The organism is Corynebacterium kozikiae (assembly GCF_024580965.1).
Taxonomy (GTDB): Bacteria; Actinomycetota; Actinomycetes; order Mycobacteriales; family Mycobacteriaceae; genus Corynebacterium; species Corynebacterium kozikiae.
In genome coordinates, this window is record NZ_JANIKJ010000017.1 from 1 (window position 1) to 40,592 (window position 40,592).

The following is a 40,592-nucleotide window of genomic DNA, read 5'->3' on the forward strand; positions in this document are numbered from 1 at the left end:
ATTGCGCAGGAAGCCCAATCGGCCCCTCAGCATGCCCGAAAACAACATCGCCGAAGTAAAACAGAAGCCCTTCACACCCCCAACAATCTCACCCACAGAGTTGACAACCTATATAGGAACACCCCCCTTCATGGAAACTCATCATGTGAGTTTTACTTACGGAAGATTCCACTCCACAGGAACCACTTCCAAGGTCTCATCCTCCTCAGCTTCAGCCTGGGCTTCCAACTCCGCCTGCCTCTTTTCCTCCGCCTCCCAAGCTGCCTGAACCTCTTCGCGACTACGGATCACATTCCCATCGAAATCAATGACCTCATAGTCCCCCTCTGCAATCCCAGGAAAGGAGCTACTTGCCATATTTTTCCCTGTTCGTTCATCAATGAGCACAACATGGACATCCCCGAGACCAGGCGTTTTCATCAGCGGCTTCTTTTCAAATTCATACATCCTGGCGTATCCCTCGGTCAGCGGGCCATACTTAATAAACCCTTCGAGCCTTTCGATACCACCAACGCATGCTACTGCAGCATCAATCGCCTGCTTTAATGTTATCGCCACTGTCCTAACTCACCTCCGATCACGTCTAACACGCCGCTCATAGGATCGCAATCGTCAATGCACACAGCAGTTAAGGAACCGGGCATAATTCCTCTCCTTTTCCTTGGCTTACCGTCTATCTCCTCAATATATCCATCCAGGTACTTAGAAGGAACTATGTTAATTTCACCATTTTGTGGATCGTGAAAACCTATTCGATTTCCCTTCTTTTCCCATACGAGTATGTGCCCACTGACACTGTCCCAACTGTTAGCAACAAAGCCTCGTGCGCGGTCAGGCATCGCCCTATTTTTGTACTTCACCAAGTCCCTATCAGACTTCTTTGATTTACCACGCACAGTCAAGAACTTTGGCGGATCCCCTGTCTCTCAATTTCGCCAACCAACATCCTGTGCTTCTTCAGGGCAGGTGTAGCCAACACCGCCAGGGAGTCTCGCAATAAGCGGAATCCTGCGGCCCGATCGATTCAAGAATTACCAACACCCTCATGGGGTTCCTTACTGCCGGGTTTCGGTGCATGCGAGCAGATCGTAGACTTACAAAATCCCGCCAGCACGCACTGGGCGCTTACAAAAGCTTGGTGCAGGCCTGCACCGAGCAATCCCTCTCCGAAAACAAGGCGCTCTGAATCCGTTCACACCAGAATCTTGGCGCCAACCTTCGTTCTGCCCACCCTTTTGCCCCAATCAAGCGCCTGCCCGCCGTCGATAAGTCAGACCAACAGTTTGCCTTCCCACTACCGCAGCGCAAAAGAAAAGCCGATGCAAACACGTGACAATACGCATTGCATCGGCGCAACTAAACGGGCTCTACCCCACCTTCACCTCGTGCTCATTGCGAGCGAGTTGGCGGTTATCGGCCGCACGGCACAGGGCTGCGAGCACCGCGCCGGAGAGGTTGTGCCACACGGAGAACACAGCACCCGGCAGCGCAGCCAAAGGATTCAGGTACGCAGTAGCAAGAGAGGTTGCCAAACCGGAGTTCTGCATGCCAACCTCAACGGCCAGGGTGCGGCGCACGGGCACTGTTTGGCCAGTAAGTTTGCCGGTCAGATAGCCGAGCGCGTAACCAATGCAGTTGTGGAGAATCACGGCACCCAGCACCAGCGCACCCGCTGCGGCGATGTTGTCGCGGCTGCCGCCGACGACGATCGCCACGATGGTGGAAATCGCAAGCACGGAAATCCACGGCAATACCGGCTGCACCGCCTGGACCAGCTTCGGCAACACCATGCCCACCAGCAGACCGGCAATCACGGGCACCAACACCACCTTCACAATGGAAAGCGCCATCGCGCTGGCAGAAACCTCCATGTACTGGCCAGCGAGCCACAGGGTGAGCAGCGGAGTCAGAATTGGCGCAAGGAGCGTGGAGATGGAGGTCATGGTCACGGAGAGTGCAACATCACCACGGCAGAGGTAGCTCACCACATTGGAGCTTGTACCACCTGGGGAGCAGCCCACGAGGATCACGCCGGCAGCGATCTCCGCAGGAAGGCGCATCAGCCACACCACCAGTACGGCGGTCAGCGGCATGATCACATATTGCGCCACCACGCCGATCAGCACTGGAAGCGGGCGCTTAGCCACGAGGGCAAAGTCGATTGGCTTCAGCGTGAGGCCCATGCCGAACATAATGACGCCGAGCAGCGGGGTCACCCAGCTACTGATGGAGGTCACTGCATCTGGTGCGGTGTATCCGATAATGCCGCCGATAATGACCAAGATGGGAAATCCCAGGGCAGCAATAAATGCCGCCCTATCCTGCTTGGCCTTCAATGCTGCGGTGGCTGCAGCTGCTTCTTGAGCATGTGGGTGTTCAGACATGGGGAAAAATTTACACCTTGGCCCACCGCAAAAGCATTTTCACCCGGCTCCGAAAAATGACAGTGAAAATGGTTTCACCCCGAGTTCTTCTCCAAACCCGGGGTGAAGAATCAAATGAATTGAATGTCAGTCCAATGCTTGGCACTACTTCTTGGCAGGCACAAAACCCCACACTGCAAGCAGCGCGCCAGCAACAATCAGGGCAATACCAGCCCACAGAGCAATGGTGCCAACGATGCCCCAACCGTAGGCATTGAGCAACATGCCTCGCAGCGTGCTGCCGTCAAGGAAGGTGTCATAGCGCAGGGACTTCAATTCAGCGGCTTTCTGAGCATTTGGGTATTCGGTGAGCGGGTTTGCAATTTCCGCATCGGCCATGTTTTCCAAGGTGGTGGCGTCGGCCTCGCTATTTCGGGCCTGAAGATCTTCCACGAGCGCGCTCCGCACTTTTTCAAACTCACTACCGACGGTGGCATAGGTCGCATCGGGGTAGCCTAGCTGTGCCGCGGTAGCTTTAATGTGGGCGGCGATGTAGTGGTCAGAAAATGCGTGCGCTTGCCAGCCGTTCGTCATCGTTTGGCCCTGATACGGCATAAGCGCGTCCACATCCTCTTGCGTGAGGCGGCCCTTTTCTAATTGAGCGGTGAGCGCTTCTTCGGTGGGCATGGTAATCCCTTGAGCGCTGAGCTGTTTTTCAATGAAGTTGCCTGCAAACAGACCCCCTGAAAGTGCCCCAATTCCCACCACGAGGCACAAAATCCCAAATATTTTCGCGAATGTTTTATACACCTTGGTGCATCGCATACCCTCCTTCTTCATCGCCAATTCCTTGTGGCGATGGCTCAACAGAAGGGCCCTTCCTACCAATTCCGCGTTCAGAAAAACCTGAAAACACACGGTGCAATGCGTGTGCGCATCAACGCAACAGTGCTCGGCATTCGCCATAAGCAAAGGCCAAAGAAATGCAGGGAGGGTGCCTTTTTCCTACCAACGATTATCTGCCTGTTGTTCCACCGCTGGAAGGCCAATGTGCTCTGAAATTCGGTCTCATTCATCACAGCGGTTTAGGGGCATCCCCCGCCCGCCAAAAGCTCAACACCACGCCCCGCCCCACCCAACCGAACCTAATTACCTATCAACCAACCAATTTTCCTAGCCTCACCTCCACATATGCCGAAACCCGTGCTCAGGGCGTATAATCCCAAAGGTTGATTCGAGCTGGCGTTGCTCCGGGTTGGAGAGTGCGGCCCGCTGTAAGAGAAAGGCGATCCCTGAGAGTATGGATACCAAGTACATTTTTGTCACCGGCGGCGTCCTTTCCGGAGTGGGCAAAGGGATCACGGCAGCAAGCATCGGCGCGGTGCTGCAGGCTCAGGGCTTGAGCGTTTCCATCCAGAAGTGCGACCCATACCTCAACGTGGACGCGGGCCTACTCAATCCCCGTGAGCACGGCGAGTGCTTTGTTACCAAAGATGGCGCCGAGACGGACCTGGACCTTGGCCACTACGAGCGCTTCTTGGACATCGAACTCACCCAGGCTAACGCCACCCTTTCCGGCCGGCTCATGCTAGAGCTATTGCAAAAGGAACGCGCAGGCGGCTTTGGCGGCAAGACGGTGCAGCTTGTCCCCCACCTCACCGGCGCCATTCAGGACGCCATCGTTGCGGCAGGTCAGGGAAATGACGTCCACATTGTGGAAATCGGCGGCACCGTGGGAGATTACGAAGGCCTGAGCTTCATCGAAGCCATCCGCGAGTTTTCCGGCAAGGTGGGCCGCAAGCACTGCATGTTTGTGCACGTGGTGTATGTGCCGTTCATCGAGACCAGCAAGGAATTTAAAACCAAGCCCGCGCAGAATGCGCTCAGTGACCTCCGCGGTTTTGGCATCGTGCCGGACGCGGTGATTGTGCGCAGTGAGAACCCAGCGCCGGAATCAGTAGCCAGCAAGATCGCCCTGTTCGGCGGTGTGGCGCCGGAAGCGGTGCTGCTCATGCCAAACGTGGACAGCGTGTTCCGCATCCCCACCCGCGTGGCCCAAAGCCCACTCAAGGGCCTCCTCGATGAGTTCACTGGCCACACCAATGCCCCCGCGATGGACAAGTGGGAGGACCTGGTGCAGCGCCAGCTTTCCACTCCAAGTACGGAAATCTCCATCGCCGTGGTGGCCAAGTATTTGGAAAATGAGGATGCCTACCTCTCTGTGGTGGAGGCCCTCAAGGCCGCGGCCTGGCAGGAAAATACCAAGCTCAACATCGAATGGCTGGACGCCGAGCACTTGGACACCAGCACAAAGAGTCCCCTGGCCAAGGCGGATGGCGTGCTCGTGCCCGGCGGTTTTGGCGCCCGCGGCGTAGAGGGCAAGATCGCTGCAGCCACCTTCGCGCTGGATCACCAGAAGCCTTATCTAGGCCTGTGCTTAGGCATGCAGGCCGCGGTGATTGCCGCTGCCCGGCGCGGCGGGTTGGAGCACGCGAATAGCTCCGAATTCACGCCTGACCAGGACCAAAACGTGATCTACCTGATGGAGGGACAGGATGGGCTGGAGTCTACCGGCGGCACCTTGCGTCTTGGCGACTTCCCCGCCGTTCTCACCCCAGGTTCCAAAACCGCGGAGGTTTACGGCAGCGAGCAGGTGGTGGAGCGCCACCGCCACCGCTACGAGGTAAACCAGGCTTTCACCGAGGCCATCCAGAACGGTGGTTTGATCATCAGCGGCACCAGTCCCGACGGCAGCCTGGTGGAGTTTGTGGAAGCCCCCGCCAGCCCATTCTTTGTGGCCACTCAGGCCCACCCCGAGTTCCGCTCCCGCCCATTCCGCGCCCACCCGCTGTTCGTTGGCTTGGTTCAGGCAGCCCTCGCGCAAAAGGCAGGCTAAGCAGCACTGTTTCACGCTTTCCGACGCGCCCAGGTCCCACCCCTGGGTGCGTTTTTCTTGCGCGCTGCAGGCGGCAGGTTTCGCTCGTGCACTTGCCTCCCACGCTGAGGGTGGGAATAATGTGACACAAGTTGTATCTGTTGCAGAAATATACTCCTGTGATTACCCCGATCTGCGGCGGAGTTTTTCCCTGCCGCCAATTCACAAGCTTTGAGGAGCATTCATGACCACTTTCACCCGCCGCCGTCTGTTGCAGGTTGGCGCTGCCTCCGTGGCGGCGTTGGCCGTCGGAAAGCCCCTGGCTGCGCATGCCCTCGGCCCAATTTTGGGCACCGTGGTGGACTATGCCGCGGGCGTGCCGAATGCGGGCGCGATTAAGGCTGCGGGCCACCTAGGTTCGGTACGCTACGTTTCTGAGCGGCGGCCGGGCGCGGAGTCTTGGATGCTCGGCAAGCCTGTGACCTTGGCGGAGACGCGCGCGCAGTCGGGTGCCGGTTTGAAGATTGCTTCCGTATATCAGTTTGGCCGCGCTGAGACCGCTGACTGGCTGCAAGGTGCGGCTGGTGCTGATCGCCACGCACCTGAGGCCATTCGCATCCACCGCGCTGCCGGCGGCCCAAACAACCGCCCGATTTATGTGGCGATTGACGACAACCCCACCTGGAACCAATACGCCAACCAGATCCGCCCCTACCTGCAGCGATTCAAGCAGCGCCTGGAGAGTGCCGGCCTGATTCTTGGTATTTACGGCAACTACAATGTGATCGACTGGGCCATCAAGGACGGCCTGGGCTCCTTCTTCTGGCAGCACGACTGGGGCTCCAACGGCAAGATCCACCCTCGCACCACCATCCACCAAAAGGCTGGCTACAAGGCCACCATCGCCGGCGTAGAAGTGGACGTCAACAACGTCTACGCGCAGGATTGGGGCCAGTGGACCCCTGGCCAGGTGGCCCCCTCCCCCGCGCCCGCTCCCGCGGCACCGGAAGCGGCAGCGCCAGCAGCACCAAGCATCCTGAACCTTCCTGGAATACCGGCGGGCTCCAGCCTTCCAAGCATCAGCGACCAGCAGATTCAGGCTGCGGTAAACCTGGCGAACCGCTTCCTATAGAAGCGCAACATCCGCAGGCGCACAGGCTTAGAGCTGCGCCTGCACAAACTCAGTAAGCTCCGCGGCGCTACCGCTTACTGCGGCGGCCACCACGAACCACTGGCCGTCCTGTTGCCCAAAGCTCACGGAAGAGTGCAGGGTTTTATCGTCCGACCAGCCCCACTTGGTACCCTGCACGCCCTCCATGACGGCAGTGCCAAAGTTCTGGCGCGTGCCGTCGGCGGCCTTCGGGTACGCCTGTGAAAGCGCCTCCAAAATGGGCGAGGACGGCTCCTTCTCAATAACGGTGGCCAGGTACTTCACCGCATCAAACGAGGAAGTGTAAGAGTAGCCCCAACGCCCTTCAGAGAACGTCGAGGCAAGCCCGTAGGTTTTGGCGGTTTCCGTAATCGAATTCGGGTAGGCGTTGAAGAGGGTTTCTGCAATGGCGTCATCGGAATTTTTGAGCATCACCAGCGCCTGCTCGCGCTGCGCCTTGGTGCCCTTTTTCAACACATAGTCCGCGATGTACAGCTTAGAGAGACTCAGCGCGGGGCGGGCGAAACGCTCGGAATAGGTGCCGCGGTGCTCCCCCGTTGCCAAGTTCAGGTAGGTGGCTTGTGCCGCCTCAGCGTCGATAGTGCGTTTCTTCAGCGCCGGCGCCTGCGCGAAGGGGGTGATGCTTGGAGACGTCGTCACCGCCGCAGCGGTTGCGGAAGGCAACTCTGTTGCGGGTTGCTGTTCGAGTTGTCCGGCGACGAACGGGATGGCGCCGATTGCACCCAGTGATACGAGTGAGGCAAGGATCGGCAGGTAACGCCACCTGAACTTGCTACCGCCTTGACGCTGATCTTCCCCGCGCGCAGGGCTTTTTATCATGGCTACTAATACTAGCGCCCGGTGCCAAATATTCAACGCTGAACATTTAACACCGGGCTCACCAGTTTCAGCTCGTTGCATTTCCTGCTGAGTGAGGGTCACTCACTGTACGGAAATGTCCGTGGCTGCGGTCATTATTTAGTTGACCGTCTGAAACGGTTCTGGAGTTGGATAAGACCCAAGAGGGCTTAGTGATCCACTGCGGCCTCTACACCCACACCCGTGAGGGAGCGAACTTCCATCTCTGCCTGCAGGTCATCGAGGTTGTCTGGCTTGCCAAGGAAGGTGAACACTGCACCTGCGAGGAACGCCAGCGGGATGGAGACAATGCCTGGGCTCTTCAGTGGGAAGAAGGCAAAGTCCACGTTCGGCAGCATGGAGGTAGGCGTGCCGGAAACTGCTGGGGAGAAAATGATCAGGATGAGCGCTGCACCCAGGCCTGCGTACATGGAGGCCACAGCGCCTGCAGTGTTGAAGCGCTTCCAGTAGAGGGAGTACAGGATGGTCGGCAGGTTTGCGGATGCTGCGATGGCGAATGCCAGGGAAACCAGGAAGGCAACGTTTTGCTCCATCGCGAGGATGCCCAGGATGATGGACAGCGCACCGATCACGATCACGGTGATACGGGAGACGCGAACCTGCTCTTCTTCGGATGCCTGGCCGTCGCGGATCACGGCATCGTAGATGTCGTGTGCCACGGAAGCGGAGGCGGTGATAGCAAGGCCAGCAACCACTGCAAGCACGGTTGCAAAGGCAACTGCGGAGATCGCGGCCATGAACACTGGGCCTGCCAGTGCCAGTGCGAGCAGCGGCGCCGCGGCGTTTGCAGTACCAGGCGCAGCCATGATTCGGTCCGGGCCTACCAGTGCGGCGGCACCGAAGCCAAGCACCAGGGTCATCAGGTAGAAGGCACCGATGAGCACGATTGCCCAGGTCACAGAACGACGAGCCTCAGTCGCGGTAGGAACGGTGTAGAAGCGCATGAGCACGTGTGGCAGACCAGCGGTACCCAGCACGAGGGAGATACCCAGGGAGATGAAGTCTAGCTTGGAGGTTGCGCTCGCGCCGTACTGCAGACCAGGCTCCAGAATCTGGGTGGCCTCGTAGCCCTTCTGTGCCAGGTACTCGGAGTTTGCGTGCATTTGCACTGCTTGATCAAAGAGGTCCGACAGGCCGCCGCGAACCATGACGAACACCAGCAGAGTCATGATGGTCACGCCACCCACCAGGAGCACAGCCTTGATCATCTGGACGTAGGTGGTGCCCTTCATGCCACCGATCAGCACGTAGAGAATCATGATGACGCCCACGATTGCCACCACGATGGACTGCGCGGTGCGATCATGCAGGTCAAGCAGTACGGACACAAGGGAGCCAGCGCCGGCCATTTGCGCGATCAGGTAGAACAGAGACACGAACAGGGTGCCGAAAGCCGCAGCAACGCGTACTGGCTTCTGCTTGAGGCGGAAGGAAAGCACGTCTGCCATGGTGAAGCGGCCGACGTTACGCAGCGGCTCTGCCACCAGCAGCAAGGCCACGAGCCATGCCACGAAGAAGCCGATGGAGTACAGGAAGCCGTCGTAACCATTGAGAGCAATGGCGCCCACAATACCGAGGAAGGATGCTGCGGAGAGGTAGTCACCCGCGATTGCCAAGCCGTTCTGACGGCCAGTGAAGGAAGCACCACCGGTGTAGAAGTCTGATGCTTCCTTGGTGGTCTTACCCGCGCGCAACACCACGGCCATGGTGGCCACGATGAACACGCCGAACACGATCATATTGAGTACCGGGTTACCGGCGCTGCTCTCTTGAGCAAGGATTACGTTTTGCATGTTCTCGCTCCTTAACCTTCCATTTGCTCACGGATCGCGGCCGCGCGCGGCTCAATGTTCTTGTTTGCGTACTTGATGTAAATCCAAGTGATCACGAAGGTGGTGATGAACTGAGCCAAACCGAAGACTACGCCCACGTTCACGGAGCCGAATACTGGCTGAGCCATGAAGTCTGGGGCGTAGGTAGCCGTAAACACGTAGACCAAGTACCACACAAAGAACGCGATACTCATTGGGAAGGTGAAGTTGCGGTAGGTCTTCTTCAGCTCTACGAACTGAGGAGAAGTTTGCATCTCGCGGAACTCTTGCGCCGTAGGTTGGCGGCGTTCGCGCGGAGTGGCTGGTGCATTCATATGAGTGCCCTCCTTGAAAAAGATGTTCGCCACGATGGAAAGGGATGAACGAAAACTGGTGAGTAATCTATGTGGCTCGTGCCCTCTCGCATTGAGGGGAGCTGGGTGTTCCTGTAAGGCACGTGCCGTAGTTACTGCCATGAGAAGTTACCCGCCTCACAAAATTGAAAAAAGTGAATTTCCCCCAAAACGAACACCAGGTGAACACAAATCACCCCCGTATAACGGTGAACTGGCCAAATAATCAATTATTTCCACCCCCAACGGAACCCAACTTCACCGACTTGCAAAGATTGCAAATGGTAGATCCACAACTTTTCAAGCCTTCACAAACCTTGCAATCTGCCCCCAGGAGGCGTAAAGAGCCAAAGTGGAATCATTCCTATATATAAGGATGTATAGGGAACGCTTGAATCACGTGCTCAAAAAAGGGCTTCGTTCCAACGCCCCACATAAAAGGAGCCTGACTCCGAACTACCTCCGGAATCAGGCCGTTGAGCTCACAGCGCCCAGGCCGCACGGCCTTGCCTATTTGCCCTGAAACACTGGCTGGCGTTTCTCTGCGCGGGCCTGGCGCGCTTCCTTGGCATCCTCACTGGCCCAGCATTGGGCGTAAAGTGCCTGGCCTTTCTCATCCAATTGGTAAGAGCCGTCATGAGCGTTGAGCACACTCTTGAGCTGCTTGAGGGCCAGCGGGGCTTGAGCTGCCACTTGCTGGGCGTATTCAAGTGCAGCGGCGTCATCACCTGCGGTAGCAGCAAAACCCAATGCAAGCGCCTGATCGGCAGAAACCCTTTGCATTCCAAGCAGAACATTGCGCGCTACTGCCCCACCGAGCAGGTCTTTGGAGCGATTGAGCGTCCACGCATCGAGTGCAAAGCCAAGCTGCGCAGCGGGTACGCCAAACCAGGCGCGCTCCCCCACCACGCGGAGATCGCAGGCCAAGGACAATTGCGTGCCGGCACCCACTGCGGGGCCTTGCACGCTGGCGATCACCGGCAAAGGCGAATCCAAGATAGCGTGGAGCATGGCGTGCAAAGAAGTGTGGAAATCATCCCCGTACACCCCACCACCGAGGTCCGCACCTGCGCAGAACGCCGGCCCTTCGGCCTTGATAAGTACGGCCCTGGCTGCGTCGGCACCGCTTGCTGCCTCCGTGATCACCCTGCCAATTTCCTGGCACATCGCCGCGGAGAGTGCGTTGCGCTTTTCTGGCTGCGCCAAGGTGAGCACCAGCACTGCACCATGTTGCTCTACGTTGATTGCTTGCTCGCTCATGTTAGGCCTCCAGTTCACCTGGGAATGTTGCTGGATCTGCATACATGCGCCCTGCACCCGGCGCGCTGTCCAGGGCGGTGATGGCTGTGATTTCCTCGGCGGTGAGCTCAAAGTCAAAGATGTTGAGGTTTTCAGCCTGGCGGGTTGGGTTCGCGCTCTTCGGCACCGTGGACATGCCCTGCTGCACCATCCATCGCAGCGCCACCTGGGCTGCGGTTTTTCCGTACTTTTGCGCCGGCGCCTGAAGCGCCTGATAGTTCAGGGCATCGCCGCGGCCCAGTGGGGACCACGCCTCGGTGACCACACCCGCCTGCTCGTGGAAGGCATGGAGCTCCTGCTGGGAGAAGCCCGGGTGCAGCTCCACCTGGTTGAGCACCGGGGTGATGCCGGTTTCCGCGATGATTTCCTTCAACTGCACCTCGTTGAAGTTGGCTACCGCGATGCTGCGCACCTGGCCAAAGCCCTGCACGTTGGCCAGGGCGGCATAGGACTCCCGGTACAGGCCCCGCTGCGGCCAAGGCCAGTGCACCATGTAGCAATCCAGAAACTCTTGGTCTAGCGCACGCAAAGAGTCCTGGAATGCCTTTTGCACCTGCTGTGCACCCTGCATGTCATTCCATACTTTAGAGTTCACAAAGAGTTCTTGGCGGGTGACGTCGCCTGCTGCGACGGCGTCGTTGATCGCCCGGCCCACCTCTACTTCATTGCCGTAAATCGCGGCGGTATCGATGTGGCGGTAGCCCACTTCAATGGCGCTTCGCACTGCGCGGTAGGCCTCATCTCCCTGGAGCTTCCAAGTGCCAAAGCCCAGGATGGGCATCGCTTGGCCGTCGTTCAATGTGATCGTTGGGGCTAGGTGGGTTGGTTGAGTCATACCCCCTATTGAACACCCCAATGGGGGAACGCGCACCAATTCCACCCCAAAAACTTGGGGTGGGTTCCAAATAGGTGAATTAAGGTTGCACACATGACCCAACAGAAGACTCACACCAGTGCCCACGAGCTCATTGAGAAAGTACTAGACCCCGGCACATTTGTGAGCTGGGACGAAGCCCCCGAATACGGCACCATCAGTGAGTCCTACCGCGCCTCCCTGGCCAAGGCGCGCGAAAAAACCGGTGTTGACGAGGCCGTTATCACCGGCGAAGGCACCGTCACCGGGCACCGCGTGGCCTTTGTGCTCAGCGAATTCGGATTCCTGGGCGGCTCCATTGGTGCCGCGACGGCAAGGCGCATCATCGCCGCGATCCACCGCGCCACCGCCGAACAACTCCCCCTGCTCATCTCCCCTTCCTCCGGCGGCACCAGAATGCAGGAAGGTACCCCCGCTTTTGCACTCATGGTGTCCATCACCACTGCCGTGTACCGCCATAAGGACGCCAACCTCCCGTTCCTGGTGTACCTGCGCAACCCCACCACCGGCGGCGTGATGGCTTCCTGGGGTTCCGCCGGCCACTTCACCTACGCCGAGCCCGGCGCGCTGCTGGGGTTCCTCGGTCCGCGCGTTGTGGAGCTCACCACGGGCACACCAATCCCCGAAGGCGTGCAATCCGGCGAACACCTCGCGGAATGTGGTGTCATCGACGGCGTCATTTCCCCCAAGCAGCTCCGCGCAGCCGTGACCAAGATCGTGGACGTGGTACTCAGCCCCAAAGAATTCATCGAGCCTGAGCTGCCGCAGATGAGCAACGCGGTGGAGCCAAGCTCCGCCTGGGAGGCAATCACGGAAACCCGCCGCGAAGACCGCCCCGGCACGCGCGATTTGGTGCAAAGGATCGAGCAGCAGCTCATCGCGTTAAGCGGCACTGGCGACGGGCGCACCTCCGCCGCGGTCACCGTAGCCATCGCCCGGATCGCGGGGCGGCCCGTGGTGCTCATCGCGCAGGATCGCCACCAGCAGCCCCCGCATGGGGAAAGCTTCCTCGGGCCAGAAGCGCTGCGTTTTGCACGCCGCGGAATCCAACTGGCACACGAGCTGAGCCTGCCACTGGTTTCCATCATCGATACCCCTGGGGCGGAGCTCTCCGCCCACGCGGAGCAACAAGGACTTGCCGGTTCGATCGCGCGCACCCTGCAGGAACTCGTGAGCGTGGATGTACCTACCGTATCCGTGCTCTTGGGTGAAGGCTGCGGCGGCGGCGCGCTGGCCATGTTGCCCGCGGACAAGGTACTGGCAACCAGCAACGCCTGGCTGAGCCCCCTGCCACCTGAAGGCGCCTCGGCCATCATGTTCCACGACACCTCTCACGCACCGGAAATGATGGAGGAACAAAAGGTATCTGCCAAGGCTTTGCAAGAAGCTGGGATCGTGGACGCGATTATCCCCGAGCCACCGCGTGATTGCGATGGCAGCGTCGCTGGTGTTGCCTACGAGCAACGCTTCGCGGATACCGTACTCGCACACATTGCCCACGCGCTTTGGGAACTGGAGAACGCCCCGTTGCGCGTTGGACGCGAGCAGCGGATGCGCCATTACGAGGATCTGGCCAGCGCCATCGAACGCTGAGGATAGTGGGGTTTCTGGGAGGTCGCTTAAGCTGGGTCTGAGGAGGCAGCGCCCCGAAAGGCAACGCTGCTCCCGAGCAATTCCGACGTCCCCGTCAGGCCTACCCCACGCATTTCCGGGGTGAAACCTGCACAAAGGCACTTTTGGCCTTCCGCTGCGAAAGCGTCACCCCAGGTCAGGGCGCAGCGGCCAACACTCCCACCTCTACTCCCCCCAAAGAGCAAAAACTGCTCCCCGCGAGCCAGGATCTGATTCATCAGTCCAACCTCGCGGGGAGCAGTAAGAGGTCACAGCACCTTAGGTGAAGGCGTTACTCCACACCCAGCAGGTCAATGACGAACACCAGGGTGCGGCCGGCGAGTGGGTGACCGCCGCCGGCTGGGCCGTAAGCGGCCTCTGGTGGGATGACAAGCTGGCGGCGGCCGCCAACCTTCATGCCTGGGATGCCTTCTTGCCAGCCAGCGATGAGGCCTGCCAGCGGGAACTGGATGCTCTGGCCGCGGTCCCAGGAAGAATCAAATTCCTGGCCAGTTTCAAAGTCAACACCTACGTAGTGAACCTCAACCTGTCCACCTGGCTGGGCCTCTGGGCCATCGCCAACCACGATGTCGTGGATGAGGATGTCTTCAGGTGCCGGGCCCTGTGGGATTTCAATTTGTGGTTTTTCCATGGGAGGTTTTGCTCCTTCTTCGTGGAAGTTCGGTCCGCTCACTGTGCAACAGGGTGTTGCGGGTGAGCGTGCGGTGGCCGGTGCGGCCGATTGCCGGTGAGCAATCCGCAGGCGCGGCCACGTGCTGCACCTACTTATTGTAAATACTGCGGGGCATGGCCCGAAATGAGGGGCGTTCATGCAAGAAGCCGAGTACGGTGTTCCATCTTAGTGCTCACACCTGTACTCGGCTGCATTGCTGGCTGTGTTAGCGCTCGCTACGTGGGGTTACCTTGCGCAAGGTCTCGCCGGTGTAAACCTGGCGTGGACGGTTGATCTTGGTGGTGGTGGCGAGCTGCTCACGGTACTGTGCGATCCAGCCTGGAAGGCGGCCGATGGCAAACAGCACGGTGAAGAAGTCGGTTGGGAAGCCCATCGCACGGTAGATCAGGCCGGTGTAGAAGTCCACGTTCGGGTAGAGCTTGCGCTGGACGAAGTAGTCGTCGTTCAGCGCGATCTCCTCGAGCTTCATGGCGAGGTCGAGCAGTGGGTCGCCGCCCAGGTGCTCCAGGATCTCGTGTGCGGTCTCCTTCACGATGGCCGCGCGTGGGTCGTAGTTCTTGTACACGCGGTGGCCGAAGCCCATGAGGCGAACGCCCTTTTCCTTGTTCTTCACGCGGTTCATGAAGTCGGTAGCGTCGCCGCCGTTGGCGTCGATCTCCTCAAGCATCTCAAGCACTGCCTGGTTTGCGCCGCCGTGCAGCGGACCGGAGAGTGCGTTGATGCCGCCGGCGATCGCAACGAACATGTTTGCCTGAGCGGAGCCGATCATGCGCACGGTAGAGGTGGAGCAGTTCTGCTCGTGGTCTGCGTGGAGGATGAGCAGCTTGTCCAGAGCCTTGGAGACCACAGGGTCCACCTGATATTCCTCGGTTGGGTAGCCGAACATCATGCGCAGGAAGTTCTCGCGTGCATTCAGGTTGTTATCCGGGTACATGTATGGCGCACCCTTGGAAGCGCGGTATGCGTATGCGGCAAGCATTGGCACCTTGGCCAGAAGGCGCACGGTGGCCTTGTCCAGTTGCTCCTCATCCAGAGGATCGAGCTGATCCTGGTAGTAGGTGGAGAGGATGTTCACGGAGGAGGCGAGCACGCTCATTGGGTGGGCATTGCGCGGGAAGATGCTGAACTGCGCCTTAAAGTCCTCGTCCAGGAGGGTGTGGTGGCGGATTTCGTCGTTAAACTTCTCCAGCTCTTCCTGGTTTGGCAACTTGCCCTTGATCAGCAGGTAGGAAACCTCGTTGAAAGTGGCATTTTCTGCCAGATCAGCGATGTCGTAACCACGGTGGCGCAAGATACCCTCGTCGCCGTCGATGTAGGTGATCTTGGATTCGGTGGAGCCGGTGCTCACGTAGCCGGGGTCAAAGGTAACCAAGCCAGTCTCAGAGAGCAGCTTGTCCAGCACGATGCCGTCATTACCTTCGGTGGCCTTGATGATGTCCATCTCATATTCACCACCGGAGTAGTGAAGAACGGCCTTGTCCTTGTTCTCTGAAGCCACAGCGTTACCTTTCAGTTCTTTTGTACGGTGCGCCCTATTGCGGCGTGAAGTTACCACCCGCAGAAAAGGAGCGCACCCAAGTATTTCGTACAAGATTTTAGGCCAACTGCTTCGCACAGGGCGGTCCCTTTTGGGGTGTACACCGCCCTCGCTCGGCCAGCGGGCGCCACCTACGCCGCCCGCCACAACCCCACCGCAATTCAAGTGCGGGGCGCTGTGCTGCCGTTTTCTTGACCTATTCGTGCCCACGCAGCGTGGGATGGTGCACAGTGTAGCAAAGTCTGTGACTCACATGACACTACAGAAATTACCCCCGATTATGCTTGGCGTTTTCCCCCGTTCCAGCACCGCAGGCACCCCCATTTGGGCGATCAGGCATGGCGCTGCGAAGTTTCGCTTGCCAAGTTCAGGCTTCCCGACGCCGCCAAGACTCCCCCAACTCCCGCCCCTTTGGCGCGCGTCGGCAAGCTCCCCATGCTCGCCTGGCGGGCCCTGTGACGCTAAGATTCCTTTTTGACCTTTTGGTTTCCCATCAGCAGCACAGAAAGTGTGTTTCATGAGCGATTTCCCTACGCTTCCTTCCAACCTCATCCCAGTTGATCCTCGGTTCGGCTGTGGCCCCTCCAAGGTCCGCCCTGAGCAGGCGCAAGCTGTTGCGGACGGCGCGCTGAACCTGCTGGGCACCTCCCACCGCCAGCCAGCCGTAAAGAATGTGGTTGGCTCAATCCGCGAAGGCCTCAGCGAACTGTTCAACCTGCCTGAAGGCTACGAGATTGTGCTTTCCCTCGGTGGCGCAACGGCGTTTTGGGATGCAGCAACCTTCGGGCTGATTGAGCAGCGCTCTGGGCACCTTTCCTTCGGCGAGTTTTCCTCTAAGTTTGCAAAGGCCTCCAAGCAGGCGCCGTGGCTGGATGAACCAGTGGTGATTGAGGCCGCTGCCGGTGACGCCCCGGAACCCACCGCGATCGACGACGTAGACGTGATCGCTTGGGCACACAACGAGACTTCTACCGGCGCGATGGTGCCAGTGGTTCGCCCTGCCGGTTCGGAAGGCTCGCTCGTGGTGATTGACGCCACCTCCGGCGCAGGCGGCCTGCCTGTGGAAATGGACCAGGCTGACGTCTACTACTTCTCCCCACAGAAGTGCTTTGCCTCCGACGGCGGCCTATGGCTCGCGGCCATGAGCCCCGCCGCGATCGAGCGTATTGAGAAGATTGCCGCGAGCGATCGCTTCATCCCAGCCTTCCTGGATCTCAAGACTGCCGTAGATAACTCCCGGAAGAACCAGACCTACAACACTCCTGCTGTGGGCACCCTGATCATGCTGGAAAACCAGGTGCAGTGGATGAACGCCAACGGCGGACTGAAGGGCATGGTGGAGCGCTCCACCGCCAACGCCGAGGTGCTCTACAACTGGGCAGAAGCTCGCGCAGAGGCAACGCCTTTCGTGGCTGACCCAGCAAAGCGCTCCCTGGTTGTGGGCACGATCGACTTCGAGGATTCCGTGGACGCAGCCGCGCTGGCCAAGGCCCTGCGAGCCAACGGCATCCTGGACGTGGAGCCATACCGCAAGCTGGGCCGCAACCAACTGCGCATCGGCATGTTCCCAGCCATCGATTCCACCGATGTTGCCACCCTCACCAAGGCAATTGATTACTTGCTCGACGGCGGCTACGTCACCAAGTAAGTCCTATCGGGCATACCAAACAGCACCCGCCCCCTGTATTGCACTTCGCACCCAGAGGCGGGTGTTTTGCATGCGGCCCAATAACTCCAACGCGAACCCCCACCCACTCCACCCGCTCCTCCACAGCCCCTTAAGCCACAGCAGAAACACAGGCCACAACTGGGCGGGGCGTGGCCCGGAAAACCTGGCAAAAGGCCACTTCTCCACAGCATTTGCTGCGTTGGCTGCGCTGTTTCACCACCAATATTCGCTACAGTGGGGGAAGTTCAAAATTTGTGAGGAACTCGTGTGCGCTTCGTAAGGAAACACCACGAAAACGCGGAGCACACCACAAAGCCCGCCATCGGTTCCCCACAACCTTGCCCCAACCCCTATCAAAGGAGTAGCCGCAGAATGCGTGAGTTGATGCTGATTCCAGAGGAGTCCAACCGGGCGTCGCTGGTGTTTCGCACGGTCACTTCCAATTCCGCCAGCGAAGCGAGAGCGGGGGCTGATGGGGCCAACGGAGCTCCCGAAGACGCTGCAGGCACTGCAGGCACTGAAGAGCAGTTCTTCCTCGCTGTAGATGACACGTTGCGCCACATCTTGCTCCACGGCGAGCAGCCCGAAGCTAAAGAGACAGAACAGGCAGGCAACAAGCCTTCCGACGCCACCACCACGGCCACGGATCCCGATAACGCCACTGAGCCACAGGGTGACGTCGTGAGCCTGAACAGCTCCCCTGCTGCGGAGACTTCCGCTGATCAGCCTCAGACCAAGCCACGCGCCGCCGAACCCACCCCAGCGAAGGAGATGGATCCGCGGTTGAGTGCGCCGCTGGCAATGCGCCCACGAGAGATTCAGGAGCGAATTCGCGGTGGTGCGTCGGTTGCGGAGCTCGCCGAGGAAAATGGGGTGACTGAGGCACGCATTGAGCCCTACGCCCACCCGGTGCTTTTGGAACGTTCGCGCTTGGCGGAGATGGCCAAGCAGGCAAAGCCGGTGCGTGAAGACGGCCCCGCCCCACTGACCCTCTGGGAGGTCCTGGCCACGGCTTTTGCCGCGCGCGGGATTGATTTGACCAGCACCGAGTGGGATGCCTACCGCGACCCTTCGGGCCAGTGGGTGGTGCGTGTTTCCTGGCGCGCAGGGCTCAGTGAGAACACCGCGGAGTGGTCCTATCACCGCAGCGGCGCGAACCAGGCAACGGCGGTGGCCCGCAACGGAATTGCCGCTGATCTGATTGACCCAGATTTCGCGCGCCCCGTCCGCAAGCTCGCGGTGCATCCACTCATTGACCCGCAGGGCGATGCCGGCACATTGGATTTCGGCACCGCGGAGTCAGACATGGAGCGCACCCGCGACGACCTCATGGTGATCTCCGATCAAAGCACCACCTCCCTGCCTACCTCAGCGAACGCCGAGCCCGCCGAGTCTGCTGGTCCTGCTGGGCCTGCCGGAAAAGCTGAGCCCGCTGGAACTGAAGCCAAGGGCGAAGCTCACGATTCGGACTCCCAAGAAATTGCGGGCGAGGACTTCTTGGTCCAGGAGGTTGCGCAGCCGCAATCTGAGCAGGAGCGGGGGGCGTCGAAACGACGTCGCCGCGCCGTCACCCCTCATTGGGAGGACGTGCTGCTGGGGGTCCGCGCCAACACGAAGCGCCCCAAGAACTAACTTCCTGCAAGAGCAAGGCATAGGAGGCATCGGTGGACAACGGCATCCCTTTGGACCCTTTCGCCGCACCGCGCCACGACGGCGTGGTGACCATCTGGTTTGTCACCACCGCCAATCCCGAAGCGGTGGTACGCACCCACCCCAAGGCGGACCGCGGGTTCGGGCGCAAGCTGTTGGCGCAAATGGATCCCCGCCTGCCCATCACACCGATTGGGCAGTTCGCCCTGAACCGCTCCGCGAAAGTGTCCGCCAAGGAGTTCTACATTTCCGGCATGCCCGGGCTGGTTGTTGTGCAGACTGCGCTGGAAGACATCACCACACCAAGCACCATCGACCCCAAGCTGCGCACCTTGGTACCAGCGGCAGACGTGTACGTGTTCACTGAAAACCGTGACGTTGGCCTGGGTGGTTTTGCCCACTTCAACGGCAACACCCTGCGCCGCTCGTTCAGCGCCAAGCGCGGCCGCGTGTACGAGGACAAGGGCTTGCCCGAGCCTTTCGAGGCACCGTACTGGAAAGGCGAGCGCGCCGAGCCCTCCGGGGGCATTGACCTGCCATTTTGGCCACTCGACCTCATGGTTGAGGCCCAGCGCGCCTGGCTGGGATTCGACCCGGAGACTACCGACGTACAGGTAGCCGCCTTTGCCACCGATGGCCGCCCTGAGCCCAAACTTGCCAAGCACCCCCAGGCCCGCCCGGATCAACCCTCCCGCCGCATCCAGGAAGCCAGCGCCGCCGCGAGCGCAAAATTGGGCTTCCGCGACTACGACGACTACGAACTCGCCGAAGTGGAAGTAGAGCCCCTGAGCGAAGAACTCAAGATCTACGCCGAACGCGCAGGCAGGGCGTTTCGACGCACAGCCAGCTCCGCGCGAGGCGGCGCTGCTTGGTGGGGCGCTGCGCTGCGTCGGAACGCGGGCAGGGCGGCACGAATCCTCGGAAAGTTCCGTAAGAAAGACTAGAGACTGCGGTTGCGCTCGTAGAAAGCGATCGCAGCGGCGGTAGCCAGGTTGAGGGAATCCGTGCCGGGCGCCATGGGAATCTGCGCGCGGATGTCCGTGGCCCGCATAGCATGCTCCGTCAGCCCCGGGCCCTCCGCGCCGATAAGCAGCGCAACCTTTTCATACGCTCGCCCCTCGGCGTCCACCAAAGCGTCTTTGAGCAGTGGCACTTCTGGGTTCGGGGTGAGGGAGACCAGGTGAAAACCCGCCTCCTGGAGCTGGGCGAGCTCGCGCTGCCAAGTGGTGCGCTTGCCACCAAAATGGGCAAAAGGCGTGCGCAACACATGCCCCATGGACACCCGCACCACTCGCCGATACAGCGGGTCTGCGCAGCCGTTGCCGAAGAGGATGGCGTCCACTCCCATGCCCGCGGCGTTGCGGAACATCGAGCCGATGTTTTCATGGTCCCCCACTCCTTCCAGAATGGCCACGGTGCGGGCGGACTCAATTGCCTGCGCCACACTCATTGGTTCCGGGCGGTTCGCGGAGGCCAGGAGGCCCCGGTGCATGTCGTAACCCGCTGCCTCCGCAAGAGTCGGGCGATCCACCGTGTGCACCGCAACGCCCTCCAACAGCTCGGGAACCCCAGGTTGCGCTAAGAAACTTTCCAGTTTCTGGGGGAAACCCACCACCGAGCGCACCTGGCACCGCGACTCCAGCAGGCGCCGCACCACCAGCGGGCCCTCCGCGATGATAAGGCCCTTGCCGCCCGGCAGGTCCGGGCGGGTGTCAGAGTGTTTGAGGTCACGGAAATCCGCAAGTTCTGGGGCGTCGGCCTGCTCGATGTGGGAGATCATGAGTGCATAGCCTAATCTGTATCTTCTGACCTTCACAGTTTATTGACGTATCTACAAGATAGCCGGCGCCTCAGTTTTCGGGGCGGTGAGTAGTTGGCACCAAAGCTGTGAAGAAGGTTTCCTTGAGAAAGTGAGATAGACCCCGCATGCATACCCCTGCGCAGGAATTTACGCGCGAGAGCAAGATCGTGCTCGTATTGCTTGTTTTGGCAGCAACAGTGATGCTGCTCAACGAGACGACGTTGAGTATCGCGCTGCCGTTCATCATGGATGACTTCAACGTCACCGCCGCCACCGCACAGTGGCTCACCACCGGATTCATTCTGGTGCTTGCGGTGGTGATCCCCACTACCGGCTACCTCATTGAGCGCTTCTCCACCCGCGCGATCTTCTTTGCGGCGTTTGCTCTCTTCATTGCAGGAACACTCGTTGCGGCTATCGCCCCGAGCTTCGCCGTGCTCCTGCTGGGCCGCGTGCTCCAGGCAGCGGGCACCGCGTTGGTGATGCCGCTGCTCATGACAACCGTGATGCTCGTAGTGCCACCGCAGAAACTGGGGTCAGTGATGGGCTTGATCCCGGTGGTGATTGCCCTAGCCCCAGCAATGGGCCCAACCATCAGCGGTGCAATCCTCAACGTGTCCACCTGGCACACCATCTTCTGGTCCATGCTGCCGATCAGCATCGTCATGGTATTGGTGGGCGCAAAGTACATGGTGAACGTGGGTCTGGGCAGCACCAAGCGCCTGGACATCCTCTCCATCCCCCTGGCTGCATTGGGTTTTGGTGGCGTGGTGTACGCACTGAGCTCCATCGACGCAATCGTGACCGGCCACGGCGGGCTGGCCCTCCTTGCCGGTGGCATTGGCGTAGTTGCCCTAGTGCTTTTCACTCTGCGTCAGCTCGCCCTGGTCAAGCACAACCAGGCGCTGCTCGACGTCCGCGTGTTTACCCAACCCAACTTTGCGTTGAGCGTTGCCGTGCTCATGCTGCTGTTCGGCGCGTTCCTGGGCATCGTCACGGTACTGCCCATCTACCTGCAGAACTCTCTTGGACTGAGCTCGCTGACCGCCGGCCTGGTTGCCATGCCGGCTGGCGTGGTCCAGGCAGTCTCCTCCCCATTTGTGGGCCGCTTGTTTGACCGCCACGGTGTGCGCCCACTGGCGCTGCCCGGTGGCGCGTTGGCCACCGCCGCCGCCGGGGGAATGGCCTGGGCATCCCACGCCGACCTCGCCCAACCAGCAGTGGTGTTCGGTGCACTGTTTGGTGTGCTCGCATTGGGTGCGGCGCTGGTGTTCACCCCCATGATGACCGGCGCGTTGTCCGTGCTCCCGCGGGAACTCTCCAGCCACGGCTCGGCAACCTTCAGCACCCTGCAGCAACTTGGCGGTGCGGCCGGCATCGCCGTGCTCGTGGCAGTGTTGCAGAACTTCCTGAGCAAAGCATCCGGCGCCAGCGAAGCACAGCTTGCCGTGGCCACCAGCGATGGTACGAGTGCCGCACTGTGGACCGCCACCGGCATTTGCGTTGCAGCCACCGTCCTTGTTGCGCTAGTCAAGCCGGTGAAGGCTGCCGGCGAGCACATCGAGCAGGGGGCTCAGCCACAAGCGCACTAGCTAAGAGATTTTCTGAGAGGGCGCGTTGTACGGAAGGGCTGCATTTGTTCACGCGCATCGCCCCCACCCCACCAACCGCACCCCATTAACCGCACCCCATTAACCGCACCCCACACCAGCAACAAAAACTGCTCCCCACGGTCTGGAACTGAGTAATCAGGTTCCAGACCGTGGGGAGCAGTTTTCGTAATTACCGCAAGTACACGCGCCCTGAAGAGCGCGAGCCAGTCACCTTAGCCAACAGCGTTCAGGATTGGCTCTGCAGCGAAGTACACCACGAACAGCGCGGATACCAGCCACATAATCCAGTGAATCTGCTTTGCCTTACCAGCGAACACCGCGAGCAGGGTGAAGGCGATGAAGCCCACGCCCACACCGTTGGCGATGGAGTAAGTAAACGGCATGATCACGATGGTCAGGAAAGCTGGGAGGGCGATTTCGAACTTGGAGAAGTCGATTTCCCGGATCTGCCCGATCATCAGGGCACCCACTACCACGAGGACAGGTGCTGCGGCCTCAATTGGCACCACGGAGTACAGCGGAGTGAGGAACATTGCGGCCAAGAACAGAACGCCAGTAACTACGTTGGCCAGGCCTGTGCGTGCGCCGTCGGCAATGCCTGCCGCGGAGTCAATGTAGACAGTGTTGGAGGAAGCCGAAGCGCCGCCGCCAACGATCGCACCGAAGCCTTCTACAACCAGTGCCTTCTTAAGGTCTGGCAGCACGCCTTGCTCGTCCACCAGCGCGGCCTGCTTACCCAGGGCGGTCATGGTGCCCATGGCGTCGAAGAAGTTAGCCAGGACCAGGGTGAACAGCAACAGGGTGGCCGCGAGCGCGCCTACGCGGGCGAAGGAGCCGAACAGGGAGATGTCGCCCACGATGGAGAGGTCTGGCATACCGCCGAAGCTCTCAGGAAGGGTGGGCACGGCAAGGCTCCAGCCGCCGGCGGGATTGTCTGCCGACGAGCCCGCACCGGTCAGTGCCTCCACAATCATGGCGATGACGGTGGTCAAGACAATGCCTAAGAACAGGCCACCGCGCACGTTGCGCACCACCATGAAGCCACAGATAAGCAGGCCGAGGACGAACACGAAGGTTGGCCAGGAGGAAATCGAGCCCCCGTTGCCCAATCCCACCGGGACCGTGGTCATCGCAGCGTCTGGGATACGGCGGACAAAGCCGGCGTCCACCAGGCCGATCAAGGCGATGAACATGCCGATGCCCACGCTCATCGCGGAAACCATTGCCGGCGGAATTGCGCGGAACACTAGGGTACGGAAGCCGGAGACGGCCAAAAGGACGATGATGATGCCGTCAAGGACCACAAGGCCCATGGCCTCTTCCCAGGTCAGACCCTCAGTGCTCACCATGGTCACCGCAACCAGGGTGTTGATGCCCAGACCGGTTGCAATGCCAAAGGGGTACTTGGCGATCACACCGAAGGCGATGGTCATCACGCCAGCGGCCAAGGCGGTTGCGGCCGCCACCTGTGGGATGCCTAGGGTTTTGCCGTTGATGTCTTCAACCGTGCCGATGATCAGCGGGTTCAAGATGATGATGTAGGCCATGGCGAAGAAGGTCACCACGCCGGCACGCATCTCCGTGCCCACAGTGGATCCTCGCTCAGAAATACGGAAATAACGGTCCAAGAAAGACTGCGAAGCAACCTTGGACTGTGTGTGAGCCTGTGAAGGCATGCGCGCTCCAAAAAGTGAAATAGGGACTTTCAGCCTGCACGGCGTGAGATACCGTGCACAGCGATAGATATTTCCACCTTTGGCGCGTAATCCTCAAACGCTACGGGCACCCATGCACAAAATCACATTGCGGCACCAAACGGGCGAATCCCACTGCCACACCACTGCCACACCACTGCAGCACCGTTCCAGCACCGCTACAGCACAAAATCTACTGGAGCTTCATCATCAAAGGGCTGCTGCTCAGGCGCTCCCAGTAGCTCAGCGGGCTTGGTTTGGGAGTGCGCGCCGCAGCCAAAATCTGCCGCAACCACCTGCGCATCGAAGGCATATTCATTGGTGCAGGCGCCGAAATCGTCCAAGGGCTTGGCCAGGGCTACGTAAAAAGCGCAGCTTGCGCAGGGCTGCTCCGCTGCTTGGGCGTATTCCGAATGCGGCCCCAAGTCCCCGCTACTCCAGCGCTGGGCGGCCTGCCTTGCGCCTTCTTCACTGAGGGTTTCGCCGTCCAGGCGGACGTCGTCAGAAGCGGGTGGCAGGTGGTCGCCGGGACCCAGGTCACCGGGACGAATGCGCTGGTAGTAAGGCACCCACTCAGGGGCCTGCAGCGCTTGGCCGCCAGGCATGAGCGCCACCTCGGACACGGTGATTTCCGTGGACCCCGGCGCGCAGGCCAGCACGGCGTGCCACTGCCAACCCACGTACCCATCCACGCTGGCTTCGAAGCAGTGCGTCACCGTGTTTTTGGCCATGTGTCCAAGGCCGATGTGCGCCCCGACCTCTCCCTCCCCCAAGGCTTCCAGTGCGGTGCGGGCTGTGTGAATTGCACGTTTTGAGGTGAGCAGGGATGCCGCCGGGTTAGGGCGCTGCTTGGCCGCTTCCCGACGCTTCCAGGCGCCGCGCTTCCTCCGGCGCGAGCGAGCCTTCGGGGGTGTTTCGGCGTCGCTCTTCGCGGGTGGATTGCTCGCGGGTGGATTATTAGGGCCTGAACTCACCCCAGATATTATGCCAGAATGCCAAGCATGAACGCGCTGCCAACTCCCCAACCAGCTACCCGTACCGCTTCCCTGCTGCTGACCTCCGCCCTCCTTGTATCTTGCTCCAGTCCCTCCCCCACCGTGGAGCCGGAGCCCGCGGCTGGCGCGCAGGGGGATGCTTCGCTGGCGGCGTCGGCACCTGCTGACATTGAGCGCCTGGGCGTGACCATCCATGAAACCTTGGACTTCGACCCCACTGCCTTCACTCAGGGTCTCGAGGTGGATGCACAGGGCGATGGGACGTCGCTGCTGGTGGGCACGGGTTGGGAGGGGGAATCGCGGATCTTCCGGCTGGATCCTGCAACGGGGCAGCAATCCGACGTTCACCCGTTGGAGCCCACTGCATTCGGTGAGGGCATTGCCCGCAGCGGCGACACCGTATGGCAACTCACCTGGCGCAACGGGGAGGCCATCAAGCGCGACGCCACTACGTTAGCCGAGGTGGGGCGCGTCCCTGTGCAAGGTGAAGGCTGGGGGCTGTGTGCCTTTGATGACGTGTTGCTTCGCTCGGACGGCACCTCTACCTTGACGCTGCACGACCCTGCAACCTTTGCGGCCGTGGGTACGATGCCGGTGACCTTGGCGGGTGCGCCAGCATCAAAGCTCAATGAGCTGGAGTGTGTGGACACGCCGCAAGGGCGGCAGGTGTATGCAAACGTGTTCCTGAGCACGGACATTCTGCGCATCGACGCCACATCGGGGCAGGTGAACGCCGTGATCGACGCCTCCACCGTGCCCAACAACGCCAACCCGGACTCCAATCATGTACTCAATGGCATCGCCGCGATCCCCGGCGAGGAGAACCGTTTTTATCTCACCGGCAAACGTTGGCCGGACCTGTATGTGGTGAGCTTTGAGTAGCGTGAGCGTGCAAGGGTAGGATGTGGCCTCATGGCGAGTCGTGCACAAAGGCGCAAGAACCTCATTCAGATCGTGGCCCTGGTCATCGCGGTGGTGGTGGTAATCACCGCAAGCGTGCTGTTCCAAAACTGGTGGAACAACCGTCCCGGTCCACAACCTGCCGAGGTTGCAATCAGCGTGTCCAACGGCTCCGAACAGGTAGAGGTGACTCCCTACTCCGTGTGCGAGCCCGGGGTGGAATGCGCGGAAAATGAAGTGCCGGTGGTCCCAGTGCCTGCCGACGGCACCATGACGCTCACACTGCCCAAGGAAATCTATGACCATGACTGGGCACTGCTGAAAATCTACGACGACCCCGCGGCAAACAGTGAGGCCTACTACACCAGCAACCAAGCAACCGAAGTCACCGTCCCCGCCTGGTGGTTGTAGAGGTAACCAGCGTGCAAATTGGCACCAATGAAGCCGGCGAGGAAACTCCCTACAGCGTGACCTGGTCAATCGCAGCGCAATAGCGCCGTATGGCTCCTATGTTGCAGTGTCGCCGAGTTGCGGTATTGCGGTATTGCGGCGAAGGCAACACGAAAGCCACAGCCTCGGATGAGGGCTGTGGCTTTTCTTGTACTTGCTGCTTGCGGCTTGCTGCTTTACTGCTAGACGTCCAGCTCGCGGGCTACCGCTCGAAGAATTTCTGCGACCTTCCGGCTTTCCTTGCGGTCCGGGTACCTGCCCTTAAGTAGTTGCGGTTGCACCTGCTGCTCGAGCACGGTGGCGAGGTCCGAAATCATCGAGTGGAGTTGCTCGGTGCTGAACTGGTGGCTGGGCTTGCGCCTCGGCTCATCCAGGACGGTCACCCGCAACGCCTGCGGGCCTTTGCGCCCGGCGGCGAAGTCAAAGTCAATCCGCTGACCAGGGGTGAGTTCCTCAACCCCTTGCGGCAGGACAGACTTGCCCACGAACACGTCTTCTTGGCCTGGATTGCTCACAAACCCGAATCCGCGCTCGGCGTCGTACCACTTCACTTTTCCAATTGGCACAGCTTCTTCCTTTCTTCCACTCGCACTCGCTGGTTTGGCCACCCACCCTCTGCGGCGCGCCCTCTCGGTTTGATCTGCGCTGTGTGAACGCTTTAGGGACGCCGTTTGGATGGTTCCAAGATTCTGATTCCTTATATAGTGCGGCATTGAATATGCCGCCAAGAATGCGACCAAGAATGTGACCAGGTGCCGTTTGATTATGGGCACCTTGGGCATCCGCTTCAGTCAGCACTTGACCTACTTATAAGGGAAACACTTTATATTAAGCGTTTCTCGTGTGTTTTCCATTCCCGCGCCGTGGGAGTGTCTGTGAAGTACCGCGATTCCCGGCCGTTTGCATGCGCTGAGCAGTCGAGTTGGAAACTTTTCGAAAATTTTTCTGCATCCAAAAGGCGTGGTCACAGGGCCGCAGTGATACCTGTGTGACATCTGATGTGTCCAAAACGAAGAAAAAACGTGACACATTCGTTATAAACCGCTACGGTTGTTTGCTGGGCAGCGTGCCTGCATAAGCTCGAGCCTTCGCCACACTCCTGTCTGGGCTCAAAGCTTCTGGCACATACATCTGCACAACTTGACCGTTTGAGTTTCTGGAACACCACGCCTTCGCGGCGCCGGAAACAACTACACAATTCAAGCAGACAGGGGCGTGAACCAACCACGGTTCGCAATTTTCGGCGGCAATGACGAGAGGATCTTTTTCCATGGGACGTCACTCACGTAAGACCACTTCCGGCTTTACCAAGTTCGCCGTATCCACCGTGGCTATCGGCACCGCCGCAACCATCATGGCCCCACAGGCCTCCGCAGCACCTGACTCCGATTGGGACCGCTTGGCTCAGTGCGAGGCCGGCGGCAACTGGGCAATCAACACCGGTAACGGTTACTACGGCGGCCTGCAGTTCTCCCCTTCCACTTGGAACGCATACGGTGGCCAGCAGTTCGCACCAACCGCAAACCTGGCAACCCGCGAGCAGCAGATCGCCATTGCAGAAAAGGTCCTGGCTGGCCAGGGCTGGGGCGCATGGCCTTCCTGCTCCGCACGTTTGGGCTTGAACTCCGCCCCTACCCCACGCAACGTGGCGGCAGCGCCAGCAGCAGCTCCCGCACCGGCACCTGCACCAGCAGCGGCTTACGCTGCACCAGTTGCACAGCCACAGCTTCCAATCGACGCCTTCTACAACTCCCTGAAGGAGCGCGCCGCAGCCCTGGGTATTGGCATCCCACCAGAGGTAGACGCCCTCTACCACTCGCTGCGCAACAACATCAACGCCTTCTTTGCCGCGAACCAGGGCTTCATCAACACCGTTTTCAGCAGCTAACAGCCCTTCAGCCGTTCAGGGCGAAGGAGCAATTAGTTGAGCCGCGGGGCTTTTGCCTCGCGGCTTTTTGCATGCTTGGGACGCGTTTGACGGGCTCTCAAGGGCCACGCCTCGAGCCCCAGAACCCATTCCTCCCCCAAAAAGGGGCACTGTGGATTCATGCCCGATCGGTACCACTCCACGCGATTGATCCTTTTCGCGGCTACCGCACCCCACCAACAGGCGCACCAAAAATTGCCCCAGAGCAGCAAAAACCTACCACACCTCCACACTGCCGCCGCTTGCACCCAATCCCACAAAACCCAATGTTTGCAGCTTTGCAAAGATCACTTTGCAAACTATTTTCCCCCTCCAAGCTGGATCCTTAGGTATTTTGCGCCAATCTAGTGTGTAATAACCCACATCACATTTTGAGTAGTGATCTTCATTGCACTGCGCATCCCCAAACGTTTCCCAAACGTCACAGGAAAAAAGACGCTATAAGGGACTTTCCCAAGGGCTGCCGGTTCAAGATTCCTAGAAAGGGCATTCATGTCTGAGCAACAAGTGGCCAAGCATGTGCCAACTCCTGATGAGTTCCTCGCGATGAGCGAGAGCCAGGAGTTCGGGCAACTGCGCAGCACGTTCCGTCGCTTTGCTTTCCCAGTCACCGTCGCCTTCTTGGCGTGGTACCTCTTCTACATCGTCGTCGCTACCTTTGCCACGGACTTTGTGGAGACCCGCGTGTACGGGGCTATCAATGTTGGCATGGTGCTGGGCCTGGCCCAGTTCGCCACCGCTGGTCTGATCACCTGGGCGTACGTCCACTTTGCAGACAACAAGATTGATCCGGCTACAGAAGCGATCCGCAACAAGATGGAGCACCCTGGCTCCCCAACCTCCCCATCCGCGGCTTAAGAAAGGGCAGCACTGATGAACTCTAATTTTTCTGTGCTCGCACAAGAGCAGGTGAATACGGGTAACCCGATCCTGAACATTGCAATCTTCCTGCTGTTCATCATCGGTACGCTCACCATCGTGGTGCGCGCAACCCGCCAGACCTCGCAGAAGGGCTCCGACTTCTACACCGGTGGCGCTTCCTTCAACGGTTGGCAAAACGGCCTCGCAATTGCGGGTGACTACCTCTCTGCTGCCGCGTTCCTCGGCGTGACCGGCGCGATTGCGCTCTACGGTTACGACGGCTTCCTGTACTCCGTGGGCTTCCTCATCGCCCTGCTGGTTGCACTCGTGCTGGTGGCTGAGCCACTGCGGAACACCGGCCGCTTCACCATGGCCGACGTACTTTCCTTCCGCCTCCAGCAGCGCCCAGTGCGCACCGCTGCCGCTATTTCCACGTTGACGATTTCCTTGTTCTACCTCATCGCCCAGATGGCTGGCGCTGGTGGCCTAGTGGCGCTGCTGCTCGGTATTCAGGGCAAGGCTGCACAGAACATCGTGGTTGCCGTGGTGGGCGTGCTGATGATCGTTTACGTGCTGCTCGGCGGCATGAAGGGCACCACCTACGTTCAGATGATTAAGGCAGTGCTGCTGGTCGGTGGCTCCCTGATCATCGCCCTGCTGACGTTCTGGGCTATCAAGGGTGGCTTCAACGCAACGCTGGAAGCTGCGGTGGCGAACCACCCATCGGGCGAGGAGATCCTCGGCCCAGGCATGCGCTACGGAGCCACGACGCTCACCAAGATCGACTTCGTTTCCCTGGGTATGGCCCTCGTGTTCGGTACCGCAGGTCTGCCACACGTTCTGATGCGCTTCTACACGGTGCCAACTGCACGCGAGGCACGTCGTTCCGTGACTTGGACCATCGCAATCGTTGCTCTCTTCTTCCTGCTCACCGTGGTGATGGGCTACGGCGCTGCTGCGCTCGTCGGACCTGACACCATCAAGGCAGCTCCGGGTGGCGTGAACTCCGCAGTGCTCCTGCTCTCCGCTGAAGTTGGCGGCCCGATCTTTATGGCTGTGATCTCCGCTATCGCCTTTGCAACCATCCTCGCTGTGGTGGCTGGCCTGGCTATCACCGCCTCCGCATCCGTGGCTCACGACATCTACAACTCCGTGATCCGCAACGGCGAAGCCACCGAAGAAGAGCAGGTCCGCGTTTCCCGCATCACCGTGGTGGTCATCGGTGTCCTGGCGATTGTTTTGGGCATCGGCGCGATGGGTCAGAACATTGCGTTCCTGGTGGCGCTCGCCTTCGGTATCGCAGGCGCGGCAAACCTGCCAACCATCATCTACTCCCTGAACTGGAAGCGCTTCAACACCACCGGCGCACTGTGCTCCATCTACGGCGGCCTCATCATCTCCCTGGTGCTGATCACGTTCTCCCCAGCCGTGTCTGGCGCTCCAACCGCAATGTTCCCGAACGCTGACTTCGCATGGTTCCCACTGACCAACCCAGCGATCGTGGCAATCCCAGCAGGCTTCCTGCTCGGCATCATCGGCACCCTCATTGGCAAGCCAGACAACCTGCCAAAGAAGGCCGCTGAGATGGAAGTTCGCTCCCTCACCGGCGTGGGCGTGGAGAAGGCAGTTTCCCACTAAACACAACGCACACCGCAAACCGAAAACCGACTTCACCTATAGGTGGGGTCGGTTTTTTCATGCCGGTCAACACACGCAGCAAAGCATTTCCAACGCCCACCGCTCACCACCCCACGCATCATCACCGCGGTGGGCAATTGCGGTCCTGAAACTGAGGGCTCTTTGACAGTGGGCTCGAGCGCGGGAGAACACGTTCATTTTGCTGTGGGCCGCACATCAATGACATACCAAAGCCCTCATGGGTAATTCCCATGAGGGCTCTGCACGAAGGCTGGCTATGCCACGCTTCTTTTATCGATGTGCCCGCCGGAGGATCAGCGTTGCACCAACAATGGTGAGTGCGCCGGCAACCAGTGCGAGCCACAGCAACTCAGGGCTCACGCCGGTGTTCGCCAAAACACGCTTTGCAGGTGATACCGGTGGCGTAGTGGTGTGCGCGCTGGCGGTGGAGCTCGGAGACGCTGGAACCGAGGATTGTCCAGAATCCGGTGCAGGACCTGGGATCGGGACTGGCACCGGAACCACCGGAACTCCCGGCACCACTGGCAGCGGCGGCACAGATGGCGTGCTGGTTACGCTCGTTGGCGGAGTTGGAGGAGTTGGCGGCACTGGCTCGCTGGTCTCGCTCGTGGTACTCGTTTGGCTTGGTTCAGTGGAACCGGTCGGCTCGGTGGGTTCGGTCGGCTCAGTCGGCGCAGTCGGTTCGGTGGGTTCGGTGGGTTCCGTGGGTTCCGTGGGTTCGATGGATTCGGTGGGTTCAGTGGAACCGGTCGGTTCCGTAGGTTCGGTTGGCTCCTCCGAAGTAGTGGTAGGCGGTGGGTCCAGCACCACACCGATGTCCAAATTGCGTTCGTCGGTAGCAGCACCCAGGCTCAGGGCAGCAATCTTTCCTGTCTGCTGCTCTGCGTCAGAGTCAATCGTGGTGTTTGTCCCTACGGTCTGCTCCGTGACTTTGTAGCCCCGTTGCTCGAGCCATCGGACGTCGAACTGCACCGTATATTCGCCCTGCGCACCAACGGTGCCGTCCACCAATTTCACGGGGTCCGAGCTGTGCAGGACATCAAACAGATAGACTCCAAAGTCCTTCGTTTTAGTACTTGCAACTTCGTTTTCCCCTTGGAACAGCTTGACTGGGACATCCTTGAGCAATTTCTCGCCCTCATCACGGGTGCCGTTCTTGTTGGTATCGATCCACGCCACGCCGCCAATCGAGCTGGCAACCACGGTTACATGGTCAGCTTCACGGGTGCCCAAGGAGGTCTCGGCAGGCATTGCATTAGCGACGCCAGTCTTAGGGTCGTACACGCGGGCAGAGGCATTGTTGTCAAAACGATTCCCGGCCTGGTGGTCACTAGCCTTAAACACCAGGTCCATCCAGCCATAACCTTGGGTACTCGATGGGATTGATGGGAGCGTCAGGCGGATTGCCGTTGGGTTGGTGGGCCACTTTGTGTTGTCCTGCAAATTTACTTCGGTCCAGTTCGTTCCCTCAGCAGGGGATTCACCAATCGTTTTTGGGTCAGCATTGGTAAGTTCCACCGTCACGCCTTCTGCTGTGGCAGAGCCACCCAGTTGAATCTTGGCAAGGGCCAGTACTCCATCGAAGTTGCTGTACCGATCATCGTTTGTCTGTCCATCACCGTTGTACGGGAACACGTCCACGAACTGTGCTTGGCCCAAGTTGTAGTTGTTGTAGTTCACCCACAGCACACGCCAGGACACAGGTTCATCACGGACCTCGATAACAGGCTCCGAGGTGAGGTATTTCCGGAAGAAGGAAGCCTCCGGTGTGCTCGCGGACAAGGAGGTACCGTCGGTAGCTTCTTTTGCAGTGTGATCTGCACTCAGCACCGCGCTGTCCTTCACCGTGGCAAAGTACGGGTCACCCTGCGGAGGCAGGACAATGCCCATCGTTGCCTTGTACTTAATCACTGGAAGCGGCGTTTCCGTAGTGATTTCCCCTGAAGGGGTGAACACCAACTGGATGCCGCGGACATCATCACTGGTGTATGCCAGGCCGTCTGGGCCGAGATCCGCTGGAAGGATTTCCACGTTCCAGAACGGGTCCAAGTCCGAAAGGTCTACGCCTAAAATGCCAGCATCCAAGGTGTCTACCAGCTTGAGGTTGGTCACCGGGTTGGGCAAGAAAGTGCCTGCAGCTTGGCTCACCTGTGGTGTCAACTGATAGTTGATGTCGCCCTCAGGCTCAACAGACGTTTGGTTTTTGGTCACAGCCTTATCCAAAAGCACCACATTTCCCACCACCGTCACGTTAGAGGCGCGATTGCGGTTCTTACCTTCCCATTCCTGTGCCATCCAGCGGCTTTGGGTAGTCAAAACCGTTCCTGGTTCAGCAACAGCCTTGAATGGCACTTGGCTAAACAGCAGGTCAGTCTTGGGGTAATCCCTGCCAAAGTTTCCGCCTGAATATGCGCCCTCACGCAAGAAGCGGATTCCACTAATCGCGTTCGGATCAAGGGAAGTACAGTCGGTCCAGGTCATGGACTCAGCGGTATCAATGTTGGTTCCATCGAACGCAGTGGTGCACAGCTTGGTGTAGCTATCCGCAGGCATAGCGCGAGAACGCAAAGCAGGTTCCGTTTCTGCGCGGGAAACACTTGGTGCCACCTCACCGAGTACTGCCCCGCTGAGGTTTGCAACATCCAGAACCTGCTTCTTCGGATCCCAGAACTGGTAGGCAGTGAGGTTGTTGAGAGTTGGTTCCTCAAAAATGTAGATCGCTTCACCAGTGAACTGAGCGCCTAGACCGATGTTGCCGTTGGTGACATTTGCCCAAGCATCAGCATTTTGACGGGCAACAATCGGCTCGTTGCTATTGCGGTTCGGGTATGCCTGCTCCAGGGTGGCATCTTGGGTTAGAGGCGCAAAGTTCCCCATTCCTTGCTGGTAGCCGTACACCGGCTTTTGGCGTTGCATATTCACGCTGGCCGTGTTGTTACTCAGATTGGTTTCTCCAAACGGCCGACCGTGTGCGTCCACCCAATCCCGCGGAGTCACGGTGGCGCTCAGGGTGTAGGTTTCACCCTCTGGAATTTGGTCCTGTGGCGTTGCACTGGTGATCACCATGGTGTTCGCCTGCCCCATGAGGTTACAGCCCGCATTTGCCTTCATGGTCACTGTGGTCTTCTGGGGCGTTGTGTTGGGGTTGCGCCGGTTGTTGTTGTACGCGCTTGGAGAAACAATGGACCAACAGCCCGAGGTTGCCCGCGGAGGGAACTCAAAAATGCTGTTCAGCGCCCCAGGGGAGCCGGAAAATTCAACATCGAACATGATGTCGCCGGCCGGATCCGCGTAGCCAACTTTGCTGAGTGCCTCCGGCTGCAGGCGCACAGTCCATTCCGTGACGTATGCGGGGTGCTTGCCATAACCCCAGAAATCGTACGCAGCTTCCAAAACAGGCAGCTTGCGTACGGAAATCGAAATATCCGAGCTGATGGTACTCTTCACAGTCACTGGGTCAAGGGTGTATTCCCGCACACCAGAGGCGTCCTGCACGGAAATCTTGGGAGTCCACGTAAACCCGTCAGGGCAGGATTGTGTTGCTTGTGCCCTGAACACCTGAGTGCGCACCACACCACTTGCCTTTTGCCCCCACTGCACAGACAGCGTGTTCGCATCAGGTTTGCTCAGCACACCGGTGCTGGTCCCGGAATCCAGGTTGAAGTTCAGGGAGGTGTCCACCGAGGCATCCCAGGTAAAGCACTCGGGCTTTTGCATCGTGATTACGGCATCGCTCACCGCGTCCGTGGTGGTGTTGGTTTCAATGCGGAAACCCACCAGGTCATTAACCGCCACGATATTGTTGTTCGCTTCTGCGTCCACTGGGTTGTTGTTGAGCTGGTATCCGTCCTGATCTTTGGTCAGAGATACCGCCGTGAACGTTCCCACTGGCTGTGCGTGCGCTAAGGGCACCACCGCCAACGGTAAGGCAACAAGCGCTGCTGCGATGGATCCCACCAGCGCCTTCGGAGAGAGTTTCAAGAGGGAATGTCCTTTCAAAGCACAAATTTCGGCTACGAATGCCGAAACGCCTTTTCAAGAATAACTTTTCCCCAGGAAAATTAAAAGATTATAAGGAATAATCACACTGTTCAAAGCCGTAATATATCCCCACCCACCCCTCTTATCAGGCCGCCCTCTCAGGATTCGCCTGAGCCTAAGAGTGTAAAAGCACACAGAATCACACCTATCAGCCTTATGGATTGATAGGTGTGATCCTGTGTGCTTGAAAAGCCCCGAGAACCGCAGACGGGAAACCCGAACTCTCACTCCAGATTACGGGACAACCCGTGCACCGCGGAGAACTCGGTGAAGCCTCTTACTTATTCACACGGGTGTATGGGTGTACGTAACCCAGTTCCTCAGCAGGCACTGGGAACTCGATGTCACCATAAGGGCTGTTCGCGCCAGCTACCTTGGAGATGAGTTCGGTAACCGCGTGGCCGTCGCCAGGAACATGCTTTGGCCAGCCTGGATCTACATAACCGTTCTTCTTGATGTTCGCCATGTGCTCCATTGTTTCAAATTTGGCGTACAAATAACACCCGAACAGCCACTAAACTTGCCTTCCATCATGACTTCCCCCAACACAACCGCAGAGTTTCGCCATTGGCTCAGTCACTTGAGCCAAGACCAACTCCGCACACTGCTTGAGCATAGAGTGGACACCACCCACCCCACTCCCCCGTCCCTAGGCTCTCTAGCTGCTCGTTTGTTGTTGCGTAATTCCCTGCAGCTCGCGCTCCAGCACCAAGACGCGTTGGGGTTGGCTGTACTGCAAGCCGCAGAAAGCCTGCGATCAAGCGGCAACATCGAACCTCTGGATGCCCCCAAAGTGGTGGAAGAACTGGCGCGGCGCACCGGAACCGGCTTCAACAACACCGAAGCCCACACCGAAGTCCACAAAAGAATCCAAACCCTTTTGGACTACGGTTTGTGCTTCGGCGAAGCCAACGCGTTCCACCCCGTCCCGGAGGCACTCCAGGCATTACCCTCAGGCCTAGATCTGCTGGAACCCGCGGACGCACTACCACCGGCGCTGGACACTCTGGATGCGGCGAGCAGGCGCATCTTGGATACGCTGCATCATTCGGGCGGGGTGGGCACAACTCGCGACGCAGCCGTCGACGCAGACCCCACAAGGCCTATCCCGCGCCTCATCGCGGCAGGGCTACTGAAAAGAGTGGATAGCAATACCGTTGTGCTGCCGCTGCGCGTACGCGCACTGCTTGCTGGGCGACGCATGCCACAGATTCCCCTACACCCACCGGCTACCAATCCTGATGCCGTAGTAGGAGTGGATACCGGCCAGAGCCTGGAGGTGTTACGCCAGCTCACAAGTGTGCTTGAAGCGCTTGGGGAACACCCAATCCCGCTGCTGAAAAGCGGGGACGTGGGCTTGCGTTCGGTCACTCAGCTCGCCAAGAAGATAGACGTTGAGGAACGCGATGTTGTCCGGCTGATTTCCATTGCTCGCGCGGCCTTTCTGCTGAGCCTTGGCATTCCCGAGCCGTATCCCAGCGAGGAAGATGGCGCCTCAGACAACAATTACCTGGCCCCCACCACCTTGGCTGGAGTGTTCCAGGATGCCGCGCTGCACGTGCAATGGGCCTGGGTGCTGCACTGTTGGTGGAACCGCGCAACGGTGCGCACATGGGCGGTCCGCACATCCGCGGCACCCAAAACAACCAACACAACCAACACAACCAACTCGGTTCGTCTGCTGAGCCCAGAGTCCATTTCCGAGCAACTGCCAGCGTTGCGCCGCACGATCATCGCTGGGGCACGGCAGGCGCCTGGCAGCGTCGGCACGCTCTTCCGCTTCCAGAACCCCCTGCTCAGCCTGCGCGTAGAAGAAGCACTGCTGGAAGGAGTGCTCGGGGAGGCGCGGTGGCTTGGGGTGCTCGGCGCGGCGGAGGAGCCCACGGATGTACTGGATGTGCTGCGCGCTGAGCCCATCGCCGCACTGCAGAAGGATTTGGAGGCGTTGCTACCCGCGGATTTGGTGGCGTTTACGCAGCGCCACACCCCAGGGATGGTGGAACACTTAGTGCCGCAGGGGGATATGACCGTGCTCGCCCCCGGTCCGCTGCCGGCGGCGCTCGCTCAGACCTTGGCGCTGATCGCCGAACGGGAATCGATGGGTATTGCCACGCTGTATCGCCTCAGCACAGCCTCGATTCGCCGCGGACTCGATGCCGGAATGAGCAGCCAGGAGATCCTCGGGGTGCTGGAGCAGCACACGCTCGGGGAGGTGCCGAGCTCAATGCGCTACCTCATCGACGCCGAAAGCAAGCAGCACGGCCAGGTCCGCGGCGGCGTTGCGCTTTCCTACATCACCTCCCAGGACCCCTCCACGATCACGGCACTGTGCAACTCGCCAGCCGCAGAAACCACCGGCTTGCAGCAGCTCGCGCCCACCGTCGCGGTAGCTCAGGTGCCGCTGCTGCAGGTGATTCGTGCGGCCGCGCGGACTGGCGTGCATGTGGTTGCGCAGGATTCGCACGGCGCATCCATCGCGATGCGCCCCACCCCGAGCGTGGTGCCCACTCCCCGCCCTTCATCGAGCTCGGATAAGCACGCGCGCGCCGAGCAATCCGTGGAGCGTGCGGTCCAGGCGCTGCTTACGGATCGTGAGCGTACCGACGCCACCGCGTCCGCCCGAAACCCTGCTCGCTCCCAAACCCCGTTGGAGGCTCTGCAGGAGGCGATCCGAACTCAACAGTCGGTGAAGCTGGGCTTTGTGGATCGTTCCGGAGCTGCGAGCTTTGCAAAGGTCACGCCCATCGCCTTGGCCTCCGGGCAGCTTTCCGCGCTCAACGAAGCCACAGGTGCAGTGGAGCATTTCCTGCTGCACCGGATTACCGAAGTGTCTTTTGCCTAGCACGGTAGAATTGTGGGGTTGAATACGCACCCCCTGAGCCTCCTGTGCTCCCGCCTGATGCTGGTGGTGTGACTTCCTATGGAAAGGCAATGTTGTGGCGTTTGGTGACGGCCCGCTTATTGTGCAGTCGGATAAAACTGTCCTGCTGGAAATTGACCATCCGCTTGCCCCGATCGCCCGAGCCGCGTTAGCCCCGTTTGCCGAGCTTGAGCGCGCCCCGGAACACGTGCACACCTACCGCATCACACCACTGGCGCTGTGGAACGCACGCGCCGCCGGGCATGACGCCGAACAAGTTGTGGACGTATTGGAGCGTTTCTCCCGGTTCCCGGTGCCGCAGGCTTTGCTGATTGACGTCGCAGAGACCATGGGCAGGTATGGCCGCGTGCGCCTGCACAAGCACCCCGCGTATGGGCTGATCCTGGAGTCCTCGGAACCTGCAATCCTTGCCGAGCTACAGCACCACAAGAAAATCGCCCCAATGTTTGGCGCGCAGGTTGATCCGGAAACAATTGTGGTCCATCCTTCCGAACGTGGCCGGCTCAAGCAGGAGCTCCTGAAAGTTGGCTGGCCCGCGGAGGACCTTGCCGGCTACGTGGACGGTGAGGCGCACCCAATCGCTCTGAGCACCGCCGAGGAACAGTGGGCTTTACGCGACTATCAAGAAATGGCCGCGGAGAGCTTCTGGGAAGGCGGCTCAGGAGTGGTGGTGCTGCCCTGTGGCGCGGGCAAGACCATGGTGGGCGCTGCCGCGATGGCGAAGGCGCAGTGCACCACGTTGATCCTGGTCACCAACACCGTTGCTGGGCGCCAATGGCGCAGCGAGCTGCTGCGGCGAACCACGCTGAGCGAGGACGAGATCGGCGAATACTCCGGCGAACGGAAAGAGATCAGGCCCGTAACCATTGCCACTTACCAGGTGGTGACCAGGAAAACCGGCGGTGAGTACCGCGCACTGGAACTTTTTGACTCCAGGGACTGGGGGCTGATCATCTACGACGAAGTCCACCTACTCCCCGCACCAGTGTTCCGCATGACATCCGACCTCCAATCCAGGCGGCGCCTGGGACTGACCGCCACGTTGGTGCGCGAGGATGGCCGTGAAGGTGACGTCTTTTCCCTCATCGGGCCCAAGCGCTACGACGCCCCATGGAAGGACCTGGAACAGCGCGGCTTTATTGCCACCGCCGAATGCATTGAGGTGCGTTCCACCATGACTGAGGACGAACGCATGCTCTACGCCACCGCCGAGCGCCAAGACCGCTACCGGGTGGCCGCCTGCGCGAGCGCGAAGCTCAAGGTGGTGGATGCTCTCCTGAGGCGCCACGCGGGCCAACCGACGCTGGTGATCGGCGCGTATGTTGATCAACTTGAGGAGATTGGTCAGCGCATCGGCGCACCCGTGATTGAAGGCAAAACGAGCAACAAGAAGCGTGAGGAGCTCTTTGAACAGTTCCGCAACGGTGAACTCAGCGTGCTCGTGGTGAGCAAGGTGGCAAATTTCTCCATTGACTTGCCGGAAGCTGCGGTGGCGATCCAGGTCAGCGGCACCTTTGGTTCTCGGCAGGAGGAGGCGCAACGCCTTGGCCGCCTGCTGAGGCCAAAGGCGGACGGTGCGGAGGCCCACTTCTGCTCCCTAGTGAGCCGCGATAGCTTGGATGCTGAATACGCCGCGCACCGCCAACGTTTCTTGGCGGAACAGGGCTATGCGTACCGCATTATTGATGCAGAAGATTTAGATGAACAACTTTAGTGAACTGAGATAAGGACGTGAGATGCAACGATTCAACTTTGCTGTAGATGAGCACTACGCACGGAAAAACAACGAACTGCTGAAAGACACCAAGCGCCTCCAGATCGCTTCGGGTATCTTTGCACTCATCCTGGCTGGTATCGGTGCAGCCTTCTACGCCTGGCTCGGCGGCGCAATGGGTGCGATCATCCTGGGCGTCTTTGGCCTCATGGCACTGGTCTTCCTGGTATTGATCCCGGTGCTGCCGAAAAAGGTTGGCAATCCCACCGAGCTATACACCAACTACGAATTGGTCCCCGCGATCATTGCAGAAGTCCGCCCCAGGGACATGACGCTCCTCGCGTTGGTGAACCTCAACGTAGACACCGCCCTTCCCCCGCGCTGGGGCCTGGCGCTGCGCAACGTCACGCGCGTTGAAGGCCACGAGCGCAAAGAAGGCGAGAAAGTGCCTTCCGTAGCAGTGACCGGTAGGCGTTCCATGAACAGCCAGGACCGCTGGGATGAGATTTCACCCATGCCGATTGCATGGGGCACCACCGATACCGCCGTAATTCAGGAAGCAAAGCGGGCAATCCCCCACGATCGATGGGCACTGCTGGAAAAGCACAAGGGTAAGCTTTCCGACGTCCGCGATACGAAGTTCAACCTGTTGGAGCTATAAAAGTAGCTACGTAAAGACCATAGGGCCGTGATTGCAAAGATCACGGCCCTTCATTTTGGTCGGGTATAGGGCAACTCTGAGTAAGTGCTCAGGGTTGTGCTTGGGCATTTCAGCGGTGTCTGGTTGAAGCAATGCGATCGTTGCGATCGTTATATGGATTTCCCTGAGACTTGGTGCCCCCGTAAGTCTTAGTATCCCCGTGTCGCCGTTGAAAGTGGGTATGTGAAGATGCAGATGATGCGGGGTGCCTGTTGGGGCGCCCCGCATCATCATTTGTTTTTTTAGTTTTAGGTCGGCGGTGACTTACTCTCCCACACCCTCCCGGGTGCAGTACCATCAGCGCTGTCGGGCTTAGCTTCCGGGTTCGGAATGGGACCGGGCGTGACCCCGACGCTATAACCACCGACACATCTATCTTTTTGTTGTTGTTGTGCTGCTATTGGTTTGTTCGGTGTTGTGTCAGATACTGCATAGTGGACGCGACATATCAACATATTCTTTGTTTTGTGTTGATGCTTTGTTTGTTTGTTTTGTGTGTTTGTCGGTGTATTAGTACCAGTCACCTGCACACATTACTGTGCTTCCAGTTCTGGCCTATCAACCCTGTAGTCTTCAGGGAACCTCAAATGA

30 protein-coding genes, 2 rRNA genes and 1 pseudogene are annotated in these 40,592 nt (G+C 59.5%); 15 read left to right on the top strand and 18 right to left on the bottom strand.

The features are described from left to right. Positions 1-156: 156 nt before the first annotated feature. From NQ018_RS09215 to NQ018_RS09225, 3 genes are all read right to left on the bottom strand, one after another. Entirely contained in the window at positions 157-558 is a 402-nt protein-coding gene (locus tag NQ018_RS09215; protein ID WP_257060535.1) for a hypothetical protein, read from the bottom strand. A gap of 809 nt (positions 559-1,367) precedes the next feature. Then, positions 1,368-2,384: a bile acid:sodium symporter family protein gene (locus NQ018_RS09220; protein WP_257060538.1), complete on the bottom strand. Its 1,017-nt coding sequence runs from the start codon at positions 2,382-2,384 to the stop codon at positions 1,368-1,370. A 144-nt stretch (positions 2,385-2,528) separates the two neighbouring features. Continuing rightward, positions 2,529-3,329, bottom strand: a complete 801-nt coding sequence (locus NQ018_RS09225) for a hypothetical protein (RefSeq protein WP_257060539.1) — start codon at positions 3,327-3,329, stop codon at positions 2,529-2,531. Between the two features lie 334 nt (positions 3,330-3,663). On the opposite strand from NQ018_RS09225, the gene pyrG reads away from it, so the two are divergent. Together pyrG and NQ018_RS09235 are read left to right on the top strand one after the other, a co-directional pair. Beyond that, positions 3,664-5,259 (top strand): CTP synthase, encoded by a 1,596-nt coding sequence (pyrG, locus tag NQ018_RS09230; protein WP_257060543.1) that lies wholly within the window; start codon positions 3,664-3,666, stop codon positions 5,257-5,259. Positions 5,260-5,482: 223 nt separating this feature from the next. After that, positions 5,483-6,370 (top strand): DUF1906 domain-containing protein, encoded by an 888-nt coding sequence (locus tag NQ018_RS09235; protein ID WP_257060546.1) that lies wholly within the window; start codon positions 5,483-5,485, stop codon positions 6,368-6,370. 27 nt (positions 6,371-6,397) lie between these two features. Here NQ018_RS09235 and NQ018_RS09240 read toward each other — a convergent pair whose 3' ends face one another. The 5 genes from NQ018_RS09240 to NQ018_RS09260 all read right to left on the bottom strand — a co-directional run bounded on the left by NQ018_RS09240 (position 6,398) and on the right by NQ018_RS09260 (position 11,565). After that, entirely contained in the window at positions 6,398-7,228 is an 831-nt protein-coding gene (locus NQ018_RS09240; protein WP_257060549.1) for a hypothetical protein, read from the bottom strand. A 188-nt stretch (positions 7,229-7,416) separates the two neighbouring features. Beyond that, on the bottom strand, positions 7,417-9,060 hold the full coding sequence (locus NQ018_RS09245) for a monocarboxylic acid transporter (protein ID WP_257060551.1): 1,644 nt from the start codon (positions 9,058-9,060) through the stop codon (positions 7,417-7,419). An 11-nt stretch (positions 9,061-9,071) separates the two neighbouring features. Next, positions 9,072-9,413 carry a DUF485 domain-containing protein gene (locus NQ018_RS09250; RefSeq protein WP_257060552.1) on the bottom strand — a complete coding sequence of 114 codons (342 nt, stop codon included), beginning with the start codon at positions 9,411-9,413 and terminating at the stop codon, positions 9,072-9,074. Between the two features lie 528 nt (positions 9,414-9,941). Beyond that, a complete protein-coding gene (locus tag NQ018_RS09255; protein WP_257039090.1) occupies positions 9,942-10,691 on the bottom strand; it encodes an enoyl-CoA hydratase in 750 nt (249 codons plus the stop codon). A gap of 1 nt (position 10,692) precedes the next feature. Continuing rightward, positions 10,693-11,565, bottom strand: coding sequence for an aldo/keto reductase (locus NQ018_RS09260; RefSeq protein ID WP_257060554.1), 873 nt, complete (start codon positions 11,563-11,565; stop codon positions 10,693-10,695). A gap of 93 nt (positions 11,566-11,658) precedes the next feature. Here NQ018_RS09260 and NQ018_RS09265 point away from each other — a divergent pair, with 93 nt between their 5' ends. Continuing rightward, complete coding sequence (locus NQ018_RS09265; RefSeq protein WP_257060560.1) at positions 11,659-13,197, top strand: carboxyl transferase domain-containing protein; 1,539 nt, start codon at positions 11,659-11,661, stop codon at positions 13,195-13,197. A 310-nt stretch (positions 13,198-13,507) separates the two neighbouring features. Here the strand turns inward: NQ018_RS09265 and fkpA are convergent, their stop codons facing one another. Together fkpA and NQ018_RS09275 are read right to left on the bottom strand one after the other, a co-directional pair. Next, a complete protein-coding gene (gene fkpA / locus NQ018_RS09270) occupies positions 13,508-13,867 on the bottom strand; it encodes an FKBP-type peptidyl-prolyl cis-trans isomerase FkpA (RefSeq protein WP_257039093.1) in 360 nt (119 codons plus the stop codon). 247 nt (positions 13,868-14,114) lie between these two features. Continuing rightward, a complete protein-coding gene (locus NQ018_RS09275) occupies positions 14,115-15,407 on the bottom strand; it encodes a citrate synthase (RefSeq protein WP_257039094.1) in 1,293 nt (430 codons plus the stop codon). Positions 15,408-15,963: 556 nt separating this feature from the next. Here NQ018_RS09275 and serC point away from each other — a divergent pair. From serC to NQ018_RS09290, 3 genes are all read left to right on the top strand, one after another. Then, complete coding sequence (gene serC / locus NQ018_RS09280; RefSeq protein ID WP_257060562.1) at positions 15,964-17,094, top strand: phosphoserine transaminase; 1,131 nt, start codon at positions 15,964-15,966, stop codon at positions 17,092-17,094. A gap of 393 nt (positions 17,095-17,487) precedes the next feature. Then, positions 17,488-18,747: a septation protein SepH gene (gene sepH / locus NQ018_RS09285; protein WP_257060563.1), complete on the top strand. Its 1,260-nt coding sequence runs from the start codon at positions 17,488-17,490 to the stop codon at positions 18,745-18,747. Positions 18,748-18,779: 32 nt separating this feature from the next. Then, complete coding sequence (locus NQ018_RS09290; protein WP_257060564.1) at positions 18,780-19,709, top strand: DUF6928 family protein; 930 nt, start codon at positions 18,780-18,782, stop codon at positions 19,707-19,709. Here the strand turns inward: NQ018_RS09290 and NQ018_RS09295 are convergent. Continuing rightward, positions 19,706-20,545, bottom strand: a complete 840-nt coding sequence (locus tag NQ018_RS09295; protein ID WP_257060565.1) for a TrmH family RNA methyltransferase — start codon at positions 20,543-20,545, stop codon at positions 19,706-19,708. The genes NQ018_RS09290 and NQ018_RS09295 overlap by 4 nt on opposite strands. A 146-nt stretch (positions 20,546-20,691) precedes the next feature. On the opposite strand from NQ018_RS09295, the gene NQ018_RS09300 reads away from it, so the two are divergent. Beyond that, entirely contained in the window at positions 20,692-22,158 is a 1,467-nt protein-coding gene (locus NQ018_RS09300; RefSeq protein ID WP_257060567.1) for a DHA2 family efflux MFS transporter permease subunit, read from the top strand. A 233-nt stretch (positions 22,159-22,391) separates the two neighbouring features. On the opposite strand, the gene NQ018_RS09305 is transcribed toward NQ018_RS09300, so the two are convergent. After that, positions 22,392-23,855, bottom strand: a complete 1,464-nt coding sequence (locus tag NQ018_RS09305) for an NCS2 family permease (RefSeq protein ID WP_257060568.1) — start codon at positions 23,853-23,855, stop codon at positions 22,392-22,394. 197 nt (positions 23,856-24,052) lie between these two features. Next, positions 24,053-24,697 carry a DUF3027 domain-containing protein gene (locus tag NQ018_RS09310; protein ID WP_373566932.1) on the bottom strand — a complete coding sequence of 215 codons (645 nt, stop codon included), beginning with the start codon at positions 24,695-24,697 and terminating at the stop codon, positions 24,053-24,055. Between the two features lie 177 nt (positions 24,698-24,874). Between NQ018_RS09310 and NQ018_RS09315 the strand changes: the two genes are divergently transcribed. Continuing rightward, positions 24,875-25,750, top strand: coding sequence for a glutaminyl-peptide cyclotransferase (locus NQ018_RS09315; RefSeq protein WP_444861404.1), 876 nt, complete (start codon positions 24,875-24,877; stop codon positions 25,748-25,750). A gap of 30 nt (positions 25,751-25,780) precedes the next feature. Continuing rightward, a pseudogene (locus NQ018_RS09320) lies at positions 25,781-26,262 on the top strand (DUF2771 domain-containing protein). 138 nt (positions 26,263-26,400) lie between these two features. On the opposite strand, the gene NQ018_RS09325 reads toward NQ018_RS09320, so the two are convergent. Beyond that, positions 26,401-26,784 carry a cold-shock protein gene (locus NQ018_RS09325; protein ID WP_257060573.1) on the bottom strand — a complete coding sequence of 128 codons (384 nt, stop codon included), beginning with the start codon at positions 26,782-26,784 and terminating at the stop codon, positions 26,401-26,403. A 704-nt stretch (positions 26,785-27,488) separates the two neighbouring features. On the opposite strand from NQ018_RS09325, the gene NQ018_RS09330 reads away from it, so the two are divergent. From NQ018_RS09330 to NQ018_RS09340, 3 genes are all read left to right on the top strand, one after another. Next, positions 27,489-28,106, top strand: coding sequence for a resuscitation-promoting factor Rpf1 domain-containing protein (locus NQ018_RS09330; RefSeq protein ID WP_257060575.1), 618 nt, complete (start codon positions 27,489-27,491; stop codon positions 28,104-28,106). 531 nt (positions 28,107-28,637) lie between these two features. After that, positions 28,638-29,003 carry a DUF485 domain-containing protein gene (locus NQ018_RS09335; RefSeq protein WP_257060576.1) on the top strand — a complete coding sequence of 122 codons (366 nt, stop codon included), beginning with the start codon at positions 28,638-28,640 and terminating at the stop codon, positions 29,001-29,003. Between the two features lie 15 nt (positions 29,004-29,018). Next, entirely contained in the window at positions 29,019-30,644 is a 1,626-nt protein-coding gene (locus NQ018_RS09340; RefSeq protein WP_257060578.1) for a monocarboxylic acid transporter, read from the top strand. Between the two features lie 291 nt (positions 30,645-30,935). Here the strand turns inward: NQ018_RS09340 and NQ018_RS09345 are convergent, their stop codons facing one another. Then, a complete protein-coding gene (locus tag NQ018_RS09345) occupies positions 30,936-34,646 on the bottom strand; it encodes an SdrD B-like domain-containing protein (protein ID WP_257060580.1) in 3,711 nt (1,236 codons plus the stop codon). A 337-nt stretch (positions 34,647-34,983) separates the two neighbouring features. Further along, positions 34,984-35,172 carry a hypothetical protein gene (locus tag NQ018_RS09350; protein ID WP_257060582.1) on the bottom strand — a complete coding sequence of 63 codons (189 nt, stop codon included), beginning with the start codon at positions 35,170-35,172 and terminating at the stop codon, positions 34,984-34,986. A gap of 66 nt (positions 35,173-35,238) precedes the next feature. Between NQ018_RS09350 and NQ018_RS09355 the strand changes: the two genes are divergently transcribed. From NQ018_RS09355 to NQ018_RS09365, 3 genes are all read left to right on the top strand, one after another. Then, the gene (locus tag NQ018_RS09355; RefSeq protein WP_257060584.1) at positions 35,239-37,548 is read left to right on the top strand and encodes a helicase-associated domain-containing protein; all 2,310 of its coding nucleotides are present in this window, start codon (positions 35,239-35,241) and stop codon (positions 37,546-37,548) included. Positions 37,549-37,642: 94 nt separating this feature from the next. Continuing rightward, positions 37,643-39,301, top strand: coding sequence for a DNA repair helicase XPB (locus tag NQ018_RS09360; RefSeq protein WP_257060585.1), 1,659 nt, complete (start codon positions 37,643-37,645; stop codon positions 39,299-39,301). Between the two features lie 22 nt (positions 39,302-39,323). Next, complete coding sequence (locus tag NQ018_RS09365) at positions 39,324-39,962, top strand: DUF3239 domain-containing protein (protein ID WP_257060587.1); 639 nt, start codon at positions 39,324-39,326, stop codon at positions 39,960-39,962. A 290-nt stretch (positions 39,963-40,252) separates the two neighbouring features. Here the strand turns inward: NQ018_RS09365 and rrf are convergent. Together rrf and NQ018_RS09375 are read right to left on the bottom strand one after the other, a co-directional pair. Beyond that, positions 40,253-40,369, bottom strand: a 5S ribosomal RNA gene (gene rrf / locus NQ018_RS09370). A 121-nt stretch (positions 40,370-40,490) separates the two neighbouring features. Then, a 23S ribosomal RNA gene (locus NQ018_RS09375) occupies positions 40,491-40,592 on the bottom strand; the annotation flags it as partial.

Excerpts from the sequence above, each read along its gene's own strand:
- NQ018_RS09245 (WP_257060551.1), bottom strand. The coding sequence starts at position 9,060 with ATGCAAAACGTAATCCTTGCTCAAGAGAGCAGCGCCGGTAACCCGGTA.
- NQ018_RS09305 (WP_257060568.1), bottom strand. The coding sequence starts at position 23,855 with ATGCCTTCACAGGCTCACACACAGTCCAAGGTTGCTTCGCAGTCTTTC.
- sepH (WP_257060563.1), top strand. The coding sequence starts at position 17,488 with ATGCGTGAGTTGATGCTGATTCCAGAGGAGTCCAACCGGGCGTCGCTG.
- NQ018_RS09365 (WP_257060587.1), top strand. The coding sequence starts at position 39,324 with ATGCAACGATTCAACTTTGCTGTAGATGAGCACTACGCACGGAAAAAC.
- NQ018_RS09255 (WP_257039090.1), bottom strand. The coding sequence starts at position 10,691 with ATGAGCGAGCAAGCAATCAACGTAGAGCAACATGGTGCAGTGCTGGTG.
- NQ018_RS09330 (WP_257060575.1), top strand. The coding sequence starts at position 27,489 with ATGGGACGTCACTCACGTAAGACCACTTCCGGCTTTACCAAGTTCGCC.
- NQ018_RS09250 (WP_257060552.1), bottom strand. The coding sequence starts at position 9,413 with ATGAATGCACCAGCCACTCCGCGCGAACGCCGCCAACCTACGGCGCAA.
- serC (WP_257060562.1), top strand. The coding sequence starts at position 15,964 with ATGAGCGATTTCCCTACGCTTCCTTCCAACCTCATCCCAGTTGATCCT.
- NQ018_RS09260 (WP_257060554.1), bottom strand. The coding sequence starts at position 11,565 with ATGACTCAACCAACCCACCTAGCCCCAACGATCACATTGAACGACGGC.
- NQ018_RS09265 (WP_257060560.1), top strand. The coding sequence starts at position 11,659 with ATGACCCAACAGAAGACTCACACCAGTGCCCACGAGCTCATTGAGAAA.
- NQ018_RS09350 (WP_257060582.1), bottom strand. The coding sequence starts at position 35,172 with ATGGCGAACATCAAGAAGAACGGTTATGTAGATCCAGGCTGGCCAAAG.
- NQ018_RS09235 (WP_257060546.1), top strand. The coding sequence starts at position 5,483 with ATGACCACTTTCACCCGCCGCCGTCTGTTGCAGGTTGGCGCTGCCTCC.
- NQ018_RS09340 (WP_257060578.1), top strand. The coding sequence starts at position 29,019 with ATGAACTCTAATTTTTCTGTGCTCGCACAAGAGCAGGTGAATACGGGT.
- NQ018_RS09315 (WP_444861404.1), top strand. The coding sequence starts at position 24,875 with ATGAACGCGCTGCCAACTCCCCAACCAGCTACCCGTACCGCTTCCCTG.
- NQ018_RS09335 (WP_257060576.1), top strand. The coding sequence starts at position 28,638 with ATGTCTGAGCAACAAGTGGCCAAGCATGTGCCAACTCCTGATGAGTTC.
- fkpA (WP_257039093.1), bottom strand. The coding sequence starts at position 13,867 with ATGGAAAAACCACAAATTGAAATCCCACAGGGCCCGGCACCTGAAGAC.
- pyrG (WP_257060543.1), top strand. The coding sequence starts at position 3,664 with ATGGATACCAAGTACATTTTTGTCACCGGCGGCGTCCTTTCCGGAGTG.
- NQ018_RS09300 (WP_257060567.1), top strand. The coding sequence starts at position 20,692 with ATGCATACCCCTGCGCAGGAATTTACGCGCGAGAGCAAGATCGTGCTC.
- NQ018_RS09225 (WP_257060539.1), bottom strand. The coding sequence starts at position 3,329 with ATGGCGAATGCCGAGCACTGTTGCGTTGATGCGCACACGCATTGCACC.
- NQ018_RS09240 (WP_257060549.1), bottom strand. The coding sequence starts at position 7,228 with ATGATAAAAAGCCCTGCGCGCGGGGAAGATCAGCGTCAAGGCGGTAGC.
- NQ018_RS09295 (WP_257060565.1), bottom strand. The coding sequence starts at position 20,545 with ATGATCTCCCACATCGAGCAGGCCGACGCCCCAGAACTTGCGGATTTC.
- NQ018_RS09220 (WP_257060538.1), bottom strand. The coding sequence starts at position 2,384 with ATGTCTGAACACCCACATGCTCAAGAAGCAGCTGCAGCCACCGCAGCA.
- NQ018_RS09355 (WP_257060584.1), top strand. The coding sequence starts at position 35,239 with ATGACTTCCCCCAACACAACCGCAGAGTTTCGCCATTGGCTCAGTCAC.